Source organism: Streptomyces sp. NPDC030798, assembly GCF_055572275.1.
In genome coordinates this window covers 112071-167816 of the sequence record NZ_JBVIDR010000014.1, presented here as the reverse complement: position 1 = coordinate 167816, position 55746 = coordinate 112071, and the positions used below count along the sequence as shown (strand labels likewise).

Annotated in this window: 53 protein-coding genes, 3 tRNA genes and 2 pseudogenes (2 of these 58 running past the window's edge); 33 read left to right on the top strand and 25 right to left on the bottom strand. The window is 72.5% G+C overall.

The window, feature by feature from the left end:
• The 7 genes from ACZ404_RS29160 to ACZ404_RS29130 form a co-directional block, all read right to left on the bottom strand.
• A protein-coding gene (locus ACZ404_RS29160) for a DUF4082 domain-containing protein (protein WP_468444947.1) crosses the window boundary here: on the bottom strand, nt 1–2395 show its 5' portion. It extends 1148 nt beyond the left edge of the window; the window shows 2395 of its 3543 coding nt (coding positions 1–2395); it begins with the start codon at nt 2393–2395; its stop codon lies off the left edge, out of view.
• A gap of 140 nt (nt 2396–2535) precedes the next feature.
• The gene (locus ACZ404_RS29155) at nt 2536–3654 is read right to left on the bottom strand and encodes a DegT/DnrJ/EryC1/StrS family aminotransferase (protein ID WP_468444946.1); all 1119 of its coding nucleotides are present in this window, start codon (nt 3652–3654) and stop codon (nt 2536–2538) included.
• Nucleotides 3651–4340 carry an acetyltransferase gene (locus ACZ404_RS29150; protein ID WP_468444945.1) on the bottom strand — a complete coding sequence of 230 codons (690 nt, stop codon included), beginning with the start codon at nt 4338–4340 and terminating at the stop codon, nt 3651–3653. The genes ACZ404_RS29155 and ACZ404_RS29150 overlap by 4 nt, the downstream gene beginning before the upstream one ends.
• A complete protein-coding gene (locus ACZ404_RS29145; RefSeq protein ID WP_468444943.1) occupies nt 4337–5476 on the bottom strand; it encodes a DegT/DnrJ/EryC1/StrS family aminotransferase in 1140 nt (379 codons plus the stop codon). Before ACZ404_RS29145 ends, ACZ404_RS29150 begins: the two co-directional genes overlap by 4 nt.
• Nucleotides 5473–6465, bottom strand: a complete 993-nt coding sequence (locus ACZ404_RS29140) for an NAD-dependent epimerase/dehydratase family protein (protein ID WP_468444941.1) — start codon at nt 6463–6465, stop codon at nt 5473–5475. The genes ACZ404_RS29145 and ACZ404_RS29140 overlap by 4 nt, the downstream gene beginning before the upstream one ends.
• A 13-nt stretch (nt 6466–6478) precedes the next feature.
• Entirely contained in the window at nt 6479–7534 is a 1056-nt protein-coding gene (locus ACZ404_RS29135) for a Gfo/Idh/MocA family protein (RefSeq protein ID WP_468444939.1), read from the bottom strand.
• A 23-nt stretch (nt 7535–7557) separates the two neighbouring features.
• The gene (locus ACZ404_RS29130) at nt 7558–8997 is read right to left on the bottom strand and encodes an exopolysaccharide biosynthesis polyprenyl glycosylphosphotransferase (protein WP_468444937.1); all 1440 of its coding nucleotides are present in this window, start codon (nt 8995–8997) and stop codon (nt 7558–7560) included.
• 282 nt (nt 8998–9279) lie between these two features.
• On the opposite strand from ACZ404_RS29130, the gene ACZ404_RS29125 reads away from it, so the two are divergent.
• The 5 genes and pseudogenes from ACZ404_RS29125 to ACZ404_RS29105 form a co-directional block, all read left to right on the top strand.
• Nucleotides 9280–10128 (top strand): glycosyltransferase family 2 protein, encoded by an 849-nt coding sequence (locus tag ACZ404_RS29125; RefSeq protein ID WP_468444935.1) that lies wholly within the window; start codon nt 9280–9282, stop codon nt 10126–10128.
• Between the two features lie 25 nt (nt 10129–10153).
• On the top strand, nt 10154–11584 hold the full coding sequence (locus tag ACZ404_RS29120; protein WP_468444933.1) for an MFS transporter: 1431 nt from the start codon (nt 10154–10156) through the stop codon (nt 11582–11584).
• A gap of 58 nt (nt 11585–11642) precedes the next feature.
• Nucleotides 11643–12665 carry a TolB family protein gene (locus ACZ404_RS29115; RefSeq protein WP_468444931.1) on the top strand — a complete coding sequence of 341 codons (1023 nt, stop codon included), beginning with the start codon at nt 11643–11645 and terminating at the stop codon, nt 12663–12665.
• Between the two features lie 61 nt (nt 12666–12726).
• Nucleotides 12727–13472 (top strand): annotated as a pseudogene (locus tag ACZ404_RS29110) (PaaX family transcriptional regulator); the annotation flags it as partial.
• 30 nt (nt 13473–13502) lie between these two features.
• Nucleotides 13503–14150, top strand: a pseudogene (locus ACZ404_RS29105) (MFS transporter); the annotation flags it as partial.
• 16 nt (nt 14151–14166) lie between these two features.
• Here the strand turns inward: ACZ404_RS29105 and ACZ404_RS29100 are convergent.
• The 3 genes from ACZ404_RS29100 to ACZ404_RS29090 all read right to left on the bottom strand — a co-directional run bounded on the left by ACZ404_RS29100 (nt 14167) and on the right by ACZ404_RS29090 (nt 16905).
• Nucleotides 14167–15018 carry a putative RNA methyltransferase gene (locus ACZ404_RS29100; protein ID WP_468444929.1) on the bottom strand — a complete coding sequence of 284 codons (852 nt, stop codon included), beginning with the start codon at nt 15016–15018 and terminating at the stop codon, nt 14167–14169.
• Between the two features lie 339 nt (nt 15019–15357).
• Nucleotides 15358–15431: transfer RNA gene (locus ACZ404_RS29095), tRNA-Pro, on the bottom strand.
• A gap of 46 nt (nt 15432–15477) precedes the next feature.
• The gene (locus ACZ404_RS29090) at nt 15478–16905 is read right to left on the bottom strand and encodes an MFS transporter (RefSeq protein ID WP_468444927.1); all 1428 of its coding nucleotides are present in this window, start codon (nt 16903–16905) and stop codon (nt 15478–15480) included.
• A gap of 226 nt (nt 16906–17131) precedes the next feature.
• Here ACZ404_RS29090 and ACZ404_RS29085 point away from each other — a divergent pair, with 226 nt between their 5' ends.
• Nucleotides 17132–17710 carry a TetR/AcrR family transcriptional regulator gene (locus ACZ404_RS29085; RefSeq protein WP_468444925.1) on the top strand — a complete coding sequence of 193 codons (579 nt, stop codon included), beginning with the start codon at nt 17132–17134 and terminating at the stop codon, nt 17708–17710.
• A 7-nt stretch (nt 17711–17717) separates the two neighbouring features.
• Here the strand turns inward: ACZ404_RS29085 and ACZ404_RS29080 are convergent, their stop codons facing one another.
• Nucleotides 17718–18239: a hypothetical protein gene (locus ACZ404_RS29080; protein WP_468444923.1), complete on the bottom strand. Its 522-nt coding sequence runs from the start codon at nt 18237–18239 to the stop codon at nt 17718–17720.
• Nucleotides 18240–18369: 130 nt separating this feature from the next.
• Between ACZ404_RS29080 and ACZ404_RS29075 the strand changes: the two genes are divergently transcribed.
• The gene (locus ACZ404_RS29075) at nt 18370–18714 is read left to right on the top strand and encodes a cupin domain-containing protein (RefSeq protein WP_468444921.1); all 345 of its coding nucleotides are present in this window, start codon (nt 18370–18372) and stop codon (nt 18712–18714) included.
• Between the two features lie 57 nt (nt 18715–18771).
• Here the strand turns inward: ACZ404_RS29075 and ACZ404_RS29070 are convergent, their stop codons facing one another.
• Complete coding sequence (locus ACZ404_RS29070; RefSeq protein WP_468444919.1) at nt 18772–19776, bottom strand: LacI family DNA-binding transcriptional regulator; 1005 nt, start codon at nt 19774–19776, stop codon at nt 18772–18774.
• Nucleotides 19777–19899: 123 nt separating this feature from the next.
• Between ACZ404_RS29070 and ACZ404_RS29065 the strand changes: the two genes are divergently transcribed.
• Complete coding sequence (locus ACZ404_RS29065) at nt 19900–21060, top strand: Gfo/Idh/MocA family protein (protein WP_468444917.1); 1161 nt, start codon at nt 19900–19902, stop codon at nt 21058–21060.
• On the opposite strand, the gene ACZ404_RS29060 is transcribed toward ACZ404_RS29065, so the two are convergent.
• Nucleotides 21041–22072, bottom strand: coding sequence for a LacI family DNA-binding transcriptional regulator (locus tag ACZ404_RS29060; protein WP_468444915.1), 1032 nt, complete (start codon nt 22070–22072; stop codon nt 21041–21043). The genes ACZ404_RS29065 and ACZ404_RS29060 overlap by 20 nt on opposite strands.
• 130 nt (nt 22073–22202) lie before the next feature.
• Between ACZ404_RS29060 and ACZ404_RS29055 the strand changes: the two genes are divergently transcribed.
• The 3 genes from ACZ404_RS29055 to ACZ404_RS29045 are packed head-to-tail and all read left to right on the top strand — an operon-like array spanning nt 22203 to nt 25206.
• Nucleotides 22203–23369: a phytanoyl-CoA dioxygenase family protein gene (locus ACZ404_RS29055; protein ID WP_468444913.1), complete on the top strand. Its 1167-nt coding sequence runs from the start codon at nt 22203–22205 to the stop codon at nt 23367–23369.
• Between the two features lie 8 nt (nt 23370–23377).
• Entirely contained in the window at nt 23378–24154 is a 777-nt protein-coding gene (locus tag ACZ404_RS29050; RefSeq protein WP_468444911.1) for an SDR family oxidoreductase, read from the top strand.
• Between the two features lie 47 nt (nt 24155–24201).
• Nucleotides 24202–25206, top strand: coding sequence for a Gfo/Idh/MocA family protein (locus ACZ404_RS29045; protein ID WP_468444909.1), 1005 nt, complete (start codon nt 24202–24204; stop codon nt 25204–25206).
• A 52-nt stretch (nt 25207–25258) separates the two neighbouring features.
• Here the strand turns inward: ACZ404_RS29045 and ACZ404_RS29040 are convergent, their stop codons facing one another.
• The 5 genes from ACZ404_RS29040 to ACZ404_RS29020 all read right to left on the bottom strand — a co-directional run bounded on the left by ACZ404_RS29040 (nt 25259) and on the right by ACZ404_RS29020 (nt 29474).
• On the bottom strand, nt 25259–25459 hold the full coding sequence (locus ACZ404_RS29040) for a hypothetical protein (RefSeq protein WP_468444907.1): 201 nt from the start codon (nt 25457–25459) through the stop codon (nt 25259–25261).
• A gap of 91 nt (nt 25460–25550) precedes the next feature.
• A complete protein-coding gene (locus ACZ404_RS29035; RefSeq protein WP_468444905.1) occupies nt 25551–26459 on the bottom strand; it encodes a sugar phosphate isomerase/epimerase family protein in 909 nt (302 codons plus the stop codon).
• A gap of 1 nt (nt 26460) precedes the next feature.
• A complete protein-coding gene (locus ACZ404_RS29030) occupies nt 26461–27372 on the bottom strand; it encodes an ATP-binding cassette domain-containing protein (RefSeq protein ID WP_468444903.1) in 912 nt (303 codons plus the stop codon).
• Nucleotides 27373–27378: 6 nt separating this feature from the next.
• A complete protein-coding gene (locus ACZ404_RS29025) occupies nt 27379–28455 on the bottom strand; it encodes an ABC transporter permease (RefSeq protein ID WP_468444901.1) in 1077 nt (358 codons plus the stop codon).
• Nucleotides 28455–29474: a sugar ABC transporter substrate-binding protein gene (locus ACZ404_RS29020; RefSeq protein ID WP_468444899.1), complete on the bottom strand. Its 1020-nt coding sequence runs from the start codon at nt 29472–29474 to the stop codon at nt 28455–28457. The genes ACZ404_RS29025 and ACZ404_RS29020 overlap by 1 nt, the downstream gene beginning before the upstream one ends.
• 236 nt (nt 29475–29710) lie before the next feature.
• Here ACZ404_RS29020 and ACZ404_RS29015 point away from each other — a divergent pair, with 236 nt between their 5' ends.
• The 5 genes from ACZ404_RS29015 (at nt 29711) to ACZ404_RS28995 (ending at nt 35991) form a co-directional block, all read left to right on the top strand.
• Nucleotides 29711–30484 carry a GntR family transcriptional regulator gene (locus tag ACZ404_RS29015; RefSeq protein ID WP_468444897.1) on the top strand — a complete coding sequence of 258 codons (774 nt, stop codon included), beginning with the start codon at nt 29711–29713 and terminating at the stop codon, nt 30482–30484.
• A gap of 269 nt (nt 30485–30753) precedes the next feature.
• A complete protein-coding gene (locus ACZ404_RS29010; protein ID WP_468444895.1) occupies nt 30754–32067 on the top strand; it encodes an ABC transporter substrate-binding protein in 1314 nt (437 codons plus the stop codon).
• An 8-nt stretch (nt 32068–32075) separates the two neighbouring features.
• The gene (locus ACZ404_RS29005) at nt 32076–33056 is read left to right on the top strand and encodes a carbohydrate ABC transporter permease (RefSeq protein WP_468444893.1); all 981 of its coding nucleotides are present in this window, start codon (nt 32076–32078) and stop codon (nt 33054–33056) included.
• The gene (locus ACZ404_RS29000; RefSeq protein WP_468444891.1) at nt 33053–33946 is read left to right on the top strand and encodes a carbohydrate ABC transporter permease; all 894 of its coding nucleotides are present in this window, start codon (nt 33053–33055) and stop codon (nt 33944–33946) included. The genes ACZ404_RS29005 and ACZ404_RS29000 overlap by 4 nt, the downstream gene beginning before the upstream one ends.
• A gap of 26 nt (nt 33947–33972) precedes the next feature.
• Nucleotides 33973–35991, top strand: coding sequence for a beta-galactosidase (locus tag ACZ404_RS28995; protein ID WP_468444889.1), 2019 nt, complete (start codon nt 33973–33975; stop codon nt 35989–35991).
• Here the strand turns inward: ACZ404_RS28995 and ACZ404_RS28990 are convergent.
• Nucleotides 35985–36971, bottom strand: coding sequence for an aldo/keto reductase (locus ACZ404_RS28990; RefSeq protein ID WP_468444887.1), 987 nt, complete (start codon nt 36969–36971; stop codon nt 35985–35987). The two genes, ACZ404_RS28995 and ACZ404_RS28990, sit on opposite strands and share 7 nt — an antisense overlap.
• 162 nt (nt 36972–37133) lie before the next feature.
• Nucleotides 37134–37207, bottom strand: a tRNA-Pro gene (locus ACZ404_RS28985).
• A 105-nt stretch (nt 37208–37312) separates the two neighbouring features.
• Between ACZ404_RS28985 and ACZ404_RS28980 the strand changes: the two genes are divergently transcribed.
• Nucleotides 37313–37846, top strand: a complete 534-nt coding sequence (locus tag ACZ404_RS28980; RefSeq protein ID WP_468444885.1) for a DUF309 domain-containing protein — start codon at nt 37313–37315, stop codon at nt 37844–37846.
• Between the two features lie 46 nt (nt 37847–37892).
• A complete protein-coding gene (gene cobF, locus ACZ404_RS28975) occupies nt 37893–38669 on the top strand; it encodes a precorrin-6A synthase (deacetylating) (protein ID WP_468444883.1) in 777 nt (258 codons plus the stop codon).
• Here the strand turns inward: cobF and ACZ404_RS28970 are convergent.
• Entirely contained in the window at nt 38633–39415 is a 783-nt protein-coding gene (locus ACZ404_RS28970) for a cobalt-precorrin-6A reductase (protein ID WP_468444881.1), read from the bottom strand. The genes cobF and ACZ404_RS28970 overlap by 37 nt on opposite strands.
• 72 nt (nt 39416–39487) lie before the next feature.
• On the opposite strand from ACZ404_RS28970, the gene ACZ404_RS28965 reads away from it, so the two are divergent.
• On the top strand, nt 39488–40267 hold the full coding sequence (locus tag ACZ404_RS28965) for a TIGR01458 family HAD-type hydrolase (protein ID WP_468444879.1): 780 nt from the start codon (nt 39488–39490) through the stop codon (nt 40265–40267).
• On the opposite strand, the gene ACZ404_RS28960 is transcribed toward ACZ404_RS28965, so the two are convergent.
• Nucleotides 40256–41029: a sulfite exporter TauE/SafE family protein gene (locus tag ACZ404_RS28960; RefSeq protein WP_468444877.1), complete on the bottom strand. Its 774-nt coding sequence runs from the start codon at nt 41027–41029 to the stop codon at nt 40256–40258. The two genes, ACZ404_RS28965 and ACZ404_RS28960, sit on opposite strands and share 12 nt — an antisense overlap.
• A gap of 105 nt (nt 41030–41134) precedes the next feature.
• A complete protein-coding gene (locus tag ACZ404_RS28955; RefSeq protein ID WP_468445070.1) occupies nt 41135–42322 on the bottom strand; it encodes a thiolase family protein in 1188 nt (395 codons plus the stop codon).
• A 164-nt stretch (nt 42323–42486) separates the two neighbouring features.
• Between ACZ404_RS28955 and ACZ404_RS28950 the strand changes: the two genes are divergently transcribed.
• From ACZ404_RS28950 to ACZ404_RS28930, 5 genes are all read left to right on the top strand, one after another.
• Nucleotides 42487–43284, top strand: coding sequence for an alpha/beta hydrolase (locus ACZ404_RS28950; protein ID WP_468444875.1), 798 nt, complete (start codon nt 42487–42489; stop codon nt 43282–43284).
• 79 nt (nt 43285–43363) lie between these two features.
• Nucleotides 43364–43855 carry a Dps family protein gene (locus ACZ404_RS28945; RefSeq protein WP_468444873.1) on the top strand — a complete coding sequence of 164 codons (492 nt, stop codon included), beginning with the start codon at nt 43364–43366 and terminating at the stop codon, nt 43853–43855.
• Between the two features lie 31 nt (nt 43856–43886).
• Nucleotides 43887–44231, top strand: a complete 345-nt coding sequence (locus ACZ404_RS28940) for a DUF3140 domain-containing protein (RefSeq protein WP_468444871.1) — start codon at nt 43887–43889, stop codon at nt 44229–44231.
• A 9-nt stretch (nt 44232–44240) separates the two neighbouring features.
• A complete protein-coding gene (locus ACZ404_RS28935; protein WP_468444869.1) occupies nt 44241–44888 on the top strand; it encodes an endonuclease in 648 nt (215 codons plus the stop codon).
• A gap of 64 nt (nt 44889–44952) precedes the next feature.
• Complete coding sequence (locus ACZ404_RS28930; protein ID WP_468444867.1) at nt 44953–45750, top strand: SAM-dependent methyltransferase; 798 nt, start codon at nt 44953–44955, stop codon at nt 45748–45750.
• A gap of 7 nt (nt 45751–45757) precedes the next feature.
• Here ACZ404_RS28930 and ACZ404_RS28925 read toward each other — a convergent pair whose 3' ends face one another.
• Complete coding sequence (locus ACZ404_RS28925) at nt 45758–46612, bottom strand: Cof-type HAD-IIB family hydrolase (protein ID WP_468444865.1); 855 nt, start codon at nt 46610–46612, stop codon at nt 45758–45760.
• Nucleotides 46613–46774: 162 nt separating this feature from the next.
• Between ACZ404_RS28925 and ACZ404_RS28920 the strand changes: the two genes are divergently transcribed.
• The 7 genes from ACZ404_RS28920 to ACZ404_RS28890 all read left to right on the top strand — a co-directional run bounded on the left by ACZ404_RS28920 (nt 46775) and on the right by ACZ404_RS28890 (nt 54501).
• The gene (locus tag ACZ404_RS28920) at nt 46775–47584 is read left to right on the top strand and encodes an SAM-dependent methyltransferase (RefSeq protein WP_468444863.1); all 810 of its coding nucleotides are present in this window, start codon (nt 46775–46777) and stop codon (nt 47582–47584) included.
• 58 nt (nt 47585–47642) lie between these two features.
• A complete protein-coding gene (locus tag ACZ404_RS28915; RefSeq protein WP_468444861.1) occupies nt 47643–49046 on the top strand; it encodes a type I glutamate--ammonia ligase in 1404 nt (467 codons plus the stop codon).
• A gap of 2 nt (nt 49047–49048) precedes the next feature.
• Nucleotides 49049–50224, top strand: coding sequence for an amidohydrolase family protein (locus tag ACZ404_RS28910; RefSeq protein ID WP_468444859.1), 1176 nt, complete (start codon nt 49049–49051; stop codon nt 50222–50224).
• A 16-nt stretch (nt 50225–50240) separates the two neighbouring features.
• Complete coding sequence (locus ACZ404_RS28905; RefSeq protein WP_468445068.1) at nt 50241–50768, top strand: NUDIX hydrolase family protein; 528 nt, start codon at nt 50241–50243, stop codon at nt 50766–50768.
• Nucleotides 50769–50951: 183 nt separating this feature from the next.
• Complete coding sequence (locus ACZ404_RS28900; RefSeq protein ID WP_468444857.1) at nt 50952–51746, top strand: COG4705 family protein; 795 nt, start codon at nt 50952–50954, stop codon at nt 51744–51746.
• Nucleotides 51747–52015: 269 nt separating this feature from the next.
• Nucleotides 52016–53347 (top strand): PP2C family protein-serine/threonine phosphatase, encoded by a 1332-nt coding sequence (locus ACZ404_RS28895; RefSeq protein ID WP_468444856.1) that lies wholly within the window; start codon nt 52016–52018, stop codon nt 53345–53347.
• Nucleotides 53348–53442: 95 nt separating this feature from the next.
• Nucleotides 53443–54501: an MASE1 domain-containing protein gene (locus ACZ404_RS28890; protein ID WP_468444854.1), complete on the top strand. Its 1059-nt coding sequence runs from the start codon at nt 53443–53445 to the stop codon at nt 54499–54501.
• A 28-nt stretch (nt 54502–54529) separates the two neighbouring features.
• Here ACZ404_RS28890 and ACZ404_RS28885 read toward each other — a convergent pair.
• Nucleotides 54530–54606 (bottom strand) — tRNA-Pro (locus tag ACZ404_RS28885).
• A gap of 126 nt (nt 54607–54732) precedes the next feature.
• On the opposite strand from ACZ404_RS28885, the gene ACZ404_RS28880 reads away from it, so the two are divergent.
• Together ACZ404_RS28880 and ACZ404_RS28875 are read left to right on the top strand one after the other, a co-directional pair.
• Nucleotides 54733–55443, top strand: a complete 711-nt coding sequence (locus tag ACZ404_RS28880; RefSeq protein ID WP_468444852.1) for a transketolase — start codon at nt 54733–54735, stop codon at nt 55441–55443.
• A 39-nt stretch (nt 55444–55482) separates the two neighbouring features.
• Nucleotides 55483–55746: the beginning of a transketolase family protein gene (locus ACZ404_RS28875; RefSeq protein ID WP_468444850.1), read on the top strand. Its footprint extends 654 nt past the window's final position; only the first 264 of its 918 coding nucleotides appear in the window; its start codon is at nt 55483–55485; its stop codon lies off the right edge, out of view.

Sequence of the window (55746 nt, the reverse complement as noted above, 5' to 3'; positions counted from 1 at the left end):
AGGTCGAGGTGACGGTGGGCGGGGTGGTGCTGGCCGCCGAGGTGTCCAGCACCACGTCGACCCAGTAGTTGCTGCCGGAGGACTGCGAGGACGGGAAGGCGCTGGTCGAGCCGTAGTGATAGACGCCGTTGCCGCCGTCGGTGCCGGACTTCAGTGCCGTGAGCGGCGCGAGGCCCGCGTCGCTGTCGGTGAAGTAGCCGCCGTCGTAGGAGTATCCGCCGTTGGGGGCGAAGTACGAGGCGACATAGGTGGTGTTGGCCTTGACGCTCACCGGGGTGGCGAAGTTCAGCTGCTGCCAGCCGGACGCCGTCTCGCCGGTGAAGGTGCCGGTGGCCAGGCGGGTGCCGGAGGCGCTCCACAGGCTGCCGGTGTGGGTGCCGGTGTTCGCGGGCGACTTGTAGAAGCGCACACCGGTGATCGAACCGGCCACCGTGGTGCGGAACTTGACGCCCAGCTCCACCGAGCTGCCGTCGCCGCCGTTGACGGTGCCGGGCACGGCCGAGGCCGGCCAGATGGTGCAGGGGCAGGCCTGGGGGCCGACGGTCACCGGGACGGTGGTGACGGCGCCGATGTTGACGCTGTCGTCGACCGCGCGGACCTTGAGGGACGCCGCGCCCGGGGTCGTCGGGGTCCAGCTGTAGGTCCAGGAGGTGAGGCCGGTGGCGGCGTTCCAGGTCTTGCCGCCGTCCGTGGACACCTCGACGCGGGCCACCACGCCGCCGGAGTCGGTGGCGGTGCCCTTGATGGTGACCGGCTTCAGCGCCGGGACGGTGATCCCGGAGGCCGGGCTGGTCACGCTGACGGCCGGGCCGGTGGTGTCGGTGGAGGCCGTGGCGGAGGTGAGGTTGCTCTGCAGGGTCTGCGGCTGGACGCCCATGTCGGCGAGGATGTTCACGGTCGCCTGCTGCATCCGGGAGTCCTCGGTGACCACGGTGTCATCGGGGTTGTACGTCGGGATGTTGGTCAGGCCCCACGACCACTGGACGGTCCCCGCCCCGAACACCAGGGCCCCGGAGTCCTGGTCGCGGAACTCGACCAGATGGTGCGTGGCGGTGCCGTTGCCGTAGACGTTGCCCCAGTCCATGCGGAGCTTGCCGTCGTTGATGTCCACCGTCGTGGAGGACACGTCGATCGCCCCGGCGGGCCGGGTGCTGTTGTCGAGGTCGCTGTCCCACTCGTAGCCGAGGGTGCCCGTCGGGAAGGTGGCGGTCTGGCCCGAGGTGAGGTTCGCGATGGAGGTGCCCCGCCAGATCCGGTTCTTGCCGTACGAGCCGGGGACGGTGATGGCGTCGCTGCGGTAGCCGTTCACCTGGAACATGGAGCCGGTGAGGATGTTCGGCGGCTGGTAGTCCTGACCGTACTGGGTGCTGGTGGGGTCCATCCAGGTGCCGGTCCAGACGCCGCTGGGGTCGGCGATGCCGTTGTTCTGCGCCATCTTGGTCATCTTGTAGCAGACCAGGGTGCGGTCGGCCGTGCTCGTGCCGTCGATGCTCGGCGCGAGCCGGGTCTTCCAGAAGACCTCGTTGCCGCTGAAGAAGGCCTCCCGCACGCCTGCCTTCCGGGCCGCGAGGACATGGGAGTACTGGCTCTGCGTCCAGTACTCGTCATGGCCGGAGGACAGGTACACCTTGTGCTTCTCCAGCAGGGTGGCGCCGTTCGCCGACGACACGTCCACGCCCGACGTGTAGCTGACGTCGTAGCCGTTGCGCTCCAGCCAGGACAGCATCATGTACTCGGAGCCGTAGATGCCGTTGTCGCCGCCGATGTCCAGCGGACGGTTGTAGCTGACCTCGTAGGCGCGTCCGTCGGGCGCGGGCCCGGCACCGCCGTAGAGGTCCTGGCCGCCGTAGTCGTTGTAGGCCTGCCAGGTCTGGTCGCTGGTCTGCACGACGACGTCGGAGGTGCTGGAGTCCTTGCGGACGACGAACGGGTACGGCATCAGGCCGTCGCCGTCATTCTGGGTGAGGTTCGCGATGTACAGACCGGACACGGCGTCGCTGGGCACCGTCCAGGTCGCGGTCACGGGCCAGTTGCCGCAGTCGACCAGGCCCGTCGCGCTCTTGGTGGTGCAGCCGGCGGGCTTGGTGCCGTAGTTGGCCGGATAGGTCACGGCCGCCTGGGCCGCGGTCGACATCTCACGGGCGCCGTCGCCGCCGTACCAGCCGAGGCGGTAGATCTCGATGTGGTAGGGGACCTTCGACTGGACCTTGAACTGGACGGTGTCACCGGCCTGGACGCTCTCCTTGGTGGAGAAGCCCTTGATGTCACCGTAGGCGTTCGGCGAGAACCAGTCGGACTTGGGGCTGCCCGGCTTGGAGTTCTCGCAGACGATGGGGTTCGAACCCGCCCCGCACGGATCGGATGCCGCCCGGGCGGGCACGGCCGCCGGGAGCACCGCCCATATCAATGCTGCTACGACGGCGAGGCGGCCGCCTCGGATCCGTCTGCTCCATCTTTTCATGTGTACCTCTCAGCGGTGCTGTGCAGGCCCGGCCCGTGCGGTCGGGGTGGAGCGGTGGGACTGTGGGGCGCCGGTCAGCCGCGCAGCGCGTGGACGAGGGCGTCCACGACGCGCTGCTGCCGGCCGGGGGTGATCTGCGGGTAGAGCGGAAGCGACAGGATCCGGTCCGCCGCCTTCTCGGCGTGCGGGAAGTCGCCCGGGGAGTACCCGAGATGGCGGTAGGCCGGGGTGAGGTGGACCGGAGTGGGATAGTGCACCCCGGCGCCGATGCCCTCGGCGCCCAGCTTGCCGACGACGGCGTCGCGGTCGGCGTCGGTGACCTGGATGACGTACAGATGCCACACGTGGGTGTTGCCGGCCGCGGTCGTCGGGAGGACGACCCGCCCGGCGGCGGCCAGGTCGGCGAGCAGCGCGTCGTAGCGGGCGGCGGCCGCGCGCCGGGCCGCGTTGCCGTCCGCCAGCCGCGCCAGCTTGGCCCGCAGGACGACGGCCTGCAGTCCGTCCAGGCGGCTGTTGAACCCGGGTACGTCGTGGCGGTACTTGGCGGTGCCGCCGTGGTTCGCGATCGCGCGTACGAGGCCGGCGAGTTCCTCGTCGTCGGTCAGCACCGCGCCCGCGTCGCCGTAGGCACCCAGGTTCTTGCCCGGGTAGAAGCTGGTGGCCGCGATGCCGCCGCTGCCCGGCGTCCGGCCGTCGCGGGTCGCGCCCTGGCACTGCGCGGCGTCCTCGACGAGGCGTACGCGCTCGGGGAGCTGGGCGGCCAGCGCGGTCACGTCGGCCATCTGGCCGTAGAGGTGTACGGGTACGACCGCACGGGTGGCGGGGCCGACCGCGTCCAGTGCGGCCCGGGGGTCGAGCAGGTAGGTGTCGGGCAGGCAGTCGGCGAGGACCGGCCGCGCGCCGATGCGGGCGACCGCGCCCGCGGTGGCGATGAAGGTGTTCGCGGGCAGCACGACCTCGTCACCGGGCCCGACCCCGCTCGCCCGCAGGGCGAGTTCGACGGCGTCGGTGCCGTTGGCGACGCCCACGCAGTGCGCGACCCCGCCGAAATCCGCGTACTCCCGCTCGAAGAGGCGGACCTCCTCGCCCCCGATGAACGCCGTCCCGGCCAGCACCCGTTCAAATCCGGCCCGTACCTCGTCGGCGACCTCCTCGTGAGCCGCCTTCAGGTCCACCAGCGGAATCTGGTTCATGTGACGGGTCCCCCCATGGTTGGTGTCACCAGTTCGTCCAGCGCCGGGGCGGCCGCCTCGCGCAGCCGCCGGGCCGGGCTTCCCGCCCAGACCTCGCCCGGCGGCACATCGCCGAGCACGATGCTCCCCATTCCGGTCAGCGACCAGGCGCCGACCGTCGTGCCCTCCCTGACCAGGGCCCCGGAGCCCAGATAGGCGCCCCGCTCCACCCGTACTCCGCCGCCCAGGCGGACGCCGGCGGCGAGTGTGGCGAAGTCCTCGACCACGTCGTCGTGGGTGAGGACGACGTGCGGCATCACGGCGACGTGCGCGCCCACCCGTACGGCCGCGGTCAGGGCGCAGTGCGCGAGCAGCACCGAGCCCGGGCCGACCTCGGACGTCTGCGACACGGCCGCGGTCGGGTGGATCACGGTGGCGTAGCGGTCCGCGGGCAGGGCGAGCCGGCGGACCAGGCGGGCGCGGGCCGCGTAGTCGCGGGGGTTGCCCACGCAGATCACCACCCGGACGCCGGGCATCCGGTGGGCCAGGTCGCAGCCGCCCAGGACGGGCACACCGTCCACCTCGGTGCCGTGCAGCGCGGGGTTGTCGTCGAGGTGCCCGAGCACCTTCGACTCCCCCGCGTCCCGCACGGCCTGGACGGTCTCCCGGGCGAAGCCGCCCGCGCCGATGACCACGAGTTCGTTCATGCACGGGCCTGTTCGCGCAGGACGGCCACGACGCGGTCCTGCTGGGCCTCGGTCATTGTGTGGAACAGGGGCAGGATCAGCGAGTCGCGGCTGATCCGCTCGGTGACCGGCAGCGGCGCGCCGGGGTGGCCCGCGTAGGCCGGTTCGAGGTGGGCGGCCATGATCCCGCGCCGGGCGGAGACGCCGGCCTCGGCGAGCGCGGCCAGCAGATCGTCCCGGCCGACGGGGAAGTCCTGGTCCAGCAGCACCCAGTAGGACTGGAAGTTGCTCTGCCCGTGTGCGGGGTCGCGTACGGGGGTGAGGCCGGGGACGCCCCCGAGCAGTGCGTCGTAGCGCGCCGCCAGCTCGCGGCGGCGGGCGATCATCGTGTCGAGCCTGCCGAGCTGGACCAGGCCGACGGCGGCCTGGACGTCGGTCATCCGGTAGTTGAAGCCGACCTCCAAGTAGCTCTCCAGCACCGGCCTGTCGCTCGCGTGGCGCTCGGCCGCCGAGGCGTTCATGCCGTGCTCGCGCAGCCGGCGCAGGCGCGCCGCCCAGTCGGCGTCGTCGGTGGTGATCATGCCGCCCTCACCCGTGGTGACGACCTTGCGCGGGTGGAACGACCAGGCGGCGATCAGCGCGCCGTGCCCCACGGGCTTGCCGCCGACCGTCGAACCGATGGCGCAGGCCGCGTCCTCGACCAGCGGCAGGTCCCAGTCGGCGCACACGGCGCGCAGGGCGTGCACATCGGCCGGTACGCCGCCCTGGTGGACGGCGAGGACGGCCTTGGTGCGCGGGGTGCGCACCGCGTCCACGGTGGCCGGCGTCAGGTTGCCGGTGGCGAGGTCGACGTCGGCGAACACCGGCTCGGCGCCGACGTAACGGACGGCGTTGGCGGTGGCGATGAACGACAGCGAGGGCACCACGACCTCGTCGCCGGGGCCCAGCCCGAGCGCGACGAGGGAGAGATGCAGGGCGGTGGTGCACGAGCTGACGGCGATGCCGTGCTCGGCGCCCACCCGCTCGGCGAAGGCGCGCTCGAAGGCGGCGACGCGGGGCCCCTGGGCGACCCAGCCGGAGAGCACGGCGTCGGAGGCGGCGCGGGCCTCCTCCTCGCCGAGCCAGGGGATCATCACCGGGATGCGGTCGGTGCTCACTTCGCCGCCTCCCGCTCCGCGCGCCACCACTCCACCAGGTCCCGGAGTCCCGTCCGCAGGTCGATCCGCGCCGTGAAGCCGAGCCGTTCGGCGGCCCGCGAGGTGTCCGCGAGGCGCCGGGTCACGCCGTTGACGGTGCGGGCGGGTCCGTGCACCGGCTCCAGGCCCGTCGCCCCCATCGCCTCCAGCAGGCCGTCGGCGAGCTCCTTCAGCGAGGTCTCCGTGCCGCTCGCGATGTTGAACACCTCGTCGGTGAGGTCCGACTCGGCGGCCAGGACGTTGGCGCGGGCGATGTCGCGGACGTCGACGAAGTCCATGGTCTGCGTGCCGTCCCCGAGGATCAGCGGCGGCTCGCCCGCCTCGATGCGCTCCATCCAGCGGATCAGCACCTCGGTGTAGAGGCCGTGGATGTCCATCCGGGGGCCGTAGACGTTGAAGTAGCGCAGGGCCACGTAGTCCAGCCCGTACATGGCGTGGAAGCTGCGCAGCATCGCCTCGTTGAAGGCCTTCGCGGCGCCGTAGAAGGTGTCGTTGTTGTACGGGTGGTGGCGCTCGGTCGTCGGGAAGGTCTCGGCCAGGCCGTACACGGACGCCGAGGAGGAGGCGATCACCTTCGCGACCCCGGCCTCGGCCGCCGCCTCCAGCACGTTGAAGGTGCCGTCGACCAGGACCTCGTTGGCCAGCCGGGGCTCCTCCGCGCACTGGGTGATGCGGATCGCGGCCAGGTGGAACACCAGGTCGGCGCCCTCGGTGACCTTCCGTACGGTGCCGGTGTCCCGGATGTCGCCCTCGACGACCTCCACCACGCCGCTCGGCAGAGCCTGGGCGAGGTTGGCCCGCCGTCCGCGCACGAAGTTGTCGAGGACGACGATCTCCCGGGCGCCGCCCTCGGCCAGGAGGTCGACGAGGTGGGAGCCGATGGTGCCCGCTCCCCCGGTGACCAGGATCTTCTTGCCGCGTACGCTGCTCAACTGCTGTGCCTTTCCCATGGATTGACCTCGCTCAACGCCCGGCGCGCAGGCCGACGACCGCGCCCTTGAACTCCAGGCTCCGGGATGCCGCCTCGAGGATGTCCAGCACCCTGAGGCCCGCCCGGCCGTCGGTCAGGGGAGCCCGGCGCTGTGCGATCGCGTCGCCGAACTCGTCGACCATGCTGCGCAGCGCCTCCTTCTCGCCGATGGCGGGCGCGACCATGTCGCCGGAGCGGTACGAGACGAGCATCTCCCGGCGCTCGTCCGCGCCGATCTCCTGTGGTGCGGCCATGTCCACGCCCCGGTCGTAGAGGGCCACTCGCTGCAGGGGGTTGAGGTCGTCCCAGAGCAGGGTGCGCTTGGAGCCGCCCACCATGGTGGTGCGCACCTTCGTCGGGGACAGCCAGTTGACGTGCACGTGGGCGATGGCGCCGGTGTTGAGCTGGAGCGTCAGATAGGCCACGCAGGCCTGCCCGGCGCCGATCGGGTCGGCCCCGTGGGCGGCGACGGCGACCGGCTCGACGGTGTCGGGGAGGATGAAGTCCAGGATCGACAGGTCGTGCGGGGCCAGGTCCCACATCACGTCGATGTCCTTCTGGACGAGCCCGAGGTTGATGCGGACCGAGTCCACGAAGTGGATCTCGCCGAGTTCGCCGGAGCGGACGGCCTCCCGGATCCGGCCCACGGCGGGCGTGTAGCAGTAGGTGTGGTCGCACATCAGCGTGAGCCCGCGCTCCTCGGCCTCGGTCACCAGGCGCATCCCGTCGGCGTACGTCGCCGCGAGCGGCTTCTCGACCAGGACGTGCTTGCCGGCGCGCAGGGCGGCCAGGGCGATGTCGAGGTGCGTGCCGGCGGGGGTGGCCACGGCGACGGCGTCGACCGACGGGTCGGCGAGGACGGCCGCGTAGTCCGCGGTGGCCTCGACCGTCGAGTAGCCGCCGAGCACCCGCCGGGCCCGGCCCACGTCGAGGTCGCAGAGCCATCGCAGCCGGAACCGGTCACTGGCCTGGAAGTTGCGGACGAGGTTCGGGCCCCAGTAGCCGGCCCCGACGACGGCGACACCCAACGGCTCGCTGGTCTGCGTCACTTGGCTCCTCTTCTCCTGGCCCATCAGTAAGCCCCCGTTCCCCGCACCACGGCCGTGCCGGTGCGCAGCAGGATCGACAGGTCCAGGCCCATCGACCAGTTGTCCACGTATCCGAGGTCGAGCCGGACCGCCTCGTCCCACGGCAGGTCGGAACGGCCGCTGACCTGCCACAGTCCGGTGAGGCCGGGCTTCACGAGCAGCCGGCGCTTGATGTCCGGCGTGTACTCCTCGACCTCCTCCGGCAGCGGCGGCCGGGGGCCGACGAGCGACATGTCGCCCCGGACCACGTTGATCAGCTGCGGCAGTTCGTCGAGCGAGCTGCGGCGCAGCAGCGAGCCGACCCGGGTGATGCGCGGGTCCTCCTTCACCTTGAACAGCAGCCCGTCGCTGTTCTGGTTGAGGTGGGCCAGTTCCGCTCGGAGGGCCTCCGAGTCCGGGCGCATCGTGCGGAACTTCAGCATGGTGAAGTGGTCGCCGTACCGGCCCGCCCGCTGCTGCCGGAACAGTGCGGGTCCGGAGCTGTCCAGCCGGACGATCAGGGCGATCAGCAGCATGGGCAGGGCGAGGAGCAGCAGGAGCGCGGCGGCGAGCGCGCGGTCCAGCAGTTCCTTGGGCAGCCGGGAGGTCCGGGAGAGGTCCGGCGCCTTGACGCGCAGCAGGGGCACCCCGTTGGTGGGCCGTACCGCGAGCCGGGAGGCGGACACGTCGGTCAGCAGCGGTGCCAGCAGGAAGTCGGCACCCTGCACGGCCGCCGTCCAGGACATCCGGCGCAGGTCGCAGGCGTCGAGCCCGGGCGCCGGCAGCACCACCACGGTGCTGATGCGTACGGCTCCGAGGACGTCGTTGAGGTCGGCCACGCCGCCGAGGACGGGAAGACCCAGCTTGCGCACGGTCGAGGCGTTCTGAGGATCACTCAGGCAGACGCCGGCGACCTGCAGTTCCTGGACACCGCCGCGCCGCAGCACGGCGACCAGCTCCGCGACTCCGCTTGCGGGCCCGATCAGGAGCGTCGAGCTGCGGTCCCGGCCCCGGGACCATCTTCGGTGCAGCCGGCGGCGCAGCGCGTACCGCGCCAGCAGGGCGATCGCGGCGGCCGGCCCCGCCGCCATGATCATGTCATGAAGAAGGCCGGAATCGTGCGTGAACAGCCAGTACGCGACGACGGCCAGGGCCGGCAGCGCGAGGGTGCCGCGCAGTACCCGCCGGTACTCCTCGGTGCCCAGCCCCAGCGCGCTGCGGTCGTAGGAGCGGTGGGCGAGCATGGCCACGATCCACGTCGGGGGCAGCACCAGGGCCACCGCCCAGCGGCCGTACGCCGCGTGGATCAGGAAGGCCGCGGCGGCGGCGGCGAAGCCGTCGGCGACCAGCAGGACGGTCCGGTACTTCTGTTCCCACCGTCTTCGGCGAGTACGTGGACTCCTGCGTTCCACAACGAGTTGCTCATGCGTGACCTCAATGGTCATGCCCCCCCCACATGCGTGGCTACCCCTGACCGAAGTGCCCTCGACACGGCGGCACCGGAAAGCGAAGGGGCGTCAGCGGTTCCCCAACCGCGTCGAGCCCCCAGCATGCTGGTTGCTGTACGAACCAAGACCGTTCACAGTGCCGCACCATGACATGCAGTCAAGAACAAGTTCCCCACCCAACCGGTACGGCGGTCCTCAATCTAGACCACCCGGCGCAGTCGCGGGAACGGTTGGACGAAACACATGTCGCAATAGTGACAGCAACGGCATACTGCCCACGTGACGAGCATCGTGATCCCGGCCCACAACGAGGCGCGCGTCATCGGCCGGCTCCTCGACTCCCTGCTGGCCGGCGCCCCGGAGGACGAGACCGACATCGTGGTCGTGTGCAACGGCTGTACGGACGACACCGCGCGGATCGCCGCCGCGCGCGGCCCCCGGGTACGGGTGGTGGAGATCCCGGCGCCCTCCAAGCACGCGGCCCTCAGGGCGGGCGACGACCACGCGCGCGGCTTCCCCCGCGTCTACGTGGACGCCGACGTCGTGATCGGGGACGCCGACGTCAGGGCGCTGACCGAGCCCCTGCACGACGGGACCTCGGGCATCCTCGCCACCGCACCGGAGAGGCAGATCCCGCTGGCCGCCTCGGCGTGGCGGGTGCGCGCCCACTACCGGGTGTGGCAGCGGCTTCCCGCCGTGCGCGAGGGGTTGTTCGGCCGGGGCGTCATCGCGGTCTCCAAGGCGGGACACGACCGGATCGCCGCGCTGCCGCCGCTGATGGCGGACGACCTGGCCGTGTCCCTGGCGTTCGCCCCGGAGGAACGGCTGGTGATCGACGCCGCCCGCGTGGTGATCCAACCGCCGCGCACCTGGCGGGACTTGATCAGGCGGCGGATCCGGGCGGCCGTGTCCACCGCCCAGGTGGAACGGCACCGCGGGCCGGAAGAGGCGTCGGCGCGCACGAGCAAGGCGGATCTGATCGCCCTGCTGCGCAGGGATCCGAGGCTCCTCCCGGGTGTCGTAGTCTTCGTCGCGGCGGCGGTGGCCGCCCGGCGGGGGGCCGGGAAGGCCATCCGGGCACAGGACTTCGGCACCTGGCTACGGGACGAGAGCAGCCGGCAGAACTGACCGCACCGCACCTGGAGTTCGTGTCTTGTACCTCACCGACCGGTCCGCGCCGCCGCAGGCGGACAGCGGGCGAAGACGCGGTTTCGGAGCCGGGGTCGCCCCGGTGGTGCTCGTGCTGGGCGCGGTCAGCCTGATCACCGACATCTCCTCGGAGATGGTCACCGCTGTACTCCCGCTCTACCTCGTCAGCACGCTCGGATTCAGCCCGCTCGGCTTCGGCACCCTCGACGGCGTCTACAACGGCGTCGGCGCGCTGGTCCAGCTCACCGGCGGCCACCTCGCGGACCGGGCGCGGGGCCACAAGCTGATGGCCGGGCTGGGCTACGGCCTGTCCGCGCTGTGCAAGCCGCTGCTGCTGCTCGCGAGCGGCTTCGGCGCGCTCGGCACGGTCCTCGCCCTGGACCGCACCGGCAAGGGTCTGCGCACCGCGCCGCGCGACGCGATGATCTCCCTGTCGACACCGGCCGCGCACCAGGGCCGGGCCTTCGGCGTGCACCGGGCGATGGACACCACCGGCGCGATGCTCGGCCCGCTGGCGGCCTTCCTCATCCTGCGCGCGGCGGCCGACGGTTACGACGCGGTGTTCGGCGTGAGCGCCTGTGTGGCAGCGCTCGGCGTGCTCGTCCTCGTGCTGTTCGTACCGGGCAGGCGGCGGGGCGGGCCGGCGGCCGGCGCGGGCGTCACGGACGTACCCGCGGACGACGGGCAGCCGGCACAGACGCCTGTCACCGGCGCGTCCGTATCCGCCGGGCAGCCGGCGGAGGCGGGCCGGGACGTGGCGGCCGGAGGCGTGGACGCGCTCGGCGCGCTCGATCGCGGCCGGGGAGAAGACGCCGAGGCGGGCGCGCCGCACGGCAGACCCCCCGTGCGCGTCCGTGAGGCGCTCGCGCTGCTGCGGCTGCCGCGGCTGCGTGCGCTCGCCGGATGTGCGGCGCTGCTCGGGCTGACCACGGTCAGCGACGCCTTCGTCTATCTGCTGCTGCAACGGCGCGCGGGCATCGGCGAGGAGTGGTTCCCGCTGCTGCCGCTGGGCACCGCCGCGGTGTTCCTGCTGCTGGCGCTGCCGGTCGGCACGCTGGCGGACCGGATCGGGCGGCGCACCGTGTTCCTCGCCGGGCACGTGGGCCTGCTCGCCGCCTACGCCCTCCTCCTGTGGGCCCCGGCCACGCCGGTCCTGCCCCCGCTCGTCCTCGCCCTGCACGGCACGTTCTACGCGGCCACCGACGGGGTCCTTCCGGCCGCCCTCGCCGACCTGGTCCCCGAGCAGCTGCGGGCCAGCGGTCTCGCCGTCGTGGGGACCAGCCAGGCGCTGGCCCGGTTCTGCTGCTCGCTGGCCTTCGGCGCCGCCTGGACCGCGTGGGGCGACGGCCCGGCGCTGGCCGGCGCGGCGGCGGGGCTGCTGTGCTGCGCGACCGTCGCGGGCAGGGTGCTGCGGCCGGCCGACGGGACCCGATGACGACCCCGGCGAACAGAACGACCACCGTGACGGGAACAGTGACAGGAGCAAGGAACCGATGACATCGCTGCACCGCCGCCTGCTCGTCCTCGTCGCGGCGGTCCTGCTGCTCGCCGGCGTGGGAACCGGCATCGTCCTGCACGCCGCCTCCCGCGCGGACCGGGCCGACCGGCCGAGCCCGGGCGGACCGGCCGTCAGCGCCGGCCGGCTGCGGCTCGACCAGAGGGGCCGCCTGGCGTTCGTCAACGCGGCCCCCGGCCCGCACCGCACCGCGGTCGCCGCGGTCCCCTCCGCCGACCCGAAGGCCGGGCGGACCGCCTCGGACCTGACGTGCGCGCGCTTCTACGCGGCAGCCGGAACGGGCGTCTGCCTCCAGTCCAACCCCGGCGTCCTGAAGCAGAGCAACCGGGCCCTGCTGCTGGACGCGAACCTCCGCACCCGGCGCACGTTCCCGCTCGCGGGCGCACCCAGCCGGGCCCGGGTCTCGCCCAGCGGCCGCTTCGCCGCCTGGACCGTCTTCGTCTCCGGCGAGTCCTACTCGTCCGCCTTCTTCTCCACCCGGACCTCCGTCCTGGACACCCGCACCATGCGGCTGACGCCGAGCCTGGAGACGTTCTCCGTCGTCAAGGACGGCAAGCCCTACCATGCCTCGGACATCAACTTCTGGGGCGTCACCTTCGCTTCCGACGACGACACCTTCTACGCCACCCTCAACACCGCCGACAAGACCTACCTGGTCCGGGGTTCGCTGTCCCGGCGTACGGTCACCACCCTGGTCGAGAACGTGGAGTGCCCCTCCCTCTCCCCCGACGGAACCCGGGTCGCCTTCAAGAAGCGGGTCCTGTCCCGCACCAACCTGTGGCACGAGTACGTCCTCGACCTGCGCACGCTCAAGGAGACCCCGCTCGCCGAGCGCCACAGCGTCGACGACCAGGCCACCTGGCTGGACGACCGCACCGTCGCCTACGCGCTCCCCGCCGGCGGCCAGGTCGGCAGCAGCGACCTGTGGAGCGTCCCCGCCGACGGCACCGGCACCCCGCGCCTGCTGATCCACGGCGCCTCGTCCCCGGCACCGCTGTAGCCCCCCGACCGGCGCACCGCCGGGTCTCTGCCGCGGGGACCCGGCGCCGTACTGTGTCCGCGTGACCAGTCCCGTGCCCCGCCCGCAGTCGCTCCTGCTCAGCTTCCTCGGCGACGAGGTGCTGGGCCGCGGGGTGTGCGTGTACACCGGCAGCGTCATCGAGGTGTTCCGGCGCGCCGGCATCGGGGAGCAGGCGACCCGGTCCACGCTCACCCGCATGGTCGGCCGGGGTCTGCTGAGCCGCCGGCGCGAGGGCAGGCGGACGTACGTCGGCCTCACCGACCGCTCGCAGGCGATCCTGCGCGACGGCGGGCGGCGCATCTGGACGACCGGCGCGGTCAACCGGGACTGGGACGGCACCTGGACCCTGCTGGGTTTCTCGCTCCCGGAGTCCTGGCAGCGCCAGCGGCACGACCTGCGCTCCCAGCTGACCTGGGCGGGCTTCGGGGCGCTGTTCAGCGGGCTGTGGATCGCGCCGGGCGAGGTCGATGTCTCCGGGATCGTCGCCGAACCGAGATGATCGACGACACCTGGGACCTGCGCGAACTGGCCGGTCAGTACCAGGACTTCGAGGCGTCCTGGCGCCCGTACGCCTCGGGCGGCGCGGACCTGGCCGCCGAGGACGCGCTCGCGCTGCGCCTCCGGCTGACCGCCGAGTGGCTCCAGGTCATCCGCGGCGATCCCCGGCTGCCCGTGCGGCATCTGCCGGCCGACTGGCCCGCGGCGCGGGCGGAGGAGACGTTCCGCACGGTCCATGCCCTGCTGGAGTCCGACGCATCCGCCGCTCCCCGCAGTTCCCTCCCCCTCGGTACGCTCGTCGCCGGCTGTCTCGCCGTCTGCCTGGCCCAGATCGGCCTGGCCATACCGGCCACCCTGAACGGCCTGTTCCAGGCACACCTCCACCCCGTCGGCTCCCAACTCACCTGGATCTCCGACGCGTTCCTGCTGCCCGTCGCCGTGCTCGAACTGTCCTTCGGCGTGCTCGGCGATCTCTTCGGCCGCAAACAGCTCCTCGTCGGCGGGGCCGCGCTGCTGTGCGCGGGCGAGGTCGTGGCCGCCGGTGCCTCCGGCATCCATCAGCTGTGGGCGGGGCAGGCGCTCGCCGGCCTGGGCGCCGCGGCGCTCTTCCCGACGTCGCTCGCGATGATCGCGGCCGGCACGCACACCGGTGCACAGCGCGCCCGCGCCATCGCCCTGTGGGCGTCGAGCCTGTCCGCGGGCGGCTTTCTCGCGCCGCTGCTCGGCGGCATCACCGGCACCTACGGCTCGTGGCGCTCGGCGTTCGCGGTGGTCGCCGTGCTGGCCGCGGTCAGCGCCGGGGTCAGTCTGTGGCTGGCGGTCGACTCCCGTGCTCCGGAGGGACGTTCACTGGACATCGGCGACCGCGACCGAGGGCTGGTGGTGACGGCGCTGCGAGGACGCGAGGCGGAGCGGAGCGCCTCACCGGCGCGGGACGACACGGAGCGCACCGCCCTCGCCACCTGATGTCCGTGGCTCGTGGTCACCGGGGCTGGTAGGCGGTGGCCAGCACGGAGACGGTGACCCGGTCGGGCAGGCGGCCGCGACCGTCCAGGGCCGCCGGGTTCACGTGGCGTGCACTCGGCGTCATCCCCACCAGATCCCGGGCCACTGGCCCGGCCAGGGCCAAGGAGTACTCCACGCGCTCGGTGACGACGGCCTCGAAACAGGGGTTCAGGGCCCGGTGCAGGCGCTGTTCCTTGGCCGGGTCGACGGTGACCATCGCCGGTACCGCGCCGCGCAGTTCGGCCAGGTGCCGCTCGGCGGGACGGACCACGATCAGCCGGCCGGCCGGGCGGAGCACTCGGCGGAACTCGGCCGGGTTGCGCGGGGCGAAGACGTCCAGCACCACGTCGGCCACCTGATCGGCGAGCGGGAAGGGACGGAAGACGTCCCAGGCCGCAGCGGCGGCTCGTTCATGGGATCGGGCCGCCGAGCGCAGCGCGCGCACCGACGTGTCCAGGCCCAGACCCCGGGCGCCGGGCAACTGGTCGAGCACGCCGGCCAGGTAGTAGCCGGTGCCGCACCCGACGTCCACGACCGTGCCCCGCTCGGGGGCCGAGTCGGCCGCCAGGCGGGCCACGGCCCGGCGGATGGGCGCATACCTGCCGGTGGCCAGGAAGCGGTCCCGAGCCCGGACCATGGCCGCGTCGTCGCCGCTGGTGGCGCGGGTGCCCGTCAGCAGACCGGCGTAGCCGTGACGGGCGACGTCGAAGGTGTGGCCCGCCGGACAGCGCAGTGCACCGCGACCGGGGTGCAGGCGGCGCGTGCGGCACGTCGGGCAGCGCAGCAGGTCGAGGATGAGTCCGAGGGCAGGGGGAAGCGAAGCGGGCACGAGGCACTCCTGGCAGGCGGAAGGGAAGAGACCGTGCCCGCACGCGCACAGAAGGCCGCTGCCTCGGAGACGAACAGGCAGCGCCGGCAAGGTGCTTCACGTGACAGGCACACCAAGGAGGGCGACGCCGTCCGACATCGCCCTCAACGCCTTCCCGTCACAGAAAACAGCAGTGCGGGGTGCTCATGAATGCCACTCGGTGAGTGTACGAGCCCCGCCGCAGCGCATCACTCTCGAGGTCGCCGGAGGCGGTGGTGGGCGCACCGCCGGGCACCCCAGGTCTGCAACGCCGAAGGGCCCGCCGACCCGGTTTCCCGGGTCGGCGGGCCCCTGTGTGCGTCGGGACGACAGGATTTGAACCTGCGACCCCTTGACCCCCAGTCAAGTGCGCTACCAAGCTGCGCCACGTCCCGTTGCGGGTCACGCGGTGGTGTTGCCGCGTGATCACGCAGGTCAACCCTACCGCACCCGGGCGGGTGTCCGTGTCTGTCCCGTCGCGGCGGGAGCGGGGGTACGGGCGGTGCGGCGGACCGGGACGAGCAGGGCGGCGCCGGTCGCGGCCAGGCAGAGCAGGGCGAGCAGGGCCCAGGCGTGGGTGTAGCCGGAGGCGTAGGGCAGGCCGGAGGGCTGGAGGCGGCCGGTGACCAGGACGCTGGTGAGCGCTGCGCCGATGGAGCCGCCGATGGTGCGGATGTTGGCGTTCATGCCGGTCGCGGCGCCGGTCTGCTCGGGCGGGACGCTGCCGACGATGAGGTTGGCCATGGCGGCGAAGGCCAGTCCGATGCCGAGGCCGAACAGGCCTGCCACGACGGCTGTCTGCCACGGGGCGTCGTGCCAGAGGGTGAGGAACCCGCAGGCGAGCGCACCGAGCGCGGCGCCGGTGGTGAGCAGCGCCTTGGCGCCGACGCGGGGTTCGAGGCGGCCGGAGAGGACGCCGGAGAGGAACATCGCGAGGAGCATCGGCAGCATGAGGAGCCCGGAGGCGGTGACGCTCGCGCCGAAGCCGTAGCCGGCCGCGGACGGGGTCTGGACGAAGCCCGGCAGGAAGGACCAGATCGCGTACATGCCCGCACCGAAGAGCAGGGCGGCGGCGTTGGTCGTCCACACCGCGGGCAGCCGCATCACGCGCAGGTCGATGAGGGGGCTGCGCGAGCGGGCCTCGGTGGCCAGCCACAGTGCGAACAGCACGACGGCGGCGGCGAACAGGCCGAGCACCTTCGCCGAGCCCCAGCCCCAACGCACGGCCTGGCTGAGCGGCAGCAGCAGGGCGACCAGCCAGGCGGAGAGCAGCCCGGCGCCGAGCCAACTGACCCGCCCCTCGGCGCGGACCGGCGATTCCGGGACGTAGCGCAGCGCGATCAGGACGGTCACGGCGACGACGGCCACCGGGATCCAGAACAGCCAGCGGTAGTCGAGGGCCGAGACGACGGGGCCGGCGGCCACCATGCCGACGCCGCCGCCCGCGGCGATCACGGCGGACAGGTTGCTGATGCTGCCGCTGACCTCGGAGGGCGCGAACTCGTCGCGGATGATGCCGAAGGAGAGCGGGAAAAGGGCGCCGCCGGCGCCCTGGACGACCCGGGCGACGATCAGGACGCCGATGCTCGGGGCGAGCGCGGCGAGAAGGCAGCCGGCGAGGACGGCGACCAGGACCGCGACGAGGGTGCGTTTGCGGCCGGCCAGGTCGCCGACCCGGCCGAGGATCGGGGTGAAGACCGAGGCGGACAGCAGATAGGCCGTCATCACCCAGGTCGCGGTGGACTGGGAGGTGTGCAGCGCGTGCTGGACGGTGGGCAGGGCCGGCGCGATCAGCGACTGCAGCATGGCGAACACGCCGGCACCGGTCGCGAGGACCGCGAAGGTGAGGCGATGGGACGTGCGGGGCATGAAGGAGCCTCTCCGGATCGAGCGGAGGGTGGGTGTCGTGGGGAGGGGCGGGCAGGGTCGCCCGGGCCTCGTCGGTGCGGGTGGCCGATGCCCGGGGCGCGTCCGTCACGGCGTGGCCGTCCCCGCACTGGTAAAGTGGAGGTACCCCTCCACTGTAGCGGAGGTGACCCTCCACTTCAACTAATCGGAGGAACCCCTCCGGTTAACCGGCTCCCGGGAGGCAGCAGTGACGGCCACGCCGTACCCCGTCAGCGAGATCGTGGCGACCCGCCGGCCGCACCGCAAGGACGCCGCCCGCAACTACGACGCGCTGCTCGCCGCCGCCCGCGAGGCGTTCGCGGCACACGGCGCGGAGGCCTCCCTGGAGGACGTCGCCCGCCGCGCCGGCGTCGGCATCGGCACCCTCTACCGGAACTTCCCCACCCGCCGCGACCTCTTCGAGACCGTCTACGCGGACGAGGTGAACGCGCTGTGCCAGGCGGCCGTCGAACTCGCCGACCGGGAGCCCTGGGAGGCCCTGACGGCCTGGCTGGACCGGTTCGCCGGCTACATGGTCACCAAGCGCGCGGTACGCGAGGCCCTGGACGACGCCTCGGACATCTTCATGGCCTGCCGCGACTCGATGTACGCGGCGGGCGGCCCGCTGCTGGAGCGCGCACAGAAGGCGGGCGTGGCCCGGGCCGACATGGACTTCGGGGACCTGCTGCGGCTGGTCGCCGGCATCACGGCGACGGCCTTCGAGGACGACGCCCAGCGCGACCGGGTCCTGTCCATCGCCCTGGACGGCGTGCGCATCGCCCGCTGACGCCGGTCTACTTGATGAGCGCGTTGGCCACCACGACGATCACCCCGAGCAGCGCGTCGACCAGGCCGATCAGGGCGGCGACGAGCCAACCGCGCCGCGCGCGGCGGGCGGTGACCAGCCCGAGGACGAACAGGATCGCCATGTTGAGGCCGAACGCCGGGTACTCCACGCCGGTCGGCGACCACCAGCCCCAGCCGGCTCCCGCTAGCAGGAACACCGTCGGCAGCACGGCAGTGACCAGCGGCCACTCGTCGAGGAGGGCGCGCAGGGCGACCCGGCGGCGGTGCGGGGCGCGCTCGGCGATGGAGTGGGCGTAGCCGTGGGCCAGGGCGGAGGCGAACGCGGTGACCAGCAGCCAGAGGGCGTCGTAGCGGCGGCTGGCGGCGGAGTTGTGGCCGTACTGGGTGAGCGCGGCGACCATCGAGCTGGCGAGGACAGAGCCGTAGACCCCGCCGAACAGGACGGCCTCGCGGGTGCCGTGCGTCCGGCGGGGCGCACCGGCCGCAGCAGTCGCCGTGGAGTCGGCCATGCACTCCACGATCACGCCCCTCCGCCCGGCCCGCTACTCGGCCTGGCCCGACGAAGTGTCCTCCCACCAGGCCCGATGCCGCACACACTGTCGACGGCGGCGCCGACCGCGCGCCGACTAGGGTCGGCGCATGACGCACAGCTTCGCACTCCACATCCCCGACGCCGACCTGGAACCCGAGCCCCTCGACCCGGAGCAGGTCCTCTCCGGGAACCCCGAGGTGACCGGGAAGGTGGTCTGGCAGTCGGCGGACGGCCGGCAGATCCGGGGCATCTGGCAGATCACCCCGGGTGTGGTCACCGACACGGAGGCGGACGAGCTGTTCGTGGTGATCAGCGGCTCGGCGACGATCGAGGTCGAGGGCGGGCCGGTGCTCCGGGTGGGGCCCGGTGACCTGGCCGTCCTGCGCGAGGGCGACCGTACGACGTGGACCGTGCACGAGACGCTCCGCAAGGCCTACGCGATCACTCTCTGAGGTCGATCACCCTCTGGCCCGGCTCCCCCTCTGAGGCCGCTCGCCCTCCGAGGCCGATCACCCTACGAGGGCAGGAGGCGGCGCCGTCGTCCCGCGGATCTCCAGCGTCGGTACGGCGAGCCGCACGCGCCCCTCGCGCCCGGGCCGCTCGAACCGGTCCAGCAGACAGCGGGCGGCGCGCCGGCCCAGCTCGTGCGGCGCGGTGTCGACGGTGGTCAGCCACACGTGCCGCAGCCGGGAGATGCTGGTGTTGTCGTAGCCGGCCACCGACAGGTCGTGCGGCACCCGCAGGCCCAGTTCCCCGGCGGCGGACAGGGCGCCGACGGAGGCCATGTCGTTGACGGCGAAGAGGGCCGTGGGCCGGTCGGGGCGGCTGAGCAGGCGGACCGTGCCCCGGTAGCCGCCCTCCTCGGTCAGATCGCCGGGTTCGGTCAGCGGTTCGCCGCCGTGGGCCCGCATCGCCGCCTCGTAGCCGCGCCGGCGCAGCTCGCCGACGGCGCCGTGGCCCGCGAGATGGGCGATCCGGCGGTGGCCGAGGCCGAGCAGGTGCTCGGTGACGAGGCGGGCGCCGTGCTCGTCGTCCCCGGCGACGACGTCCACGCCCGGCGGCTGCGGCTCGCGCGCGCCGGCCACGACCACCGGCATCCGCCGGGCCAGTGCGCCGAGTGCGCCCGCGTCCGGGACCGTGCCGACCACGACCAGGCCGTCCGTGCCCAGGTCGAGGAAGGGTTCGGCGAGGTCGTGGCCCAGCCGCCGGTTCAGCCGGGCGTCGGCGAGGAGCATGTGCAGGCCGGCCGCGTGCAGCAGGGAGTTGAGGCCGTCGAGGAGGTCGACGAACCAGGGGTTGCGCAGGTCGTCCAGGAGGACGCCGACGGTGCGGGTGCGCTGTTCGCTCAGGCTGCGGGCGGCGGCGTTGGGCCGGTAGCCGAGCTCGGACACGGCTCTCAGCACGGCGTCGCGCTTCTCCGTGCGGACCTGGCCGGACCCGCGCAGCACCAGGGAGACCAGCGACTTCGACACCCCCGCCCGTTCGGCGACGTCGCGGATGGTCGGCGGTCTCATGGCCTGGACCGTTCCACATGGCTCTCGGCCCTGTCAAAGGGCGGGACGACACTTGACACGCTGGGTATGTCCGCACAAAGGTGGCCCGGGTCAGCGGATGGACCGGTCCAAAAAGGGGCTGTCATGGTGGATGCGCTCGGTGTCGCCGTCGTCGGGTTCGGATGGATGGGCCGGGTGCACACCCAGGCCTACGCCCGCGTCCGGCACCACTATCCGCAGCTCCCCCTGCGTCCGGAGCTGGTCGTGGTGGCCGAGGAGGTGCCGGGCCGGGCCGAGGAGGCCGCCGAACGGTTCGGCTTCGCCTCCGCGACCCGCGACTGGCGGGAGGTGGCGGCCGACCCGCGCGTGCGGGCCGTCAGCGTGACGGCGCCGAACTTCCTGCACCGGGAGATCGGCGTGGCGATGGCCGAGGCGGGCAAGCACCTGTGGATCGAGAAGCCGGTCGGCCTGACCGGCGAGGACGCCCGCGCGGTCGCCGACGCGGTCGCCGGGGCGGGCGTGCAGGGCACGGTCGGCTTCAACTACCGCAACGCGCCCGCCGTGGAGGCCGCCCGCGACCTGATCGCCTCGGGCGGGATCGGCACGGTCACCCATGTGCGGATCCGCCTGTTCAGCGACTACGCGGCCCACCCGGACTCCGCCCTGACCTGGCGCTACGAGCGTGAGCGGGGCGGCAGCGGGGTGCTCGGCGACCTGGCCTCGCACGGCGCCGACCTGGCCCGCTTCCTGCTCGGCGACATCGCCTCCCTCATCGCGGACACGGCCGTCTTCGTCCCGGAGCGGGCCCGGCCGGCCGGTGCGACCGCGGGCCACGCCCTGGCGTCCGGCGGCGAGCCGGGCCCGGTGGAGAACGAGGACTACGTCAACTGCCTGCTGCGCTTCGCCTCCGGCGCCCGCGGTGTCCTGGAGGCCTGCCGGGTCTCGGTCGGTGAGCAGAACAACTACGGCTTCGAGGTGCACGGCACCAGGGGCGCGGTGTCCTGGGACTTCCGCAGGATGAACGAGCTCGCGGTCAGCCGCGGCACGACGTACCAGGACCAGCCGGTGAGCACGGTGTACGTCGGCCCGGGCGCCGGTGAGTTCGCCGCGTTCCAGCCGGGCGCGGCCAACGCGATGGGCTACGACGACCTCAAGGTCATCGAGGCCTACCGCTTCCTGCGCTCGATCGCGGAGGGCAGGCCGTACGGCACCACCCTCGCGGACGCGGTGCGCAGCGCCCAGGTGCTGGACGCCATGATGGTGTCGGCGCAGAGCCGCGCCTGGGTCAGCCTGCCGGGGTCGTAGGCATGTTGTAGGGCGTGACCACCTGGATCGCGGACGGCAGGACCGGTCCGGCGGGCGGCAGGGCGCCGTGGTGGCGCATCACCTCGTGGCAGGCCTCGCGCAGGTCGTGCCGCAGGTCGTGGTGGAGCACGGCGGACAGCCGGTGCTCGCGCAGCAGGCGGGTGTTGTCGTGGTCGAGGTCGTGCGCGACGAACACCGCGCACTCCCGGCCGGCGTCGGCGAAGGCGCGCAGGGTGGCGTTGTTGCCGCCGCCGATGGAGTACACGGCCCGGATCTCCGGGTCGCGTTCCAGGGCGGCGCGCACGAGGTCGTACTGGGTGGCGTCCAGGCCCTGCCCCTCGGCGATCTCGACCAGGGTGCGCTGCGGGTGCCGGGCCCGCATGACGCTGCGAAAGCCCATCTCACGCTCCTCCTCGTTGCGGAAGAAGCCGCTGCTGAGACTGGTGAGGACGTTCCCCGGCCGGTCGCCGAGCCACTGGCCGGTCAGGTAGGCGGCGGTGGCACCCGCGGCCCGGTTGTCGATGCCGACGTAGGCGATACGGCCGCTCGCGGGCAGGTCGGTGACGAGAGTGACGACGGGAATGCCGGCCGCGGTGAGCCGGCCGACGGCGGCGGTGATCTCCGGGACGTCCGGCGCCTTGAGGATCACGCCCTGCGAGCCCCGGCGGGCTATCCGGTCCAGCGTCCCGACCTGTTCGGCCGCGGGTCCGGTCTCGCGGAAGTGGAAGCGGGAGCGGACCACCGCCGGGTGCAGCGAGGGCAGTTCGGCCTCCAGGGCGGCGCGCACGGCGGTGGTGAACCGCTCGGGCGCCTGCACCACGATGTCGACCATGAAGGTACGGCCGACCAGCCGGACCTGGGTGCGCTGCCGGTCCAGGTCGGCGATGGCGCGGTGCACCTCCCGCGCGGTGCTCTCCCGCACGCCTCCCCTGCCGTTCAGCACGCGGTCCACGGTGGCCTCGCTGAGTCCTGCCTGACGTGCGATCTCCCGGAGGGGGAACGGGTGGCCCATCGACCGGCTCCTTGAGGGGTTTTTGATGGCTGCCTGCTGGTTGTTCGAGGGGTTTGTGCTGACAAGAATGACAGGGCCGCGTCGCGCGCGTGGCCGCAGTGTCGCTTCCGTGACCGAAAGAAGGACACCGATGTCCCGCACCGCCGCATCCGGCCCCGCCTGGCTGTCCGAGCAGGACTGCGACCTCGACGCGCTGCGCGCGCTGGTCGAGCGGACCACCGACCTCGCCGACTTTCCCCACGCGGCGTCCGTGGAGCGGGGCGTCCTCTGCTACGACGCCGAGCGGCTGCGTGCCGCCGGCGACCGTCGTGCCGTCCAGGCCGAGCTGGTGCGGGCGCTGGCCGACGGCCCCGGCGTCGTGGTGTTCAAGGGCGCGTTTCCCGATCCGGAGGTCGTCGACCGGGCCACGGCGGTGTTCGACGCGCTGATCGCCGAGCAGCGCGCCTCGGGCGCGGCGGCCGGCGACCACTTCGCCAGGCCGGGGGCCAACGACCGGGTGTGGAACGCACTGGAGAAGAGCGCGCTGTACGACCCGGAGAGCTTCGCCGACTACTACGCGAACGACCTGCTGGCCCTCGTCGCCGAGGCCTGGCTGGGACCCGGCTACCAGGTGACCTCGCAGATCAACGTGGTCAACCCGGGCGGCGCCGCGCAGACCGTGCACCGCGACTACCACCTCGGGTTCCTGACGAACGAGGTCGCGGCCCGCTACCCCGCCCAGGTGCACCGCCTGTCCCCGATGCTCACCCTGCAGGGCGCGGTCGCGCACTGCGACATGCCGGTCGAGTCCGGTCCCACGCTGTACCTGCCTTACTCCCAGCTCTACGAGCCGGGCTATCTGGCCTGGCGGCTCCCCGCGTTCCGGGCCTGCTTCGAGGCGCGGCACGTGCAGCTCCCGCTCGCCAAGGGCGACGCGGTGTTCTTCAACCCGGCGCTGTTCCACGCGGCCGGATCGAACCGTTCGGCGGACATCCGCCGGATGGCGAACCTGCTGCAGGTCTCCTCGGCGTTCGGGCGGGCGATGGAGACGGTGGACCGGGAGGCCGTCGCGAACGCGGTGTTCCCGGTGCTGCTCAAGCGCAAGGCCGAGGGGGCGGGCGAGGCGTGGCTGGCGAACGTGATCGCCGCGAGCGCGGAGGGCTACCCCTTCCCCACCAACCTCGACAGCGACCCGCCGGTCGACGGTCTGGCCCCGCCCTCGCAGGCGGATCTCGTGCGGCGGGCGCTGCGCGAGGAACGGACCCCGGAGGCGCTCCGCGAGGAGCTGCGCGCCGGTGCGGAACGACGCGAAAGCTGAGGGACACCATGGGACTTCTCGACGACAAGGTCGTCCTGGTCAACGGCGGCAGCCAGGGGGTGGGCGCCGCGATCGCGCGGGCCGCCGTCCGGGCCGGTGCGGTCGTGGCCTTCACGGGCCGGCGCACCTCACCCGGTGAAACGCTGGTGGCCGAGCTGGCGGCGGCGGGCGGCAAGGCGATGTTCGTCCGCGCCGACCTTTCGGACGCCGAGCAGGCCAAGACGGCGGTGGCCGAGGTGGTCGACGCCTACGGCCGGATCGACTGCCTGGTGAACTCCGCGGGGCTGACCTCGCGGGGCACGCTGCTGGACACCACGCCCGAGCTGTTCGACGCGCACATCGCGATCAACCTCAGGGCGCCGTTCTTCGCGATGCAGGCGGCCGTCGCCGACATGGTGGCCCGCAAGGCGCCGGGCACGATCGTCAACGTCATCACCTCGTCGGCGCACGGCGGCCAGCCGTTCCTCGCGCCGTACGTCGCCGCCAAGGCCGGGCTCGCGGGCCTGACCCGGAACGCGGCGCACGCCCACCGCTGGGACCGGATCCGGATCAACGGCCTGAACATCGGCTGGACCGCCACGGAGGGCGAGGACGCCACCCAGCGCGCCTTCCACGGCGCCGGCGACGACTGGCGGGAGCAGGCGGCCGCGCGGCTGCCCATGGGCAGGCTCGGCCGGCCGGACGAGATCGCGGACTTCGTCGTCTTCCTGCTGTCCGACCGCTCGGGCGTGGTCACCGGATCGGTGATCGACTGGGACCAGAACGTACTGGGCGGCCTGGACTAGCTCTTCCCCCCTCCCCCGCACCACCGCACTTAGGAGCTGCACCACTCATGCGCATCGGAATTCTCGGCCTCGGCCGCATCGGCGCCTTCCACGCCGAGACCCTTTCCGGACTGGACGCCGTCGACTCGCTCGTCGTCGCCGACCCGTTCGCGGACGCCGCGAAGGCCGCCGCCGAGCGGTTCGGGGCGGAGGTCGCCGACTCACCGGAGGCCCTGCTGGCGGCCGGGGTGGACGGCCTGGTCGTCGCCGCGGCCACGGACGCCCACCCGGCGCTGATCCTGGCCGGGGTCGAGGCGGGTGTGCCGGTCTTCTGCGAGAAGCCGGTCGCCCGCACCATGGCGGAGGGCGTCGAGGTGCTCAAGGCCGTGCAGGGTCGTGACGTGCCCATCCAGATCGGCTACAACCGCCGCTTCGACGCGGGCTTCGTCGCCGCGCGGGCCGCCGTGCAGGCCGGTGAGCTGGGCAAGCTGCACACGGTCCGGTCCACCACGCTGGACCCGGCGCCGCCGCCGGCCGCGTACGTCGCCGCCTCCGGCGGCATCTTCCGGGACTGCTCCGTGCACGACTTCGACATCATCCGCTGGGTGACCGGCCGCGAGGTCACCGAGGTGTACGCGGTGGGCGGCAACCGGGGCGCCGACTACATCAAGGAGGCGGGCGACGCCGACACCACCGGCGCGATCCTCACCCTGGACGACGGCACGATCGCGCTGGTCTCCAACTCCCGGCACAACGCGCGCGGTTACGACGTCCGCATGGAGCTCCACGGCTTCGCGGACTCCATCGCCGTCGGCCTGGACGACAAGCTCCCGCTGCGCTCGGTCGAGCCCGGTGCGACCTTCCCGGCCGGCACCCCGCACGACTTCTTCATGGACCGCTTCACCGACGCCTACCGCGCCGAACTGACCGCCTTCACCGAGGTGGTGGCCGGCACCCGCCCCTCCCCCTGCACGATCGAGGACGCCCTGGAGGCGGGCTGGATCGCGGACGCCTGCACCCTCTCTCTGCACGAGCACCGCCCGGTGACGGTGGCGGAGGTCCGGGCGGTCTGAGGCACACGCGAGACGGCGCCGGGCAGGAGCCCGGCGCCGTACGCATGCCGCGTCAGCCGCAGTACCGCACCAGCCACTCGTCCGCGTGGTACCGGTCGCGGGCCGGGTCCGGCAGGGTCGCCGGGCGGGTCTCCACGGTGTCCTCCGGGCGTATCCGCTCGGGCAGACGGCCGAAGCGGTGGGTGCGGGCGGCCGTGGCCGCGTCGGTGGTGTCCTGGGGTGTCGTGGTGCGGCGCTGTGCGCGGTGTGCCATCTCGTCCTCCCGTCGTCGCGGGCGTTCCCCCGTCGACAGTGGAACGCGCGCGTGCCCCCGTTGGTTCCCGGCCGGGGCCGGGTCGAACCCCTCAGGCGCCGCACGACCTCAGGAATCCGCGGGTCCGCACCGCGATCGGCAGGAGCTTGTCCGGTTCGCAGGGGTACATGTCCTGCTCGACGATCGCGAACAGCTCGACGCCGAGCCGCTGCGCCGCCCGGAGCACCGGCTCCAGCTCGGGGACGCCGGCCGGCGGTTCGCACATCACGCCCCGCTGCACCGCCGGCCCGAACGGCACCCCGTTCGCGACGACTTCGGCGAGGATCGCGGGGTCGACCTGCTTGAGGTGCAGATAGCCGATGCGCTCGCCGTAGGTCTCGATCAGCTTGACGCTGTCGCCGCCGCAGTAGGCGTAGTGCCCGGTGTCCAGGCACAGGTTGACCAGATCGGTGTCCGTGGAGTCGAGGAACCGCTCGACGTGGTCCTCGGTGTCGATGTGGGTGTCGGCGTGCGGGTGGACGACGATGTCGAGACCGTAGGTCTCCTTGACCTCGTGGCCCAGCCGCTCCATGCCCTTGGTCAGGTGCGCCCACTGTTCGGCCGTCAGCTCGGGCGGCTCGAGGATCTCGGCCGTCCTGTCGTCCCGCCAGAAGGAGGGGATGACGACCAGGTGCCGCGCGCCCATGGCCCGGGTGAGCGCGGCGACCTGGCTGACGTGCGCCCAGGTGGACTCCCAGACCGACGGGCCGCGGTGCATGCCGGTGAAGACCGTGCCGGCGGACACCTTCAGGTTCCGCCGGCCCAGCTCGTCGGCCAGCCGGGCCGGGTCGGTGGGGAGGTAGCCGTACGGGCCCAGTTCGATCCAGTCGTATCCCGCCTCGGCGACCTCGTCGAGGAAGCGTTCCCAGGGCACCTGCCTCGGGTCGTCGGGGAACCAGACGCCCCAGGAGTCGGGGGCCGAGCCGACCCGGATGCGGTCCAGCGGGGGCGGGCCGGCCATGTCAGGGGGTCCCTTCGGGGGAGGTTCCCGCGGGCGCGCCGAGGTCTCCCTCTTCCGGCAGTTCGTCGGTGTCGACGCCGCGGACCTGGGCCAGTTCGTGCTTGAGCGCGGCCAGTTCGGCGCCGCCGGCCATGTGGTTGGTCAGTTCCTCCAGGCTGACCTCGCTGCGGTCGGCGGACAGTTCCAGGGTGCCCAGGCGCAGCACGCTGAAGTGGTCGCCGACCATGTAGGCGTGGTGGGGGTTGTGGGTGATGAAGATGACCCCCAGGCCGCGGTCGCGCGCGGCGGCGATGTACTTCAGCACCACACCCGACTGCTTCACGCCGAGGGCGGCGGTCGGCTCGTCCAGGATGAGGACGCGGGCGCCGAAGTAGACGGCGCGGGCGATGGCGACGCACTGGCGCTGGCCGCCGGAGAGGGTGCCGATGGGCTGTTCCAGGTCGTCCAGGACGATGCCCATGTTGCGCAGTTCCTGATCGGCGGTGGCCTTCATCCGGGCGATGTCCAGGCGGCGGACGGGCCAGGGGCCCTTCGTCATCTCCGAGCCGAGGAAGAAGTTGCGCCACACCGGCATGAGGGGGACGGTGGCCAGGTCCTGGTAGACGGTGGCGATGCCGCGGTCGAGGGCCTCGCGGGGGGTGGAGAAGCGCACCGGGGTGCCGTCGACGAGGAAGTCGCCCTCGGTGTGCTGGTGCAGCCCGGAGATGATCTTGATGAGGGTGGACTTGCCGGCGCCGTTGTCGCCGAGGACGCAGGTGACCTTGCCGGGATGGACGGTGAGGTCGACGCCGTGCAGGGCGCGGACGTTGCCGTAGGACTTGCCCGCGCCGCGCAGTTCGACCAGGGGGCCCCGGCCGGTGGGCGGGGTGTCGGCGAGGACGGCGCCGTGGGGTGCGGCCTTGTTCGTGGTCATCGCAGGTTACCTCCGGGTCGCGGTGCGCTGGACCCACAGATTGATCAGGACGGCGCCGAGCAGCATCACGCCGAGGAAGGCCTTGAACCAGTCGGGGTTCCAGCCGGCGTAGACGATGCCCTGGTTGACCATGCCGAACATGAACGCCCCGAACACCGGGCCGATGGCGGAGCCGTAGCCGCCGGTGAGCAGACAGCCGCCGATCACGGCCGCCGCGATGTAGATCAGCTCCTGGCCCACGCCCTCACCGGACTGCACCGTGTTGAAGGAGAACAGGTTGTGCATGCCGATGAACCAGGCGCCGAAGCCGACCAGCATGAACAGCGTGATCTTGGTGAACTTCACCGGGACACCGACGGCCCGGGCGCTGTCCTTGTTGCCGCCGACGGCGAAGATCCAGTTGCCGTACTTGGTGCGCAGCAGCACCCACGTCGCGAGGGCGGCGAACACCAGCCACCACACCACCGTGATCTTGACTTCCACGCCCCCGACGTCGAAGGAGGACGCGAAGATCTTGCGCGCCTGGTCGAAGCCGTCCATGTCGCTGATGTCGTCGGTGGCGACGTTGCCGGTGACCAGCTTGGTCACCGCGAGGTTGACGCCCTGCAGGATCAGGAAGGTGCCCAGGGTGACCAGGAAGCTGGGCAGCCCCGTCCTCATCACCATCCAGCCGTTGAACGCGCCGATCCCCAGCGAGACGATCAGGGCGACGATCACGCCCACCCACACGTTCAGCGTCAGCTGGTAGCTCAGCATGCTCGCGGTCAGCGCGGAGCTGATCACGGCGACGCCGGAGGACAGGTCGAACTCGCCGCCGATCATCAGCAGCGCGACCGGCAGGGCCATGATGCCGATCGTCGAGGACTGGTAGAGAACCGTGGCCATGGAGCTGCCCTGGCGGACCGTGGGCGCAGCGATCAGGAAGAAGACCAGGACGGCCACGGCACCGAGGAAGACGCCCACTTCGGGCCGGGCCAGCACCCGGAGCGCCAGCGGGCGCCGGACGGTGCGGCCGTCGGTCTCCTTGGGGCCGGGGGCCGGCGGTGTGTTCACCGCCGGCCCGGCATGCTGGGTCATGCTCATCACCGGGTGCCCTTCGCGGCGAACTGGGCGATCCGGTCGACGTTGGACTTGTCGACGAAGGCCGGGCCGGTGAGCACCGGCTGCTCGCCGCCGCCGCTGTAGTTGCCGTTGTTCTTGTACAGCCACAGGGAGTCGATCGCCAGGTAGCCCTGCAGGTACGGCTGCTGGTCCACGGCGAACTGGATGGTGCCCTTCTGGATGGCACCGGTCAGCTGCTTGTTGAGGTCGAAGGTCGCGACCTTGGCCTTGCTGCCCGCGTCGGACACCGACTGCACGGCGGTCAGCGCGTAGGGGGCGCCCAGCGTGACCACGTAGTCGATGCCGGTGTCCTGCTTGAGCTTGGCCGTGATCGTCGACTTCACGGACGGCATGTCGGTGCCGTTCACGTACAGCGTCTCAGTCGTGCCGGAGAACGTCTTCTTCACGCCGTCGCAGCGCTGGGTGAGGCCGATGTTGCCCTGCTCCTGGATGACGCAGACGGCCTTCTTGGCGCCGACCGCGTTCAGCTTCTTGCCGAACGCCTCGCCCGCCACCGTCTCGTCCTGCCCGAAGAACTCCATCAGGCCGAGCTTCTTCCAGTCGCTGAGGCCGGAGTTCAGGCCGACGACGGGTATCTTCGCCGCGGTGGCCTTGGCGATCACACTCTTCATGGCGTCCGGCTTGGCCAGGGTCACCGCGATGCCGTCGACCTTCTGGTCGACCGCGTTCTGCACCAGGTTGGCCTGGGTGCCGGCGTTCGGGTCGGCGGAGTAGACGAGCTTGATGTTGTCCTTCGCGGCCGCGGCCTCGGCACCCTTGCGGACGATGTCCCAGAAGGTGTCACCCGGCGACTGGTGGGTGACCAGGGCGACCGTCATCCGGGGGGTGTTCGCCTTGCCCGCGGAGGCGTTCGACCCTCCCTCTTCGGCCTTCTTCCCCCCGGCGCTGCTGGAGCAGCCGGCGAGAGTCAGAGCTGCCGCAGCGGCCACGGCCACGACGGGGGCCAGTCTGCGGGAGCGGGAGTGAGAAGAGCGGTCCATCGTTCCTGCACCTCACTGTGCTACGGGGGAGAAGGGGCGCTGTTGCGTTGGCACGGGATCCAAGTCCCTGTGGAGCCCGCTGTCAATACTTTGTTAAGACATCATTTCAGGCAGTGGTCCGAATGTAAGTACAAACCATTGACACGCCTGCTCACCCCGCTTACACCTGGGGGCCATGAGCCACCCGACGCGAACCGACGGCCCGTCCGACCGTATCCCAGGCAAGGAGGTGCCCCGTGGCCAGGACCGGTGACGCCGCCCGTCCCGCCGCCGGCGCGCTGGACTTCGCCCTGGACCGTACGAGTCCGGTGCCGCTCTACTACCAGCTCGCCCAGCAACTGGAGGCGGCGATCGCACACGGGGTCCTCGCCCCGGGGAACCTCCTGGGCAACGAGGTCGACCTGTCGGTGCGGCTGGGGCTGTCCCGGCCCACCGTGCGCCAGGCGATCCAGTCCCTGGTGGACAAGGGGCTGCTGGTGCGCCGCCGCGGGGTCGGCACGCAGGTGGTGCACAGCCAGGTCAAGCGGCCACTGGAGCTGAGCAGTCTCTACGACGACCTGGAGGCGGCCGGACAGGGACCGACCACCCGGGTGCTGCGCAACGAGCGGTTCCCGGCGACCGCGGACGTCGCCGCGGCCCTCGGCCTCGCGGAGGGCGCCGAGGTGACGGTGCTGGAGCGGTTGCGCTGCACGCACGGCCAGCCGGTGGCGTTCCTGCGCAACCACCTGCCCGCGGCGCTCCTCGACCTCGACACCGGGCGGCTGGAGTCGACGGGCCTGTACCGGATGATGCGCTCGGCGGGCATCACGCTGCACAGCGCCCGCCAGTCCGTCGGCGCCCGCACCGCCGGCACCGACGAGGCCGCGCTCCTCGACGAGAAGAAGGGCGCGGCCCTGCTGACCATGCAGCGCACGACCTACGACGACACGGGCCGGGCGGTGGAGTACGGCAGCCACGTCTACCGGGCGTCCCGGTACGCGTTCGACTTCCAGCTGCTGGTCAGACCCTGAAACGGAACCACCTGTTTCGCACAGCCCCCACCGCCCCCGCGCGCCGTGGGGGCTCCTCGCTGCACCCCTCGGCAACGGTGCAGGTAGCCGTGACGGTTACGTTTCGGGCAAGACACACGTCAGAGCGCCCGGAGCTATTGACGCATGAGCGGATATGGGGCTGTTATTACGCCCACGATGTTCGGTCGAGTTGGTTTCTGATCGGTTTCGAAGACCTTTCGGGCTCCAGCTCATCCCCTTGACCGACCCTGGATGCCTCAGGAGCCGCCATGCGCCTCTCCCCTTCCGGTCTTCACGTTCCGGGTCCCAGCCGCCGTTCCGTGCTGCGCGGAGCCGGCAGTGCCGCCCTGCTCGCGGGTGCCGGCATACCCCTGCTGTCCGCCTGCGGCGGCAGCGGTTCGTCCTCCGACCCGAAGACCGTCTCCCTCGGCTCCAACGCCTCGGACGCGGTGCCGAAGAAGGCGTTCGCGGAGATCTACGCGGCCTTCACCAAGAAGTCCGGCATCAAGGTCGATGTGAACACGAAGGACCACAACACCTTCCAGGAGCAGATCAACTCCTACCTCCAGGGCACGCCGGACGACGTGTTCACCTGGTTCGCCGGGTACCGCATGCAGTTCTTCGCGGCCAAGAACCTGGCCTCGCCGATCGACGACGTGTGGGCGAAGATCGGGGACAACTTCCCCGACGCGATGAAGAAGCTCAGCAAGGGCGAGGACGGCAAGTACTACTTCGTGCCGCTCTACACCTACCCGTGGGCGCTCTTCTACCGCAAGAGCGTGTTCCAGCAGCACGGCTACAAGGTTCCGACCACGTGGGACCAACTCGTCGCCCTGTGCAAGAAGATGAAGAAGGACGGCCTGGTCCCGATCGCCTTCGGCGACAAGGACGCCTGGCCGGCGATGGGCACCTTCGACCAGATCAACTTCCGCCTCAACGGCTACGACTTCCACAAGTCCCTGATGGCGGGCAAGGAGTCGTGGACCGACCCGAAGGTGAAGGCCGTCTTCGACCACTGGGCCGAGCTCCTCCCCTACCACCAGGACGGCTTCATGGGCCGCACCTGGCAGGACGCCGCTCAGACGCTGGTGTCCAAGAAGGCCGGAATGTACATGATCGGCTCCTTCGTGGCGCAGCAGTTCACCAACAAGGCCGACCTGGACGACCTGGACTTCTTCGCCTTCCCGGAGATCAACTCCGCGTACGGCCAGGACACCGTCGAGGCGCCCACCGACGGCTTCATGGTGAGCAAGTCCCCGAAGAACCACGACGGCGTCGTGAAGCTCATGGAGTTCCTCGGCACCCCCGAGGCGGAGGCGACCTACCTCAAGGCCGACTCCAGCGTGGTGGCCGCCTCCAGCAAGGCCGACACCTCGTCGTACACCGCGCTGCAGAAGAAGGCGTACACGATGATCAGCGAGGCCAAGAGCCTCACGCAGTTCATGGACCGCGACTCCCGCCCGGACTTCACCTCCACGGTGATGCAGCCCGGCCTGCAGAAGTTCCTGCAGAACCCCAAGGGCGTGGACAGTCTGCTGTCCTCCATCGAGCGCCAGAAGAAGACCATCTTCGCCTCCTCGTGAGCAGCCCGATGACGACGGATACGACGACGAAGTCCCCGGAGGCGGCCGCCGTGCCGCCTCCGGGCGCCGCGCATGTGAAGAAGCGGGTCGCGCAGGGCCACAAGCGCCTGCTGACCCGCCGTGACCGTGTCACGCTCGCCGTCATGGCGGGCGTGCCCACGCTCCTGCACGTGGCCCTGGTCTGGCTCACGGCCATCGCCTCCATCCTCCTCGCCTTCACCACCTGGGACGGCATCGGGTTCGACTCCATCAAGTGGGTCGGCCTGGACAACTTCAAGCAACTGTTCACCGACAACCCGCAGTTCTGGCCGGCGGTCCAGCACAACGTCATCTGGTTCGTGGTGCTGATCCTGATCCCGACCCCGTTCGGCCTGTTCCTGGCCGTGCAGCTGGACAAGAGGATCCGCTTCACCCGGATCTACCAGACCGCCTTCTTCCTGCCCGTCGTCATCTCGATGGCGTGCATCGGCTTCGTCTGGCAGCTCGTCTACAACCCCGACACCGGCCTGATCAACAGCATCATCGGGGCCAACAAGCCCGGCCACTACATCGACTGGATCGGCGACCCGCACCTGAACCTGTGGGCCGTCCTCATCGCCGCGTCCTGGCGGCACGCCGGGTACATGATGATCCTGTACCTGGCCGGTCTGAAGGGTGTCGACCCCTCGCTGAGGGAAGCCTCCGCCCTGGACGGCGCGAACGAGTGGCAGACGTTCAAGAACGTCATCTTCCCCACCCTGCGCCCCACCAACACGGTCGTGCTGGTCGTGACCATCATCGAGGCGCTGCGCGCCTTCGACCTGGTCTTCGTCTTCAACAAGGGCGCCCAGGGCACGGAGTTGCTCTCGATCCTGGTGACCAACAACATCATCGGCGAGTCCAGCCGGATCGGCTACGGCTCGGCCATCGCCGTCGTCCTGCTGGTGATCTCCCTCGCGGTGATCATCCCCTACCTGATCGCCACCTTCCGGAAGGAGCGGCGCGCATGAGCAGCACCACCGTCGGGGCGCCGCTGAAGCAGCGCACCCCCCTGCGCCCCGCCCGTATCCTGCTGCACGTCTTCCTGGCGGGCGCGGCCCTGGCGTGGCTGGCGCCCCTGCTGTGGGCGATCTTCTCCGCCCTGCGCCCGTACAGCGAGACCAGCGCCAAGGGGTACGTCTCCTGGCCCGACAAGCTCAGCTTCGACAACTTCACGAACGCGTTCGAGCAGTCGGACATGATGCACTACTTCGGCAACACGCTGCTCATCGCGGTGCCGGCCGTGCTGCTGACGCTGTTCCTGTCCTCCTGCGTCGCCTTCTACGTCAGCCGCTTCGACTTCCGGGTCAACCTGGCGCTGCTGCTGGTCTTCACGGCCGGCAACCTGCTGCCGCAGCAGGTCATCATCACCCCGCTGTACCGGCTGTACCTGCTGACGAACCTGCCGGGCATCACCGCCAGCGGCAAGCTGTACGACTCCGCGCTCGGCCTCGTGCTGATCCATGTGGCGTTCCAGTCCGGGTTCTGCGCGTTCGTGCTGGCCAACTACATGCGCTCGCTGCCGCACGAGCTGACCGAGGCGGCGCTGGTGGACGGTGCGTCGGTGTGGCGCCTGTACTGGCAGATCACCCTGCCGCTGTGCAAGCCCGCGATGGCGGCCCTGGCGACGTTGTTGTCGATCTGGATCTACAACGACTTCTTCTGGGCGCTGGTGCTGATCTCCACCGGTGAGAACATGCCGATCACCTCGGCGCTGAACAACCTCTCCGGCCAGTACTTCACCGATCCCAACCTGGTGGCCGCAGGCGCCCTGCTCACGGCGATCCCGACGCTGGTCGTCTACTTCGTCCTGCAGCGCCAGTTCGTCAGTGGTCTCACGCTCGGCGCCAACAAGGGCTGACGCGTCCCCATCCGAAAGAGAAATCCGTGAACCGCACCCTGTCCGTCCGCGGTCTCGCCTACGGCGGCGACTACAACCCCGAGCAGTGGCCCGAGGAGGTGTGGGCCGAGGACGTGCGCCTGATGCGCGAGGCCGGGGTGAACCTGGTCAGCGTCGGCATCTTCTCCTGGGCGCTGCTGGAGCCGGCCGAAGGCGTGTACGACTTCGCGCGCCTGGACAAGGTCCTGGACCTGCTGCACGAGAACGGCATCGCCGTCGACCTGGCCACGCCCACGGCGGCCCCGCCGGCCTGGTTCTTCCGGGCCCACCCCGAGGCGCTGCCGGTCGACCGCGACGGCCGCACCCTGTCGTACGGCAGCCGCCAGACGTTCTGCCCGTCCTCCCCCGCCTACCGGGAGGCCGCCCTGCGCATCGCGCGCGCGGTGGCCGCGCGCTACGCGGACCACCCGGCCGTCGTCATGTGGCACGTGCACAACGAGTACGGCTGCCACAACGCCGCCTGCTACTGCGACACGAGCGCCGCCGCCTTCCGCACCTGGCTGCGCGCCCGGTACGGCGACGATCTGCCGGCCCTCAACCACGCCTGGGGCACCGCCTTCTGGTCGCAGTGGTACTACGACTGGCAGGAGATCCTGCCGCCGCGGGCGACGGGCGCCGTGCCCAACCCCGCGCACCTGCTGGACTGGCGCCGCTTCTGCTCCGACGAACTGCTGTCGCTGTACGTGGCGGAGCGGGACGTGCTGCGGGCCGCGGCTCCTTCGGTGCCCGCCACCACCAACTTCATGGTGAACTTCAGCTTCGAGGCGCTGGACTACTGGCGCTGGGCGCCCGAGCTGGACATCGTGTCGAACGACCACTACCTGCGGTCCACGGACCCCGAGTCGGAGATCGACATCGCGCTGAGCGGCGACCTGGTGCGCTCGCTCGCGGGCGGCCCCTGGCTGCTGATGGAGCACTCCACCGGCGCGGTGAACTGGCAGCCCGTCAACCGGGCGAAGGACCCGGGTCAGTTGCGCCGCAACGCGCTGGCCCATGTGGCGCACGGCGCCGACGGCATCGCCTACTTCCAGTGGCGCCAGTCGAAGGCGGGTGCCGAGCAGTGGCACTCGGCGATGCTGCCGCACGCGGGCACGGACAGCCGGATCTGGCAGGACGTGGTGCGCCTCGGCGCCGATCTGGAGGCGCTGGCCGAGGTGCGCGGCAGCACCTCCCCCGCCGAGGTCGCGATCGTCTGGGACTGGAACGCCCACTGGGCCCTGGAACTGCCCTCCCAGCCGAGCGAGGAGCTGCGCTTCCTGGACCTCGTCCGGTCCTGGTACGAGCCGCTGTGGCGCTCGGGCGTCGCCGTGGACTTCGTACGGCCGGACGCGGATCTGTCGGCGTACCGGCTGGTGCTCGCGCCGAGCCTCTACCTGGTCGACGACGCGGGCGCGGCGAACCTGGCCGGGTTCGCCGAGCGGGGCGGCACGCTCGCGGTGGGCTTCCACAGCGGGGCCGTGGACGAGAACTGCCATGTGCGCCTGGGCGGTTACCCGGGCGCGTTCCGGGACGTGCTGGGCGTGCGCTCCGACGAACCGTTCCCGCTGCTGCCCGGCACTCCGGTCGGGCTGAGCGGCGCGGTGCCGCAGGGCGCCTCGGGTGCACTGTGGTCGGAGCGGCTGCGGCTGGAGGGTGCCGAGGCGGTCGCGTCGTTCGCCGACGGGCCTCTGGCCGGTGTCCCGGCGGTGACCCGGCACGGGTACGGCGCCGGTGCCGCCTGGTACCTGGCGACGCTGCCCGACCCGGAGACGCTGGCCGCCCTGCTGGACCGCGTCCGCGCCGAGGCGGGGGTGGAGCCGGTGCGCTCCGCCCCGCCCGGGGTGGAGGTGGTCCGCCGGCGCGGTCCGGAGGCGGACTACCTGTTCGTCATCGACCACACCGGGCAGGGCGCGTCGGTGCCGGTCGCCCAGGACGCGACGGAGCTCCTCACCGGCAAGGACACACCCGGCTCGGTCACCGTGGCGCCCGGTGACGTGGCGGTGGTGCGGGAGCCGCGCGGTCAGTGAGCCGCGTCCAGGCGGGCCCGCTGCTCCTCGGTCAGCTCCAGGTCCACGGCGGCCAGGTTCTCCTCGAGCTGGGCCACCGAGGACACCCCGACGAGGGGGACGACCGGCAGCGGCCCGCCCAGTTGCCGGGCGAGGACGACCTGGTTGACGCTCGCCCCGGTCTCCCGGGCCACCTCGCGCAGCACCGCGAGGCGGGCCGCGGTGCCGGGGTGGTCGTACTCCGGCTGGAGGGGCTTGTCGGGGCGGGTGTAGGCGCCCTTGAGGAGCGGTGAGTAGGCCACCAGGGTCAGGCCCGGCTCGGCCCGCAGGTAGTCCAGGAGCTGCGCGTCCGCGCCGCCCAGGCTGCCGTCCGGGAAGATCTCGCCGGGTATGTCGGTGCGGGGCCCGAGGTAGCTGTGCTCGTACTGGAGCACCTCGTAGCCCGGCAGGCCCGCGGCCGCAGCGAGGGCGCGGGCCCGCTCGACCCGCCACACCGCGTGGTTGCTGACCCCGAGCAACCCGACGGTGCCCTCCTGGACCAGCTCGGCGAAGGCCCGGACGGTCTCCTCGAGCGGGACGGTCCGGTCCTCGATGTGCGCGTACAGCAGGTCGAGCCGTTCCACGCCGAGCCGTTCGCGGCTGCGCTCGGCCGCCTCGCGCACCACCTCGGCGGACAGGCCCTCGGCGTTGTCGGTGTAGCTGGTCCCCGGGGCGAGGGGCCGCGCGCCGAGCTTGGTCGCGATCACGACCTCGCCCCCGATCCCGCGGCTGCGCCGCCACCGCCCGAGCAGTTCCTCGCTCTGGCCGCCCTGGCCGCCGTCCTCCCAGAACGCGTAGTTGTCGGACGTGTCGATGAAGGTGCCGCCGGCCTCCACGTACCGGTCGAGGACGGCGAAGGAGGTCTTCTCGTCCGTGCGCGAGCCGAACAGCATCGCGCCGAGGGCGAGCACGCTCACCTCGCGGCGGGTGGCGGGGTCGGTGCCGATGGTGCGGTACTTCATGCGGTCCTCCCGTGCGGTTTCTGCCTGATGCCGGGAGTCTTCGTCCTGGAGCGCACGCGAAGTCAAGGGCTGTCGCCCGACCCAGGGGCGGCAGCGGGCCAGAAAACGGAAAGGGCCGTGCCGGATTCCTCCGACACGGCCTCTGACCTGCGTCTTCGCAAGTCGGGACGACAGGATTTGAACCTGCGACCCCTTGACCCCCAGTCAAGTGCGCTACCAAGCTGCGCCACGTCCCGATGCGCTTGCTCGCGGTGATCCGCGTGATCGCGCGAACAGCACTTTACCCCACGCGCGGGGGTGTGCCGAAGTGGGCCGGGTGCGGGCCGGGGACAATCGGTCGTATGGGCGGACGGACAGGAAGCGCAGACGCGGCGGCGGGTGGCCGGGACCGGGACGAGGAGGGGCGGGCGCGGAACGCGCGGCCGCGGGACGGGCTGGGGCGGCCACTGCCGTACGGCTCCACCGGGGTCGACCGGCAGCCCGAGGGCGTCGTACGGACGCCGCAGGAGACGGTGGCCGAGGCGCAGGCGCTGCTGGACGCGGGCAGGCCCTTCCACGCGCACGAGGTGTTCGAGGACGCCTGGAAGTCGGGTCCCGAGGACGAGCGCACCCTGTGGCGGGGCCTGGCCCAGCTGGCGGTGGGCCTCACGCACGCGGCCCGGGGCAACGCCACCGGCGGCGCGCGGCTGCTGCGGCGCGGCGCGGGCGCGGTCGAGGAGTGGGAGCGTGACCGGGGCGAGGACCGGCCGTACGGGGTGGACCTCGCCGCCGTCGCCGTCTGGGCCCGCGAACTGGCCCACCGGGTGGAGTCGGGCACGGAACCCGTCGACGCACGGACGGAGGCACCCCGGCTGACGGGGGGCGGGGCGCCGTAGTCCGGGCGGTGGAGTCACGGTCGGTGGCATGCGGCAGACTCGGGGTGTGCGAAAGATTCATGTCATCGGTATCGGCGCGGGCGACCCCGACCAGCTCACCCTGCAGGCGGTCAAGGCGCTGCGGAGCACGGACGTGTTCTTCCTGCTCGACAAGGGCGAGGTGAAGAGCGATCTCACCCGGTTGCGCCGGGACATGCTGGACGCACACCTGCCGGAGGGGTCCTACCGGGTGGTGGAGGCCCGCGACCCCGAGCGGGACCGCAGGGCGGGCGGGACCTCCTACGCGCCGGCCGTGGAGGACTGGCGCGCCGCACGGGCCGGGATCTACGAGCGGCTGATCGCCGAGGAGCTGGGCGAGGAGGACACCGGGGCCTTCCTGGTCTGGGGCGACCCGTCGCTGTACGACAGCACGCTGGGCATCCTGCAGGAGGTGCTGGAGCGGGGCGCGGTGGCGTTCGACTACGACGTGGTGCCCGGCATCAGCAGCGTCTCCTCGCTGGTGGCCCGGCACCGCACGGGGCTGAACCGGGTGGCCCGGCCGGTGCAGATCACCACCGGGCGGCGGCTGGCCGAGGGCTTCCCCGAGGGCGTGGACGACGTGGTGGTGATGCTGGACGCGCACCAGGCGTTCCGGCGGTACGCCGACCAGGACATGGACATCTACTGGGGCGCGTACCTCGGCACCCCGGACGAGATCCTCGTCTCCGGCCCGCTGGCCGAGGCCGGTCCCCGCATCGAGCGGCTGCGCGCCGAGGCCCGCGAGCGCAAGGGGTGGATCATGGACACCTATCTGCTGCGCAGAGACCCCGACGGCGGCGCCTGACCGGGGCCGCCGAGCCCGAGCCGGTCCAGGACGGCCGCGACGTCGGGCACCGCCGTCACGCCCTCGGGCAGCGGGGGCCGGCGTACGACGAGCACGGGCAGGGCGAGTTCGCGCGCGGCCGTCAGTTTCGCCGCCGTGGCCGCGCCGCCGCTGTCCTTGGTCACCAGGACCTCGATGCGGTGGGCGCGCAGCAGCTCCCGCTCGCCGGCGACGGTGAACGGGCCGCGGGCGAGGAGCACCTCGGTGTGCGGCGGCAGCGGCGGCTCGGGCGGCTCCACCGAGCGGACGAGGAAGCGCAGGTCGGCCAGGTGGGCGAAGGCGGCGAGGCCGAGGCGCCCGGTGGTGAGGAACACCCGGCGGCCGAGGCCGGGCAGGGCCGCGGCGGCGTCGGTCAGGGAGCCGGCCTCGTGCCAGCGGTCGCCGGGGCCGGGGCACCAGCCGGGGCGGCGCAGGACGACCACCGGCACTCCGGTGGCGCTCGCCGCGCGGGCGGCGTTGGCGGTGATCGTCCCGGCAAAGGGATGGGTGGCGTCCACGACGGCGTCCACCCGGTGCGCGCGCAGCCAGTCGGCGAGGCCCTGAGCGCCGCCGAAGCCGCCGGTCCGCACCTCGCCCTCCAGGGCACCGGGCCGGGACACGCGGCCGGCGAGGGAGGTGGTGACCCGGACGCCGGGCCGGCCGGCGAGCTCGGCGGCGAGACGACGGGCCTCGGTGGTGCCGCCGAGGATCAGGACGTGCGCGGGCATGGGGGTGAGCGTACGAGGTCGCGCGGGCCGGTCCGGAGCCCGGGTGGCTCCCGGGTGACTAGGGTGCGGTCCATGGAAGGCGTACGTGCCGTGCTCGTCGACATCGACGGTGTGCTCACCGTCTCCTGGAAGCCCCTGCCGGGGGCGGTGCAGGCGCTGCGGTCGGTCCGCGCCGCCGGGCTCGGGGTGGCCCTGGTGACCAACACGACCTCCCGGACCCGGGCCTCGATCGCCGCGACCCTGTCGGCGGCCGGCTTCGAGGTGGACGCCGAGGACGTGCTGACCGCGCCCGCCGTCACGGCCGCACACCTCGAGGAGCACTTTCCCGGCGCCCGGTGTGCCCTCCTCAACAGCGGGGACATCACGGAGGACCTCGCCGGGATCACCCTGGTGGAGGACAGCCCCGACGTGGTCGTCGTCGGCGGTGCCGGGCCGGAGTTCGACTACGGGGCGCTCAACCGGGCCTTCGGGCACCTGCAGCGCGGGGCCCGGCTGGTGGCCATGCACCGCAACCTGTACTGGCGGACCGACGCCGGGCTGCAGCTGGACTCGGGCGCCTTCCTGCTCGGGCTGGAGCGGGCGGCGCGGGTCGAGGCGGAGGTCACGGGCAAGCCGTCCCCGGCGTTCTTCGCGGCGGCGCTGGCCCGGCTCGGTGTGCGCGCGGACCAGGCGCTGATGGTGGGCGACGACATCGAGTCGGACGTGCTCGCGGCGCAGCGGGCAGGGATCACGGGCGTTCTGGTGCGCACGGGGAAGTACCGGCCGCAGACCGAGGCGGACGCGAGCGGCACCCCGGACCATGTACGGGACGCCTTCGCGGACCTGCCGGCGCTGCTGGGGCTAGCGCAGTAGCAGCTGGAGGCCGCCCACGACGGTGGCCGCGATCACGAGTTGTTCGAAGAGTCGCTGGTTGATCCTGCTCACAGCCCATCTGCCGAACAACGCGCCGGGCACGACGAACACCGCGAGCGCGGCGTCGAGGAGCAGCGAGCGGCCGTCGATCAGGCCGAGACCCGCGCTGAACGGCACTTTGGACACGTTCACGATGAGGAAGAAGAACGCCGACGTGCCGAGGAACCCGAGCTTGCGGAAGCCGGCGGACAGCAGGTACATGGACATCACCGGGCCGCCCGCGTTCGCGACCATCGTGGTGAACCCGCCGAGCACGCCGTAGGAGCGCGCCTTCATCCGGCCGGCCCGGGTGGTGACCGCGTCCGGCTCGTCCTCCGCCGCGGTCCCGCGCCGCCGCCACACCGTGACCCCGGCCATCAGCAGCAGGATCGCCCCGATCGAGGTCCGTACGACCCCGTCGTCGGCCCACACCAGGAACAGCGTGCCGGCCACCACGCCCACCGCCACCGCCGGGAACAGCCGCCACAGCGTGGGCCAGTGGGCGTGGCGCCGGTAGGTGAGGACGGCGAGCACGTCGCCGGCGATCAGGACCGGCAGCAGGACGCCGGTGGAGGCGCGGGCGGGCAGCACCGCCGCGAAGATCGCGAGGCTGACCGTGTTGGCCCCGCTGACGGCGGTCTTGGAGAAGCCGACGAGGAGCGCCGCGCAGGCGAGAGCGGCGAACCCCCATCCGGACAGGTGCCAGAGTGTCATCGTGTTCATGCCGGGACCGATGCTAGGCACCTGCACCGGCCGCCCCCAGCACCGTCTCACGGGCCGGTCCCCCGGCGCCCGCCAGGTGCCCGGCCCTTCCGGCGGCCCCGGCGGTCAGTGCCTCTCGACGAGCACCGCGCTGCCCTGGCCCACGCCGACGCACATGGTCGCCAGCCCCCGCTCCGCGCGGGTGCGCCGCATCCGGTGCAGCAGCGTCGTCAGGATGCGGGCGCCGGAGCAGCCGAGGGGGTGACCGAGGGCGATGGCGCCGCCGCTGGGGTTGACCAGGTCCGGGTCGATGCCGAGCTGGTCGACGCAGGCGAGCGCCTGGGCGGCGAACGCCTCGTTGAACTCGGCCTCCTGGACGTCGCCGATGTCCCAGCCGGCCCGGGCGAGCACCTTGCGGGTGGCGGGGACCGGGCCGATGCCCATCACGTCGGGGTGGACGCCTGCCGAGGCGCCGGCGACGTACCGGCCGAGGGACTCCAGGCCCAGCTCGTTGAGCGCCTCCTCGCTGACGAGCAGGAGCCCGGCGGCGCCGTCGTTCATCGGCGAGGCGTTGCCCGCGGTGACCGTGCCGTCCGCGCGGAAGACCGGCCTGAGCCGGGACAGCTTCTCCAGCGAGGTGTCCTCACGGACGCACTCGTCCTGCTCGACCACGATGCCGTCCGGGCGCTCCACGGGCAGGAGTTCGTCGTCGAAGTGGCCGTTCTTGCCGGCGGCGGCGGCGCGTTGGTGACTGCGCAGGGCGAACGCGTCCTGCCGCTCGCGGGAGATGCCGTACCGCTCGGCGACCTCCTCGGCGGTCTCGCCCATCGACAGCAGGCCGTGCAGCTCCTTCATCGCCGGGTTGACCAGGCGCCAGCCGAGCCGGGTGTCGTACGTCTCGATGCGCGGGGGCAGCGCCTCGTCGGGGCGGGGCAGGACGAAGGGGGCGCGGCTCATGGACTCGGAGCCGCCCGCGATCACGATGTCCGCCTCGCCGGCGGCGATGGTGCGCGCGGCGGTGGTGACCGCCTCGAGGCCGGAGGCGCACAGCCGGTTGACGGTGGCTCCGGGCACGGACTCGGGCAGGCCGGCCAGCAGCGCGGCCATGCGGGCGACGTTGCGGTTGTCCTCGCCCGCCTGGTTGGCCGCGCCCCAGTACACGTCGTCGATCCGGGCGGGGTCGAGGGCGGGCACGTCGGTCACCAGGTGGCGGATCACCCGCGCCGCGAGGTCGTCGGGCCGTACGGAGGACAGGGCTCCGCGCAGCTTGCCGATGGGGGTGCGGCGGGCGGCCGCGAAGTGGACGGGACGCACGGCTTGGGACTCCTGACCGACGACGCTGTGGATCAGCACGAGTGGGGGTGTTCCGTGGCAGCACGGACCTAGCTGGTTAGCACTGCTAGTTTTGGACTATAGACCGCCGGGCGGCCCCCTGGGAAGATCTCCCGGCACCCGTCCCCGAGCAAGCCGGAGGAGCCATGCCCGAGGCCCGCGAGCACGACCTCGACGGCAGAACCGTACGCGAGTGGCCGCACCCGCACCCCCGCTTCCTGGCCCTCGTGGTCCACGGCTACGGCGAGCACGCGGGCCGGTACGCGGAACTGGCCGGCGTGCTCACCGGGCACGGGGCGGCGGTGTACGGGCCCGACCACGTGGGTCACGGGAGGTCGGCCGGCGAGCGCGTGGTGATCGAGGACTTCGAGGACGTGGTCACCGACGTGCACCGGGCCGCCGGGCTGGCCCGCGCCGCGCACCCCGGGCTGCCGCTCGTCCTGGTGGGCCACTCCATGGGCGGTCTGATCTCCGCCCGCTACGCCCAGCGGTACGGCGACGAGCTGAGCGCCCTGATCCTGTCCGGCCCGGTGATCGGGGTGTGGGAGCTGCCCGGACGGCTGCTCGCACTGGACGAGATCCCGGACACCCCGATCAGCCCCGCGGCGCTCTCCCGGGACCCGGCCGTGGGCGCCGCGTACGCCGCCGATCCGCTGGTCTGGCACGGGCCGATGAAGCGGCCGACGCTCGAGGCCTTCGTGCGGACCCTCGAGGCCGTGGCGAAGGGCGGTGCCATCGGCGGGCTGCCAGTGCTGTGGCTGCACGGGGACGACGACCGGCTGGTGCCGCTGTCCGGGAGCCGGATCGGGGTCGAGCGGCTCAGCGGCGGCCGGGCGACCGAGCGGATCTTCCCGGGGGCGCGGCACGAGGTGTTCCACGAGACGTGCAGGGCGGAGGTCTTCGCGGAGGTGACCGGCTTCCTGGACCGGACGCTGCCCCGCTGACCAGCCCGGTTTTGCCGCCCGGGACGCGGGCACCCGCCCCTTCGTACCCACAAGGATGACGAAAGGGGACGGACCCGCCATGACCGTGGTGAAGAGCACCCTGTCCGACGAAGCCCTCGGGGTCACGGGGGCCGCGCTGCAGGACACCCTGGTGGACCTGCTCGGGCTGTCGTTGATCGGGAAGCAGGCCCACTGGAACGTCGTGGGCCCGCGGTTCCGGTCCATCCACCTCCAGCTGGACGAGGTGGTCGCCACGGCCCGCGCCCACTCCGACACGGTCGCCGAGCGTGCCGCGGCGCTGGGCGTGCCGCCGGACGGCCGGCCCGAGACCGTCGCCGCCCGCTTCGCGCTCCCCGGCACCAAGGAGGGCTGGCTGCGCGACACCGACGTGGTGGGGCTGATGGTGTCGGCGCTGGAGACGGCCATCGGCCGGCTCCGGGAGCGGATCGCGGCCACCGACAAGCCCGACCCGGTCACCCAGGACCTGCTGATCTCCATCACGGCCGACCTGGAGAAGCAGCGCTGGATGTTCGAGGCCGAGAACGGCCCGCGCGACGACGTCGCCGGCTAGCCACCGCTCGCACGGAAGGGGATGACACGCCATGGCCGACGCACTCGAACTCGACGCGCTGTGGGAGGACTTCCACCGCGCGGTGAACATGACCTCGGCGGAGCTCGCGGCCTGGCTCCGGGTCCGGGACGCCGAGGAGGAGACGGAGCCGCTGCCGGAGCAGGCGGGCACGCCCACCGGGCAGCACGTCCTCGCGATCCTGCAGAAGCGGCGCACCGACCTCACCGAGGACGACGTCCGGGTGATGCACCAGGTCGTCGACACGGTCGAGGATCTCGCCGACCCGGAGAACGAGCCCGAGCCGGAGACCACCGCGGAGGACACCCGCCGCAGGCACCGGCTGATGACACTGGGCCACGACCCGCTCAAGCCCTGAGCCACGGCCATGAACCGCGATGAACGCGTCGTGCGCGAGCTGGTGTCCGCGCACGGGCGGACGTACGCCGAGGAGGCGGGCATCCGGCTGAAGGACACCCCGCAGCCGCTGTACCGGCTGCTGGTGCTGGCCCTGCTGCTCAGCGCCCGGATCCGGGCCTCCGTCGCGGTGGCCGCGGCCCGCGCCCTGCACGAGGACCACCTCGACAGTCCGCGCCGGATGGCCGAGGCCGACTGGCAGCGGCGGGTGGACGCGCTGGGCCGCGGCGGCTACCGGCGCTACGACGAGCGGACGGCCACCCAACTCGGCGCCGGGGCCGAGCTGCTGGACGAGCGCTGGGGCGGGGACCTGCGCCGGCTGCACCGGGAGGCCGGCGGCGACACGGACGAACTGCGGCGCCTGCTCCAGGAGGAGCCGGGCATCGGACCGGCCGGCGCCGACATCTTCCTGCGCGAGGCGCAGCGAGTGTGGCCGGATGTCGCCCCCTACCTGGACGACAAGGCGCTCGCCGGCGCCGGGCGGCTCGGGCTGCCCAGGGAGCCGAAGGCGCTGGCCGGGCTCGCCCCGGACACCGAACCGGCCCTGCTGGCGGCCGCGTTGGTGCGGGCCGCCCTGGACAAGCAGGTGGCCGAAGACTGTCTCCGCCGCGCGGCATGATCGTGTCAGACTGCTGACACGCCCCCGGATGACCACCGGGGCCTGCCGAGCGGAGGAGCAGCACGTGACGGGGACCGGGCCGGACGCCCAGCGGATCGACACCACCCGGCCCCATCCGGCCCGGGTCTACGACTGGTTCCTCGGCGGCAAGGACAACTACCCCGTCGACGAACAGCTCGGGCGGCAGATCACGGCCATCGACGAGGGCGCCCCGAAGGCCGCCCGCGCCAATCGCGCGTTCATGCGCCGGGCCACGCGGGCGCTGGCCGAGGAGACCGGAGTCCGTCAGTTCCTGGACATCGGCACCGGCATACCGACCGAGCCCAACCTGCACCAGATCGCCCAGTCCGTCGCGCCGGACGCGCGCGTGGTCTACGTCGACAACGACCCCATCGTGCTGGCCCACGCGAACGCGCTGCTGCGCGGCACCCCCGAGGGCGTGACCGAGTACGTGCAGGCGGACGCCCGCGACCCGCAGGCCATCCTCCGGCAGGCAGCCGAGGTCCTGGACTTCGACCGCCCGGTCGCCCTCTCCCTGATCGCCCTGCTCCACTTCATCGCCGACGAGGACGGCGCCCACGACCTGGTGACCACCCTGCTCGACCCGCTCGCCCCGGGCAGTTGCCTGGTCCTGTCGACGATGACCGCCGACTTCGAGCCGGAGAACGTCCGGCGCGGCATCGCGGCCTACGCGGCGGGCGGAGTCACCCTGGTCGCCCGCTCCCGCACCGAAGTGGGCGCGTTCTTCAAGGGCTTGGACCTCCTGCCCCCGGGCGTCGTCCCGGTGGCCGACTGGCGCCCGGACACGGCACCCGAGGGACCGATCTCGCTGTACGGCGCGGTCGGCCGCAAGCCCGCGTAGCGGCCGGCTACAGCCCGAGCATGTGCGCCAGGGTGCGCAGGACGCCGTTGTCGTTGTTGGACGGCGCGAGGTGGCGGGCCCGCCGGCGGACCTCGGGGTGGGCGTTGGCCATGGCGAAGGACCAGTCGGCGGCGTCCAGCATCTCCAGGTCGTTGAGGTAGTCGCCGAAGACCATGGTCTGGGCCGGGGTGATGCCCAGCCGGCGCTGCAGGCCGCGCAGGGCGGCGCCCTTGTTGGCGGTGCCGTTCATGACGTCGACCCAGTGCTCGCCGGAGACGACGACCTGGTGGGTGCCGGCGAAGGCGCCGAGGGCCGGGGCGGTGGTGTGCTCGGCGGAACCGAAGTCGTACAGCGCCACCTTGAGGACCTCGTCGTCGACGGCGGTGACGTCCTCCACGATGCGGTGCTCGACGTAGTAGGGCCGCACCTGGGCCAGGAACGCCTCGTCGGTCCGCTCCACGTACGCCGCCCGCTTGCCGCAGACGACGGCGCCCACGTCGACGCCGTCCGCCACGAGCCGCCGTACCGTCCGGGCGACGTCGGCCGCGGCGGAGCCCGCCATCGGGTCGGAGTGCAGCTCCACGCCGTCGCGGGCCACGTACGTCCCGTTCTCCGCGATGAACACCATGCCCTCGGCGACGTCCGCGAACTGCCGGGCCAGCGTGGCGTACTGACGGCCGCTGGCGGGGCTGAACAGCACGCCGCGGCGGCGCAGTTCGGCGAGCATCGGCCACAGGCCGCCGGGGATGCGCTTGGCGTCGTCCAGCAGCGTGCCGTCCATGTCGGTGACGACGAGCCGGATTCCGGCGGCGCCGGCGGGCGGGGTGGGGACCTCCAGCAGGGACGCGGGCGTGGCGGGCATGGGCTTCTTCCGGTCGGGGGCGGGGTACCGCCTCCAGTGTCCCTCATCCGGCGCAGCGCGCCGGTGGGTGCCCGGCCCGTCACGCTGCGCGGTTTCCCGGGACAGCGCGATCAAGGAGCGGCACAATGACGGCGGGCAACCGCACATGAGAAGGGCGGCGACGTGAGCGAGGGTCATTCCCCGACGGCCGGATCGGCACGGCTGAACACCTCGGTGGCGCACAACGCGCGGGTCTGGAACTACTGGATCGGCGGCAAGGACAACTACGAGGTCGACCAGCGGGTCGGCGAGCACGTGGCCGGAATGTTCCCGGTGATCCGGGCGGTGGCCCGCGCGGACCGGGACTTCCTCGGCCGGGCGGTGCGCTACCTGGCCGCCGAGAGCGGCATACGCCAGTTCCTGGACGTCGGCACGGGCCTGCCGACGGTGGACAACACGCACGAGATCGCCCAGCGGATCGCGCCCGATTCGCGGATCGTGTACGTGGACAACGACCCCATCGTGCTCGTGCACGCCCGGTCGCTGCTGACCAGTTCCCGGGAGGGCGTCACCGACTACATCGACGCCGACGTGCACGACCCGGAGGCCATCGTGCGGCGTGCCGCCGACACCCTGGACCTGGACCGGCCGGTCGCGGTGATGATGCTGGGCATCCTCAACTTCGTGCTGGACACCGGCGAGGCCCGGGAGATCGTGCGGCGGATCATGGCGGCGGTGCCCTCGGGCAGCCACCTGGTGCTGACCCATCCGACGTCCGACGCAGAGGTGGGCGGCGAGGGCAACCTGGCCGCGATGGAGTTCTGGAACGCCAACGCCACCCCGCCGATCACCGCCCGGTCCGGCGCCGAGATCGCCGCGTTCCTGGACGGCCTGGACCTGGTCGAGCCGGGCCTGGTGCCCTGCTCGCAGTGGCGCGCCCCGTCCGAGGCCGCCGCGGTGCCGCAGTACGGGGCGGTCGCCGTGAAACCCTGACCGCGACCGTCCCCCGGCCCCGGTCGTGCGGGGCGGCGGAGCCTTGTGAGGAGGACGTATGACCACGCTTGCCGACCCCGTGCCGGGCGGCCGTCCCGGGGATCTGCGGCGGGTCGACCGGATCACCGCCGACCTGACGGCACAGGGTGTGCACGGGATCGTCCTGGCGTACGTGGACACGGCCGGCATCGGCCGGGTCAAGGCGGTCCCGACGGGGCGGCTGGAATCGGCCGTGCGGTGGGGCGTGGGGATGTCACCGGTCTTCGACACCTTCCTCGCCCATGACTCGATCGTCACCACCGACGTCCTCGGCTCCCCCGACGGCGACCTCCGGCTCTACCCCGACCTCGACCGGCTCACGGTGCTGGCCGGGCAGCCGGGCTGGGCCTGGGCGCCGGTTGACCGGATCACTCAGGAGGGGGCGCGGCACCCCGGCTGCTCCCGTACCTTCCTGCGCCGGATCGTCGGGGACGCCGCCGAGCGGCACGGCCTCGCCTTCAAGGCGGCCGTGGAGGTCGAGTGGGCGGTCGGGCTCGGCTCGGCGCCCGCCGGGGAGTTCGTCCCGGCGGTCTCCGGCCCGGCCTACGGCGCGGTCCGGCAGGTCGAGCTGAGCGACTACACCGCCGACCTGCTCGCGGCGTTCGCCGCCCAGGGCGTGGAGGTGGACCAGATCCATCCCGAGTACGCGGCCGGGCAGTTCGAGATCTCGGTGGGCGCGCTGGACCCGGTGGCGGCGGCCGACCGCAGCGTGCTGGTGCGGCAGACGATCCGGGCGGTGGCCGGGCGCCACGGCCTGCGGGTGTCGTTCGCTCCGGCCGTGCTCGCCGAGGGCGTGGGCAACGGCGGCCATCTGCATCTGTCCTGCTGGCGCGGCGGGGTGAACCTGCATGCCGGCGGCGAGGGCAGGTACGGCATGACGGCCGGCGCGGAGGCGTTCGCGGCCGGGGTACTCGCCCACCTGCCCGCGCTGACGGCGGTGACCGCGCCGAGCCCCGCCAGCTATCTGCGGCTCAAACCCTCCCAGTGGGCAGGGGTGTTCACCGCCTGGGGCCGGGAGACCCGCGAGGCCGCGCTGCGGATCGTCACCGGCACGGCGGGCCGGCGGGAGCAGGAGGCCAACATGGAGATCAAGCCGGTGGACCTGGCCGCGAACCCCTACCTCGCGCTCGGCTGTGTCATCGCCGCCGGGCTCGACGGGCTGGCCGCGTCCCTGTCGCTGCCGCAGGAGATCACCGGGGACCCGGCCCGCTACGGCCCGGACGAGGCCGCCGCGCTCGGGGTGCGGCGGCTGCCCGAGTCGCTGCCGCGGGCGGTCGAGGAGTTCCGGGCCGACGGGGTGCTGCGGGACGCGCTGGGCCCGGTCCTGGCGGACGCCGTGATCGCCGTACGGCTCGGGGAGGCAGCCGTCGCCGACGGGCTGGACGACGCGCAGGTGGCCGCGGCCTACCGCTGGACGTACTGACCATGCCGGCCCCCGGTCCGGTCCACGAGGCCCTCGACGCGCTCCCGCTGGTGGACCACCACTGCCACGGCGCGGTGACGGCCGACCTCTCCCCCGCCACTCTCGCGTCCCTGATCACCGAGGGCGAGGCCTGGCCCGGCGTGTCGCCCTTCGACAGCCCGGCCGGCGTGGCCGTACGCCGGCACTGCGCGCCCCTGCTGGACCTGCCCCGGCACGCGGCCCCCGAGGACTATGCCGCCCGCCGCTCGGCGCTGGGCTGGCGGGAGGTCAACCGGCGTTTCCTCAGGGCCGCCGGTGCCGAGACCTTCCTGGTGGACACCGGTTACGCCCCGCATCCCATCACCTCCCCGGCGGCCCTCGCCGAGGCCTCGGGCGCCGTCGCCCACGAGGTCGTACGGCTGGAGCGGATCGCGGAGGAGGTGGCCGCGCGGGGTGTCGAGGCCGGCGAGTACGCGGCCGTGTTCCGGACGGCCGCCGAGGAGGCGGTGCGACGGCCGGGCGTCGTGGCGGTGAAGTCGGTGGCCGCCTACCGCACCGGTTTCGCCCTGGACCCGGCGCGCCCGGCGGACGCCGAGGTCACCGAGGCGGCCCGGCGCTGGCTCGCGCGGGGCGGCCGGCTGGCCGACCCGGTGCTGGTCCGGCACCTGCTGTGGACGGCCGTCGATCTGGGACTGCCGCTGCAGTTGCACACCGGCTTCGGTGACGCCGACCTGCGGCTGCACCACGCCGACCCCGCGCTGCTGACCGACTGGCTGCGCCGTACGGCCGGGACGGTCCCGGTGCTGCTGCTGCACTGCTGGCCCTACCACCGCCAGGCCGCGTACCTGGCCGCGGTGTTCGAGCAGGTGTACCTGGACGTCGGCCTCGCCCTGCACCACACCGGACCGGCCCGGTGCCGGGCGGTGCTGGAGGAGGCACTGGAGATCACGCCGTTCCGCAAACTGCTGTACAGCTCCGACGCCTATGGTGTGGCCGAGTTCCACCACCTGGGCGCGCTGTGCTTCCGGCGGGGCCTCGCCGGTCTGCTGCAGGACCGGGTGGACGCCGACGAGCTGAGCCTGCCCGACGCCCTGCGCATCGCGGCCTGGACGGGCCGTGACAACGCCCGCCGACTGTACGGACTGCCCGTATCCGAAACGGCCCGTGACCGGAGCGGGCGCCCCACCCGGAAAGTATGATCAAGCAATGTCTGACATGACCGAAACCACGCCCGGCTGGCTGACCACGGACGAGCTGGAAATGGCCAGGGCCCGGATGCCGATCCTGTACGTCGAGGCCGTGCCCGTGCGCGTGGACGACAGCGGCGAAGTCACGAGCATCGGGCTGCTGCTGCGCATCGGCCCGGACGGCACGGTCAGCCGGACGCTGGTCTCCGGCCGCGTGCTGCACCACGAGCGGGTCCGCGACGCCCTGCTGCGCCACCTGGAGAAGGACCTCGGCCCGGTCGCGCTGCCCCGGGTGCCTGCCTCGCTGCAGCCGTTCACGGTCGCGGAGTACTTCCCGACGGCCGGCATCACGCCGTACCACGACCCGCGCCAGCACGCGGTGTCCCTCGCCTACGTCGTCCCGGTGACCGGCGATTGCCGGCCCCGGCAGGACGCGCTGGACCTGGTGTGGTTCAGCCCGCAGGAGGCGGCTTCGGCGGCCGTGCAGAGCGAGATGCCGGGCGGCCACGGGGCGCTGCTGAAGCAGGCCCTCGCGCACGTGGGGGTCGTGGCCTGACCCCGGCGCCGCTCCGACCGGCCTGTCTATCAGGCCGGTCGGAGCGGTGACCAGGGCTTCTCGCCCCGCGTTCAGGTTGCGGTCAGGCTCGCACGGGCCCCGGGCAACAGCTGCACCAGAAGCCCCAAAACAATGGCAAAGGGGTCTGGGACCAGGGCAGTTGATCATGCGAGGGTGCGGGCCATGAGCACAGAGCACGTCCTCGGCCGACGGCCCCTCGGCCACGCGCGCGTCCGGCTGCGCGAGAGCGCGAACAAGGTGCCCGAGGTCACCGTCTACTTCTGGATCGTCAAGGTCCTCACCACCGGGATGGGCGAGACCGCCTCCGACTTCCTGGCGCACCTGCTCGGCCCCGTCCCCGCGGTCGGCCTCGGCGGTCTGGCCCTCGCGGCCTCGCTCGTGCTCCAGTTCGCCGTCCGCCGGTACGTGGCCTGGGTCTACTGGACGGCGGTCGTCATGGTCAGCGTGTTCGGCACGATGGCGGCCGACGTCCTGCACGTGGGGCTCGGCGTGCCCTACACCCTCTCGACGCCCGTCTTCCTGATCGCCCTGGCCGCCGTCTTCGCCCTCTGGTACGCCAGTGAGCGGACCCTGTCGATCCACGGCATCCGCACCCGCCGCCGCGAGGTCTTCTACTGGGCGGCCGTCCTCGCCACCTTCGCGCTCGGCACCGCCGCGGGCGACCTCACGGCGAGCATCGGCCTGGGGTATCTCGGCTCGGTCGTCCTGTTCGCCGTCGCGATCTGCGTGCCGGCGCTCGCGCACCGGTCGGGCACGCTCGGCGCGGTGACCGCGTTCTGGGCGGCGTACGTCATCACCCGCCCGCTCGGCGCCTCGATCGCCGACTGGATGGCGGTCGCGCCGCACCGGGGCGGTCTCGGTCTGGGCCTCGGCCCGGTGACGCTGTCCTGGACGGCGGCCATCCTGGGCCTGGTCGGCCACCTCGCGGTGTCCCGGCGGGACGTCAGCGGCGTCTGAGTCGGCGGAACCGGCCGCCGGTGCAAGAATCGGAGGCGACGCAACGACAGGGATGCCGTCCGGGGCTACCGCAGAGTGGTCCGGTGGCGCCGTGCGGCGTGGCGGCCGGGCCGTTCTGTGACCGGCCCGCCGGGCCGCGCCGGGTCTCGAACCGATCGGGGTCGTGTCAGGAGGCCGCACATGCACCGCACCCCCGAGAGGCTCTCCGCGCGTGTCCGCCGCGACCGACGGGCGGATCCGACCCGAAACCGGGTCGTCCGGGGCGCGTGATGAGCGAGAAGGAGGGCAGGCAGCCGAGGCAGCCGCCCCTTCCCGACCTCCAGGCGCGCCTGCGGTCCGAGCTGGGCCGGATCGACGAGCAGGTGGCCGGTCTGCTGTCCTCCATGGACCGGCTGCAGGGCCTGCTGGACGCGGTGGTGGCCATCAGCCGCGAGGTCGAGCTGCCTGCGGTGCTGCAGCGCATCGTGACCACCGCGATGGACCTGGTCGGCGCGCGCTACGGCGCGCTGGGCGTGCTCGGCGAGTCCGGGAAGTGCCTGGAGCAGTTCATCCCGGCCGGCCTGTCCGAGCAGGAGCGCGAGGCCCTGTCGGAGACCGGCCTGCCGCGGGGTCTGGGCGTCCTCGGCCACCTGATCCGCTACCCCGAGCCGCTGCGGGTCGACGACATCCCGGGCCATCCGGCCTCCGCCGGGTTCCCGGCAGGCCATCCGCGGATGCGCACGCTGCTCGGCGTCGCCATCAGCGTGCGCGGGGAGATCTACGGCGATCTGTACCTCTCGGAGCGGCTCGACGGCCGGCCGTTCGACGCGCACGACGAGAACGTGGTCGTCGCGCTGGCCAGCGCCGCCGGTATCGCGATCGAGAACGTGCGGCTGTTCGAGCGGATCCGGGTCGGGGCCGAGCAGTTCCAGCGGCTGCTGCTGCCCACGCTGCCCGACCTGAGCCCGTTCACCGCGGCCGCCATCTACCGGCCCGCCGCCGAGCCGAGTCAGCTCGGCGGGGACTGGTACGACGCCATTCCGCTGCCCGACGGTGTCGTGGCCGTCGTCATCGGCGATGTCGTCGGCCACGATCTGCGGGCGGCCGCCGCCATGGCCGCCACCCGCAACATGCTGCGCGCCCTGCTCTTCGACCAGAGCAGTCCGCCGGGCGCGGTCCTCACGCAGCTCGACCGGACGCTGGAGAGCGTCACCGACCATCCGGTCACGACCGCCACCCTGGCCCGCATCGAACCGGACGGTCCCGGCTGGCGGCTGCACTGGAGCAGCGCCGGCCATGTCCCGCCCCTGCTGATCACCCGCGAGCGCCGGGTGGCGTACCTGCTGGCCGAGCCCGGGCTGCCGCTCGGCGTCGACACCGCCCCACCCCGCCCCAACCACTCCCGCCCGCTGCCTCCGGACGCCACGGTGGTCTTCTTCACCGACGGCCTGGTCGAACACCCCGACCGGCCCATCGACCGCAGCCTGGAGCAACTGGCCCACCTCGCCGCGACCTACGCCGGCCTCTCCCTCCCGGACTTCGTCCACGCCCTCGCCGACACCCATCCCAGCGACGGCCACGACGACATGGCCATCCTGGCGCTGCGGACTCCACCGGGGTGACGCCCGCAGGTCGGGGCGGCGGGTGGTGGCGTGGTGGATCCGGGGGTGCGGGCGGATGATGGTCTTCGGCGCGATGTCGACACGGAGGTCGTCCGATGGCTGTCGCGCGGTATGACCGGCTTCGGCGTGGCGGTGTGGTCGTCCTCGAGATCTGTGCCATCGCCGCGCTGTACTACGGCTCGGGCAGGGCAGGACTGCTCCAGCAGCTCGTGCGCGGCCAGGTCACCCCGCTGTGGCCGCCGAGCGGGATCGCGGTGGCGAGCCTGCTGCTGCGCGGCCCGCGGGTCTGGCCGGGCGTCGCACTGGGCGCGTTCCTGATCAATTTCTCGCTGGGGCCGTCGGTCGCGGCCGTCCTCGCGATCATGGCCGGGAACACCCTCGCCCCCCTGTGCTCCTACGCCCTGCTCCGCCGGGCCGGCTTCCGCCGGGAGCTGGACCGGCTCCGGGACGTGCTCGCCCTGATCCTCCTCGGCGCCTTCACCGGCATGCTCGTCAGCGCGACCACGGGCACCAGCGCCCTGGTCTTCGCCGGGGGCCTGGGCATCGACGACTTCTGGCCGACCTGGTCGGTCTGGTGGACCGGCGACGCGATGGGCGTCCTGCTGGTCACGCCGGTCCTGCTCGTCCTGCTGCGCTCGGGACGCGTGCCGCGCCAGGCTCTGTCGTCCCGCTGGGCCGAGGGGCTGCTGCTCCTGGCCGCCACGGCCGCCGTCGGTTTCGCGGAGCTCGGCAACGCACCGCTGATCTTCCTCGGCTTCCCGCTGCTGATGTGGGCGGCCTTCCGCTTCCAGCTCGGCGGCGCGGCGCCCTGCGCGCTGGCCGTGTCGGTCTGCGCGATCATCGCCGCCGCCCGCGGGACAGGTCCCTTCACCGGTCACAACCTGCTCACCAGCATGATCACCCTGCAGGCGTTCAACGGCTCCGCCTCGCTGACCGCGCTGCTGCTCTCGGCGGTCGTCAGCGAGCGCAACGAGACGCAGCGGGAGATCGCGGACGCCTGCGGCCAACTCGCCGGCATGGTGGCGAGGATCGCGACCGGCGACCACCAGCCGATGCTTCCGCGTCCGGACACCGAACGGGACAGCTCGGCGGGGACACCCCCACCGCACGAACCCCTGCACGGGCCACGACAAAGGCCGTCTCCTCGTCCGTGAGAAGACGGCCTCCGACCGGCAGAAAAGCTGGTCGGGACGACAGGATTTGAACCTGCGACCCCTTGACCCCCAGTCAAGTGCGCTACCAAGCTGCGCCACGTCCCGGTGCCGTTTGACCTGGGGTTTCCCCGGTCGAAACGCGCAGGGAAACCATACCGCACTCGGGTCGGTGATCGCGCACGCCTTTTCCCTGTTGACCTCAAGCTTGGTTGAGGTTGCAAGCTCGTCGGTATGACGATCACTGCGAACGACACCACCTCCGCCTACGGCTACGCCGACCTCCCCGGGCTGATGGGGATGATGACCGGCGACGAGAAGCACGGCCCGGCGGCCACCTCCACGCTCGACGTGCTCTGGGTGCTCTACGACCAGGTGCTGCGGGTGACGCCGGAACGGATGCGGGACCCCGCGCGGGACCGGTTCCTGCTGAGCAAGGGGCACGGGCCCATGGCGTACTACGCGGTGCTCGCGGCGAAGGGCTTCCTGCCGGTCGAGTGGCTGCCGGAGTTCGGCTCGTACGACTCTCCGCTCGGACACCACCCCGACCGGGTCCTGGTGCCGGGGGCCGAGATCGGCAGCGGCTCGCTCGGGCACGGGCTGCCGATCGCCGTGGGCACCGCACTCGGGCTGCGGGCACAGGGGCTGCACGAGCCGGCCGTGTGGGTGCTGACCGGGGACGCCGAACTGGACGAGGGCAGCAACCACGAGGCGATCGCCTTCGCCGGTCCCGCCGGGCTGGAGCGGCTGCACACCGTCGTGATCGACAACTCCTCGGCCAGTCACGCCCGACCCGGTGGCATCGCCGCCCGGTTCGGGGCCGCCGGATGGTCGGCGGTGACCGTCGACGGACGCGACCACGAGGCCCTGTACGCCGCGTTCACCGCTCCGCATCCGGGCCGCCCCCATGTCGTGGTCGCCCGCGTCGAGCCGAAGAACGCCTGACTCTCCCCCACCCACACGCTCTTTGGAAGGGCACCTTTCATGGACACCATGCGTGACCGGTTCGCTCCCGTCGTCTCCCGGCTGCTGGACGAGGATCCGCGGATCGCGGTCGTCCTCGCCGAGATCGGCCGGGCCGGCTTCACCGAGGCGGAACGGCGCCACCCGGACCGCGTGATCAACGTCGGCATCCGCGAGCAGTTGCTGGTCGGGGCGGCCGCGGGGCTCGCGCTGACCGGGCTGCGGCCCGTCGTGCACACCTTCGCCAGCTTCCTCGTGGAACGGCCCTTCGAGCAGGTCAAGCTG

Bases quoted from the DNA above. Each gene is read 5' to 3' on its own strand.
- ACZ404_RS28900 (WP_468444857.1), top strand. From the start codon at position 50,952: ATGAGCACAGAGCACGTCCTCGGCCGACGGCCCCTCGGCCACGCGCGC.
- ACZ404_RS29030 (WP_468444903.1), bottom strand. From the start codon at position 27,372: ATGACCACGAACAAGGCCGCACCCCACGGCGCCGTCCTCGCCGACACC.
- ACZ404_RS29045 (WP_468444909.1), top strand. From the start codon at position 24,202: ATGCGCATCGGAATTCTCGGCCTCGGCCGCATCGGCGCCTTCCACGCC.
- ACZ404_RS29090 (WP_468444927.1), bottom strand. From the start codon at position 16,905: ATGCCCCGCACGTCCCATCGCCTCACCTTCGCGGTCCTCGCGACCGGT.
- ACZ404_RS29130 (WP_468444937.1), bottom strand. From the start codon at position 8,997: ATGACCATTGAGGTCACGCATGAGCAACTCGTTGTGGAACGCAGGAGT.
- ACZ404_RS28970 (WP_468444881.1), bottom strand. From the start codon at position 39,415: ATGCCCGCGCACGTCCTGATCCTCGGCGGCACCACCGAGGCCCGTCGT.
- ACZ404_RS29065 (WP_468444917.1), top strand. From the start codon at position 19,900: ATGGTGGATGCGCTCGGTGTCGCCGTCGTCGGGTTCGGATGGATGGGC.
- ACZ404_RS28880 (WP_468444852.1), top strand. From the start codon at position 54,733: ATGACGATCACTGCGAACGACACCACCTCCGCCTACGGCTACGCCGAC.
- ACZ404_RS29060 (WP_468444915.1), bottom strand. From the start codon at position 22,072: ATGGGCCACCCGTTCCCCCTCCGGGAGATCGCACGTCAGGCAGGACTC.
- ACZ404_RS28915 (WP_468444861.1), top strand. From the start codon at position 47,643: ATGACCACGCTTGCCGACCCCGTGCCGGGCGGCCGTCCCGGGGATCTG.
- ACZ404_RS29115 (WP_468444931.1), top strand. From the start codon at position 11,643: ATGACATCGCTGCACCGCCGCCTGCTCGTCCTCGTCGCGGCGGTCCTG.
- ACZ404_RS29075 (WP_468444921.1), top strand. From the start codon at position 18,370: ATGACGCACAGCTTCGCACTCCACATCCCCGACGCCGACCTGGAACCC.
- ACZ404_RS28935 (WP_468444869.1), top strand. From the start codon at position 44,241: ATGAACCGCGATGAACGCGTCGTGCGCGAGCTGGTGTCCGCGCACGGG.
- ACZ404_RS28950 (WP_468444875.1), top strand. From the start codon at position 42,487: ATGCCCGAGGCCCGCGAGCACGACCTCGACGGCAGAACCGTACGCGAG.
- ACZ404_RS29055 (WP_468444913.1), top strand. From the start codon at position 22,203: ATGTCCCGCACCGCCGCATCCGGCCCCGCCTGGCTGTCCGAGCAGGAC.
- ACZ404_RS28965 (WP_468444879.1), top strand. From the start codon at position 39,488: ATGGAAGGCGTACGTGCCGTGCTCGTCGACATCGACGGTGTGCTCACC.
- ACZ404_RS29140 (WP_468444941.1), bottom strand. From the start codon at position 6,465: ATGGGAAAGGCACAGCAGTTGAGCAGCGTACGCGGCAAGAAGATCCTG.
- ACZ404_RS29010 (WP_468444895.1), top strand. From the start codon at position 30,754: ATGCGCCTCTCCCCTTCCGGTCTTCACGTTCCGGGTCCCAGCCGCCGT.
- ACZ404_RS28960 (WP_468444877.1), bottom strand. From the start codon at position 41,029: ATGAACACGATGACACTCTGGCACCTGTCCGGATGGGGGTTCGCCGCT.
- ACZ404_RS29150 (WP_468444945.1), bottom strand. From the start codon at position 4,340: ATGAACGAACTCGTGGTCATCGGCGCGGGCGGCTTCGCCCGGGAGACC.
- ACZ404_RS29020 (WP_468444899.1), bottom strand. From the start codon at position 29,474: ATGGACCGCTCTTCTCACTCCCGCTCCCGCAGACTGGCCCCCGTCGTG.
- ACZ404_RS29025 (WP_468444901.1), bottom strand. From the start codon at position 28,455: ATGAGCATGACCCAGCATGCCGGGCCGGCGGTGAACACACCGCCGGCC.
- ACZ404_RS29005 (WP_468444893.1), top strand. From the start codon at position 32,076: ATGACGACGGATACGACGACGAAGTCCCCGGAGGCGGCCGCCGTGCCG.
- ACZ404_RS28895 (WP_468444856.1), top strand. From the start codon at position 52,016: ATGAGCGAGAAGGAGGGCAGGCAGCCGAGGCAGCCGCCCCTTCCCGAC.
- ACZ404_RS28990 (WP_468444887.1), bottom strand. From the start codon at position 36,971: ATGAAGTACCGCACCATCGGCACCGACCCCGCCACCCGCCGCGAGGTG.
- ACZ404_RS28980 (WP_468444885.1), top strand. From the start codon at position 37,313: ATGGGCGGACGGACAGGAAGCGCAGACGCGGCGGCGGGTGGCCGGGAC.
- ACZ404_RS28945 (WP_468444873.1), top strand. From the start codon at position 43,364: ATGACCGTGGTGAAGAGCACCCTGTCCGACGAAGCCCTCGGGGTCACG.
- ACZ404_RS29040 (WP_468444907.1), bottom strand. From the start codon at position 25,459: ATGGCACACCGCGCACAGCGCCGCACCACGACACCCCAGGACACCACC.
- ACZ404_RS29155 (WP_468444946.1), bottom strand. From the start codon at position 3,654: ATGAACCAGATTCCGCTGGTGGACCTGAAGGCGGCTCACGAGGAGGTC.
- ACZ404_RS29080 (WP_468444923.1), bottom strand. From the start codon at position 18,239: ATGGCCGACTCCACGGCGACTGCTGCGGCCGGTGCGCCCCGCCGGACG.
- ACZ404_RS29070 (WP_468444919.1), bottom strand. From the start codon at position 19,776: ATGAGACCGCCGACCATCCGCGACGTCGCCGAACGGGCGGGGGTGTCG.
- ACZ404_RS28890 (WP_468444854.1), top strand. From the start codon at position 53,443: ATGGCTGTCGCGCGGTATGACCGGCTTCGGCGTGGCGGTGTGGTCGTC.
- ACZ404_RS28910 (WP_468444859.1), top strand. From the start codon at position 49,049: ATGCCGGCCCCCGGTCCGGTCCACGAGGCCCTCGACGCGCTCCCGCTG.
- ACZ404_RS29000 (WP_468444891.1), top strand. From the start codon at position 33,053: ATGAGCAGCACCACCGTCGGGGCGCCGCTGAAGCAGCGCACCCCCCTG.
- ACZ404_RS28925 (WP_468444865.1), bottom strand. From the start codon at position 46,612: ATGCCCGCCACGCCCGCGTCCCTGCTGGAGGTCCCCACCCCGCCCGCC.
- ACZ404_RS29050 (WP_468444911.1), top strand. From the start codon at position 23,378: ATGGGACTTCTCGACGACAAGGTCGTCCTGGTCAACGGCGGCAGCCAG.
- ACZ404_RS29035 (WP_468444905.1), bottom strand. From the start codon at position 26,459: ATGGCCGGCCCGCCCCCGCTGGACCGCATCCGGGTCGGCTCGGCCCCC.
- ACZ404_RS28940 (WP_468444871.1), top strand. From the start codon at position 43,887: ATGGCCGACGCACTCGAACTCGACGCGCTGTGGGAGGACTTCCACCGC.
- ACZ404_RS28905 (WP_468445068.1), top strand. From the start codon at position 50,241: ATGACCGAAACCACGCCCGGCTGGCTGACCACGGACGAGCTGGAAATG.